This is a genomic window from Desulfocurvus sp. DL1XJH-121 (assembly GCF_054819825.1).
Genome location: NZ_JBTVWW010000001.1, coordinates 280342 through 327428, shown reverse-complemented (window position 1 = coordinate 327428; position 47087 = coordinate 280342). Strand labels below are relative to the sequence as shown.

49 protein-coding genes (1 of these 49 running past the window's edge) are annotated in these 47087 nt (G+C 65.3%); 20 read left to right on the top strand and 29 right to left on the bottom strand.

Going from position 1 to position 47087, the window contains the following annotated elements; genetic code table 11:
- Positions 1 to 311 precede the first annotated feature (311 nt).
- Complete coding sequence (locus ACYYG1_RS01540; RefSeq protein ID WP_461208505.1) at positions 312 to 2951, top strand: M16 family metallopeptidase; 2640 nt, start codon at positions 312 to 314, stop codon at positions 2949 to 2951.
- 90 nt (positions 2952 to 3041) lie between these two features.
- On the opposite strand, the gene ACYYG1_RS01535 is transcribed toward ACYYG1_RS01540, so the two are convergent.
- The 4 genes from ACYYG1_RS01535 to ACYYG1_RS01520 form a co-directional block, all read right to left on the bottom strand.
- Entirely contained in the window at positions 3042 to 3710 is a 669-nt protein-coding gene (locus ACYYG1_RS01535; protein ID WP_461208504.1) for a DUF2238 domain-containing protein, read from the bottom strand.
- Between the two features lie 88 nt (positions 3711 to 3798).
- On the bottom strand, positions 3799 to 4383 hold the full coding sequence (locus ACYYG1_RS01530) for a hypothetical protein (protein WP_461208503.1): 585 nt from the start codon (positions 4381 to 4383) through the stop codon (positions 3799 to 3801).
- A gap of 72 nt (positions 4384 to 4455) precedes the next feature.
- A complete protein-coding gene (locus ACYYG1_RS01525) occupies positions 4456 to 4941 on the bottom strand; it encodes a hypothetical protein (RefSeq protein ID WP_461208502.1) in 486 nt (161 codons plus the stop codon).
- 52 nt (positions 4942 to 4993) lie between these two features.
- On the bottom strand, positions 4994 to 5956 hold the full coding sequence (locus ACYYG1_RS01520) for an ABC transporter ATP-binding protein (protein ID WP_461208501.1): 963 nt from the start codon (positions 5954 to 5956) through the stop codon (positions 4994 to 4996).
- A gap of 83 nt (positions 5957 to 6039) precedes the next feature.
- Here ACYYG1_RS01520 and ACYYG1_RS01515 point away from each other — a divergent pair, with 83 nt between their 5' ends.
- From ACYYG1_RS01515 to ACYYG1_RS01505, 3 genes are read left to right on the top strand one after another with little or no spacing between them, the layout of a single operon-like run.
- Positions 6040 to 6483, top strand: coding sequence for a DUF3795 domain-containing protein (locus ACYYG1_RS01515; RefSeq protein WP_461208500.1), 444 nt, complete (start codon positions 6040 to 6042; stop codon positions 6481 to 6483).
- Entirely contained in the window at positions 6480 to 7829 is a 1350-nt protein-coding gene (gene trmFO, locus ACYYG1_RS01510) for a methylenetetrahydrofolate--tRNA-(uracil(54)-C(5))-methyltransferase (FADH(2)-oxidizing) TrmFO (RefSeq protein WP_461208512.1), read from the top strand. Before ACYYG1_RS01515 ends, trmFO begins: the two co-directional genes overlap by 4 nt.
- A gap of 29 nt (positions 7830 to 7858) precedes the next feature.
- Complete coding sequence (locus ACYYG1_RS01505) at positions 7859 to 8065, top strand: SlyX family protein (RefSeq protein WP_461208499.1); 207 nt, start codon at positions 7859 to 7861, stop codon at positions 8063 to 8065.
- A 157-nt stretch (positions 8066 to 8222) separates the two neighbouring features.
- Here the strand turns inward: ACYYG1_RS01505 and ACYYG1_RS01500 are convergent, their stop codons facing one another.
- Positions 8223 to 10472, bottom strand: coding sequence for a DUF3536 domain-containing protein (locus ACYYG1_RS01500; protein ID WP_461208498.1), 2250 nt, complete (start codon positions 10470 to 10472; stop codon positions 8223 to 8225).
- A 375-nt stretch (positions 10473 to 10847) separates the two neighbouring features.
- Between ACYYG1_RS01500 and ACYYG1_RS01495 the strand changes: the two genes are divergently transcribed.
- Positions 10848 to 11120: a hypothetical protein gene (locus ACYYG1_RS01495; RefSeq protein WP_461208497.1), complete on the top strand. Its 273-nt coding sequence runs from the start codon at positions 10848 to 10850 to the stop codon at positions 11118 to 11120.
- A 77-nt stretch (positions 11121 to 11197) separates the two neighbouring features.
- On the opposite strand, the gene lon is transcribed toward ACYYG1_RS01495, so the two are convergent.
- The 21 genes from lon to ACYYG1_RS01390 form a co-directional block, all read right to left on the bottom strand.
- Entirely contained in the window at positions 11198 to 13675 is a 2478-nt protein-coding gene (gene lon / locus ACYYG1_RS01490) for an endopeptidase La (RefSeq protein ID WP_461208496.1), read from the bottom strand.
- Between the two features lie 111 nt (positions 13676 to 13786).
- Positions 13787 to 14062 (bottom strand): acylphosphatase, encoded by a 276-nt coding sequence (locus tag ACYYG1_RS01485; RefSeq protein WP_461208495.1) that lies wholly within the window; start codon positions 14060 to 14062, stop codon positions 13787 to 13789.
- Between the two features lie 35 nt (positions 14063 to 14097).
- On the bottom strand, positions 14098 to 14781 hold the full coding sequence (locus tag ACYYG1_RS01480) for a JAB domain-containing protein (protein ID WP_461208494.1): 684 nt from the start codon (positions 14779 to 14781) through the stop codon (positions 14098 to 14100).
- 137 nt (positions 14782 to 14918) lie between these two features.
- Positions 14919 to 15899 (bottom strand): DNA polymerase III subunit delta, encoded by a 981-nt coding sequence (holA, locus tag ACYYG1_RS01475; protein ID WP_461208493.1) that lies wholly within the window; start codon positions 15897 to 15899, stop codon positions 14919 to 14921.
- Positions 15900 to 15916: 17 nt separating this feature from the next.
- Complete coding sequence (lptE, locus tag ACYYG1_RS01470; protein ID WP_461208492.1) at positions 15917 to 16414, bottom strand: LPS assembly lipoprotein LptE; 498 nt, start codon at positions 16412 to 16414, stop codon at positions 15917 to 15919.
- Between the two features lies 1 nt (position 16415).
- Positions 16416 to 18920, bottom strand: coding sequence for a leucine--tRNA ligase (leuS, locus tag ACYYG1_RS01465; protein ID WP_461208491.1), 2505 nt, complete (start codon positions 18918 to 18920; stop codon positions 16416 to 16418).
- Positions 18921 to 18931: 11 nt separating this feature from the next.
- Complete coding sequence (locus ACYYG1_RS01460; protein ID WP_461208490.1) at positions 18932 to 19450, bottom strand: hypothetical protein; 519 nt, start codon at positions 19448 to 19450, stop codon at positions 18932 to 18934.
- A complete protein-coding gene (gene nusB / locus ACYYG1_RS01455; protein WP_461208511.1) occupies positions 19437 to 19910 on the bottom strand; it encodes a transcription antitermination factor NusB in 474 nt (157 codons plus the stop codon). The genes ACYYG1_RS01460 and nusB overlap by 14 nt, the downstream gene beginning before the upstream one ends.
- A gap of 1 nt (position 19911) precedes the next feature.
- Positions 19912 to 20382, bottom strand: coding sequence for a 6,7-dimethyl-8-ribityllumazine synthase (gene ribH, locus ACYYG1_RS01450; protein WP_461208489.1), 471 nt, complete (start codon positions 20380 to 20382; stop codon positions 19912 to 19914).
- Positions 20383 to 20427: 45 nt separating this feature from the next.
- Positions 20428 to 21645 (bottom strand): bifunctional 3,4-dihydroxy-2-butanone-4-phosphate synthase/GTP cyclohydrolase II, encoded by a 1218-nt coding sequence (locus ACYYG1_RS01445; RefSeq protein WP_461208488.1) that lies wholly within the window; start codon positions 21643 to 21645, stop codon positions 20428 to 20430.
- A 45-nt stretch (positions 21646 to 21690) separates the two neighbouring features.
- Positions 21691 to 22341, bottom strand: coding sequence for a riboflavin synthase (locus ACYYG1_RS01440; RefSeq protein WP_461208487.1), 651 nt, complete (start codon positions 22339 to 22341; stop codon positions 21691 to 21693).
- Positions 22342 to 22343: 2 nt separating this feature from the next.
- The gene (ribD, locus tag ACYYG1_RS01435; protein WP_461208510.1) at positions 22344 to 23444 is read right to left on the bottom strand and encodes a bifunctional diaminohydroxyphosphoribosylaminopyrimidine deaminase/5-amino-6-(5-phosphoribosylamino)uracil reductase RibD; all 1101 of its coding nucleotides are present in this window, start codon (positions 23442 to 23444) and stop codon (positions 22344 to 22346) included.
- Between the two features lie 16 nt (positions 23445 to 23460).
- A complete protein-coding gene (locus ACYYG1_RS01430; RefSeq protein WP_461208486.1) occupies positions 23461 to 23931 on the bottom strand; it encodes a deoxycytidylate deaminase in 471 nt (156 codons plus the stop codon).
- Positions 23932 to 24051: 120 nt separating this feature from the next.
- Entirely contained in the window at positions 24052 to 25293 is a 1242-nt protein-coding gene (gene glyA / locus ACYYG1_RS01425) for a serine hydroxymethyltransferase (protein ID WP_461208485.1), read from the bottom strand.
- A gap of 43 nt (positions 25294 to 25336) precedes the next feature.
- Positions 25337 to 26581, bottom strand: a complete 1245-nt coding sequence (gene fabF, locus ACYYG1_RS01420) for a beta-ketoacyl-ACP synthase II (RefSeq protein WP_461208484.1) — start codon at positions 26579 to 26581, stop codon at positions 25337 to 25339.
- Positions 26582 to 26711: 130 nt separating this feature from the next.
- Positions 26712 to 26942 carry an acyl carrier protein gene (gene acpP, locus ACYYG1_RS01415; RefSeq protein WP_461208483.1) on the bottom strand — a complete coding sequence of 77 codons (231 nt, stop codon included), beginning with the start codon at positions 26940 to 26942 and terminating at the stop codon, positions 26712 to 26714.
- Positions 26943 to 26979: 37 nt separating this feature from the next.
- Entirely contained in the window at positions 26980 to 27723 is a 744-nt protein-coding gene (gene fabG / locus ACYYG1_RS01410) for a 3-oxoacyl-[acyl-carrier-protein] reductase (protein ID WP_461208482.1), read from the bottom strand.
- 125 nt (positions 27724 to 27848) lie between these two features.
- Positions 27849 to 28835 (bottom strand): beta-ketoacyl-ACP synthase III, encoded by a 987-nt coding sequence (locus tag ACYYG1_RS01405; RefSeq protein WP_461208481.1) that lies wholly within the window; start codon positions 28833 to 28835, stop codon positions 27849 to 27851.
- 42 nt (positions 28836 to 28877) lie between these two features.
- On the bottom strand, positions 28878 to 29900 hold the full coding sequence (gene plsX / locus ACYYG1_RS01400; protein WP_461208480.1) for a phosphate acyltransferase PlsX: 1023 nt from the start codon (positions 29898 to 29900) through the stop codon (positions 28878 to 28880).
- Positions 29890 to 30072, bottom strand: a complete 183-nt coding sequence (rpmF, locus tag ACYYG1_RS01395) for a 50S ribosomal protein L32 (RefSeq protein ID WP_461208479.1) — start codon at positions 30070 to 30072, stop codon at positions 29890 to 29892. Before rpmF ends, plsX begins: the two co-directional genes overlap by 11 nt.
- 46 nt (positions 30073 to 30118) lie before the next feature.
- Positions 30119 to 30643 (bottom strand): YceD family protein, encoded by a 525-nt coding sequence (locus ACYYG1_RS01390; RefSeq protein WP_461208478.1) that lies wholly within the window; start codon positions 30641 to 30643, stop codon positions 30119 to 30121.
- A gap of 190 nt (positions 30644 to 30833) precedes the next feature.
- Here ACYYG1_RS01390 and rpmB point away from each other — a divergent pair, with 190 nt between their 5' ends.
- Positions 30834 to 31046: a 50S ribosomal protein L28 gene (gene rpmB / locus ACYYG1_RS01385; protein ID WP_461208477.1), complete on the top strand. Its 213-nt coding sequence runs from the start codon at positions 30834 to 30836 to the stop codon at positions 31044 to 31046.
- 95 nt (positions 31047 to 31141) lie between these two features.
- Positions 31142 to 31990 (top strand): class I SAM-dependent methyltransferase, encoded by an 849-nt coding sequence (locus tag ACYYG1_RS01380; protein ID WP_461208476.1) that lies wholly within the window; start codon positions 31142 to 31144, stop codon positions 31988 to 31990.
- 488 nt (positions 31991 to 32478) lie between these two features.
- On the opposite strand, the gene ACYYG1_RS01375 is transcribed toward ACYYG1_RS01380, so the two are convergent.
- From ACYYG1_RS01375 to ACYYG1_RS01365, 3 genes are all read right to left on the bottom strand, one after another.
- Complete coding sequence (locus tag ACYYG1_RS01375; protein WP_461208475.1) at positions 32479 to 33141, bottom strand: acetyltransferase; 663 nt, start codon at positions 33139 to 33141, stop codon at positions 32479 to 32481.
- A gap of 117 nt (positions 33142 to 33258) precedes the next feature.
- Entirely contained in the window at positions 33259 to 34659 is a 1401-nt protein-coding gene (gene gltX / locus ACYYG1_RS01370) for a glutamate--tRNA ligase (RefSeq protein WP_461208474.1), read from the bottom strand.
- Positions 34660 to 34755: 96 nt separating this feature from the next.
- Positions 34756 to 34977, bottom strand: a complete 222-nt coding sequence (locus ACYYG1_RS01365) for a NifU family protein (protein WP_461208473.1) — start codon at positions 34975 to 34977, stop codon at positions 34756 to 34758.
- A 134-nt stretch (positions 34978 to 35111) separates the two neighbouring features.
- Here ACYYG1_RS01365 and ACYYG1_RS01360 point away from each other — a divergent pair, with 134 nt between their 5' ends.
- From ACYYG1_RS01360 to asnB, 13 genes are all read left to right on the top strand, one after another.
- Positions 35112 to 35636: a winged helix-turn-helix domain-containing protein gene (locus ACYYG1_RS01360; protein ID WP_461208472.1), complete on the top strand. Its 525-nt coding sequence runs from the start codon at positions 35112 to 35114 to the stop codon at positions 35634 to 35636.
- Positions 35637 to 35646: 10 nt separating this feature from the next.
- Positions 35647 to 36798, top strand: a complete 1152-nt coding sequence (locus ACYYG1_RS01355; RefSeq protein ID WP_461208471.1) for a DegT/DnrJ/EryC1/StrS family aminotransferase — start codon at positions 35647 to 35649, stop codon at positions 36796 to 36798.
- A 5-nt stretch (positions 36799 to 36803) separates the two neighbouring features.
- The gene (locus ACYYG1_RS01350; protein WP_461208470.1) at positions 36804 to 37607 is read left to right on the top strand and encodes a multinuclear nonheme iron-dependent oxidase; all 804 of its coding nucleotides are present in this window, start codon (positions 36804 to 36806) and stop codon (positions 37605 to 37607) included.
- Positions 37604 to 38413: an SDR family oxidoreductase gene (locus ACYYG1_RS01345; protein WP_461208469.1), complete on the top strand. Its 810-nt coding sequence runs from the start codon at positions 37604 to 37606 to the stop codon at positions 38411 to 38413. The genes ACYYG1_RS01350 and ACYYG1_RS01345 overlap by 4 nt, the downstream gene beginning before the upstream one ends.
- Before the next feature lie 12 nt (positions 38414 to 38425).
- Positions 38426 to 39271: an N-acetylneuraminate synthase family protein gene (locus ACYYG1_RS01340; RefSeq protein WP_461208468.1), complete on the top strand. Its 846-nt coding sequence runs from the start codon at positions 38426 to 38428 to the stop codon at positions 39269 to 39271.
- Position 39272: 1 nt separating this feature from the next.
- Positions 39273 to 40343, top strand: a complete 1071-nt coding sequence (locus ACYYG1_RS01335; protein ID WP_461208467.1) for a GNAT family N-acetyltransferase — start codon at positions 39273 to 39275, stop codon at positions 40341 to 40343.
- An 11-nt stretch (positions 40344 to 40354) separates the two neighbouring features.
- Positions 40355 to 41668 carry an aminotransferase class III-fold pyridoxal phosphate-dependent enzyme gene (locus ACYYG1_RS01330; RefSeq protein WP_461208466.1) on the top strand — a complete coding sequence of 438 codons (1314 nt, stop codon included), beginning with the start codon at positions 40355 to 40357 and terminating at the stop codon, positions 41666 to 41668.
- Positions 41665 to 42414: a cytidylyltransferase domain-containing protein gene (locus ACYYG1_RS01325; protein ID WP_461208465.1), complete on the top strand. Its 750-nt coding sequence runs from the start codon at positions 41665 to 41667 to the stop codon at positions 42412 to 42414. Before ACYYG1_RS01330 ends, ACYYG1_RS01325 begins: the two co-directional genes overlap by 4 nt.
- Entirely contained in the window at positions 42415 to 43191 is a 777-nt protein-coding gene (locus ACYYG1_RS01320) for an AAC(3) family N-acetyltransferase (protein ID WP_461208464.1), read from the top strand.
- 71 nt (positions 43192 to 43262) lie between these two features.
- A complete protein-coding gene (locus ACYYG1_RS01315) occupies positions 43263 to 44348 on the top strand; it encodes a class I SAM-dependent methyltransferase (RefSeq protein ID WP_461208463.1) in 1086 nt (361 codons plus the stop codon).
- A 41-nt stretch (positions 44349 to 44389) separates the two neighbouring features.
- The gene (locus ACYYG1_RS01310; RefSeq protein ID WP_461208462.1) at positions 44390 to 45568 is read left to right on the top strand and encodes a radical SAM/SPASM domain-containing protein; all 1179 of its coding nucleotides are present in this window, start codon (positions 44390 to 44392) and stop codon (positions 45566 to 45568) included.
- Positions 45569 to 45579: 11 nt separating this feature from the next.
- Positions 45580 to 46563 (top strand): class I SAM-dependent methyltransferase, encoded by a 984-nt coding sequence (locus tag ACYYG1_RS01305; RefSeq protein ID WP_461208461.1) that lies wholly within the window; start codon positions 45580 to 45582, stop codon positions 46561 to 46563.
- A protein-coding gene (gene asnB, locus ACYYG1_RS01300) for an asparagine synthase (glutamine-hydrolyzing) (protein ID WP_461208460.1) crosses the window boundary here: on the top strand, positions 46563 to 47087 show its beginning. The gene runs 1341 nt beyond the window's last position; the window shows 525 of its 1866 coding nt (coding positions 1-525); its start codon is at positions 46563 to 46565; its stop codon lies beyond the right edge, outside the window. The genes ACYYG1_RS01305 and asnB overlap by 1 nt, the downstream gene beginning before the upstream one ends.

Below are 47087 nucleotides of genomic sequence, written 5' to 3'. Positions count from 1 at the left end.
CCAGCCGTACCCCAACCAAGGGCGGCATGACCACGCTCATTTCATGGCCTACTGTCAGGTGATAACCATCTCAGCACTGCTAATGCTTATGGGGAGGCGTGCCCATCGTCGATAAAATGCGCCAAAGATTAGGTGTGATGCCCCTGTCAACATTACGCCAGCCACTGTCGTGGTCGGTTCAGACCGAAAATCCCTTGCCTTTGGGGCCGCAGGACTTACCTTCTTCGGGTTGTCTTTTTTCCCCTGCCGCGCCCTGGACCGTGGGCGCAGGAGCGCATCACAGACCAACGGGAGAATCGGAGTGACGGAACATGTTTCGCAAATACATCGTGTTGATGACCTTATGGATGCTGGCCATGACCGCCGTTGCTGAGGCCGCGCCCGGCGCATCCGCGCCCGCGGGCCCGGTGCTGACCAAGCTGGAGAACGGGCTCACCGTGCTGGTGCAGCCCGACGACCGCTTCCCGGTGGTGGCGCTGCGGCTCTACGTGCGCGCCGGGGCGGCCTACGAGACCCCGAAGCAGGCGGGCATCAGCCATCTCTTGGAGCACATGGTCTTCAAGGGCACGGGCCGCCGGGCCCCGGGCGAGGTGGCCAAGACCATCGAGGGCGCGGGGGGCTATCTCAACGCGGCCACGAGCTTCGACTACACCGTGTACACCATCGACCTGCCCGCCGAGCGCTGGACCCTGGGCCTGGCCGTGCTCCAGGACATGATCTTCAACACCGCCCTGGACCCCCAGGAGCTGGAGCGGGAGAAGAAGGTCGTGCTGGCCGAGCTGGAGCGCGGGGAGGACAACCCCTCGGCCCGCCGCTTCAAGACCATGCAGCCGCTGATCTGGAAGGGCACGCCCTACGAGCGGCCCGTCATCGGCTACCGCGAGACCGTGCAGGGCTTCACCCGCGACGACATCCTGGCCTACATCCACGAGTTCTATCAGCCCCAGTCCATGCTGGCCGTGGTGGTGGGCAAGGTGGACCCGGACCAGGCCGTGGCCCAGGTGAAGGAGTATTTCGGGGACCTCAAGAACCACGGCCAGGTCACGCCCCGGCCCGCGCTGCCCGTGCCGGGCTTCGACGCGCCGCGAGTGCACGTGGAGGCCGGCCCCTGGAACAAGGCCTACGTGGCCGCCGCCTTCCCCCTGCCGGGCCTGCATTCAGCCGAGGTCCCGGGCCTGGACCTCCTGGCGCACCTTCTGGGCGGGGACGACACCTCGCTCCTCTACCGCAAGTTCAAGTACGACCTGGGGCTGGTGGACGACATCTCGTCCTACGCCATGACCCTGGACCAGGTGGGCGTGCTCTACATCAGCGCCACCCTGGACGGGGACAAGCTGCCCGAGTTCTGGAAGGCCCTGAACGGCGAGCTGGCCGCGTTCGACGCCGCGAAGTTCACGGACCAGGAGCTGTTCCGCGCACGGCTGAACCTGGAGGACTCGCTGCGGTCCTCCAAGGAGACCATCGGCGGCCTGGCCTCCAAGGTCGGGTATTTCCAGTTCTTCGAGAACGGCATGCAGGCCGAGGACAACTACCTCTACGCCCTGGGCGCTGTGGATCGCGATGAGCTCAACTCCCTGGCCCGCGCCTATCTCTCGGCCGACGCCCTGGCCGTGAGCGCCCTGGTGCCCGAGGGCGGCGACGCGGGGGGCCTGGAAAAGACGCTCGCGAGCGGCGTGCGCGAGGCCTGGGGTCCGTCCGGGGCCAAGACCGGCGCGGGCCTGGCCGCCGGGGCGCGCGGCAAGGCCGAGACCGTGGACCTGGGCGGCGGGCACACCCTGGTGCTCCTGCCCGACGGGACCCTGCCCTACACCTCCATGACCATGGCCTTCACGGGCGGCGATTCCCTGCTCTTCCCGGACGAGCAGGGCCTGGCCGAGCTCACGGCCCGCTCCCTGACGCGCGGGTCCGGGAACCTGGGCGCAACCCAGTACGAGGACTATCTCTCCGACCGGGCCGCCTCCCTGTCCGCCTCGGCCAGCCGCGACATGTTCGTGGTGGGCGCGCGTTATCCCTCGCGCTTCTCAGGGGACCTGCTGTCCCTGTTCAAGACCACGCTCAAGGCCCCGGTTTTCGCCCCGGGCGAGGTGCAGCGGGCCAAGGACGAGCTGGCCGCCTCCATCCATAGCCGCGAGGACCAGCCCACGGGCCTGGCATTCCGGCATCTCTTCCCCATGCTCTATGCCGACGGCGGGTATTCCTACCTGCACATGGGCCGCGTGGAGGACGTCACGTCCTTCACCCCGGAGCAGGTCCGCGAATTCTGGGAGCGCCAGATCCGCCAGCCCTGGGTCCTGGCCGTGTGCGGCGACTTCGACCGCGAGGCCGTGACCGCCCTGGCCGGGGAGCTGGCCGCCGGGCAGCCCGCCGAGCCCTTCAGCTTCGCCAGGCCGTCCTGGGGCGAGGAGTTCGTGAAGAACCTCCAGATGCCCGACCGCAACCAGTCGCACATCGTGGTGGCCTTCCCGGTGCCCGGGTCGCGGGACGAGGATTCCGTGGGCCTGGACCTCCTGCGCCAGGCCCTGGCCGGGCAGGGCGGCAAGCTGTTCCTGGAGATGCGCGACAAAGAGGGCCTGGGCTACACCGTGACGGCCTTCCTTTGGCAGGCCCCGGAGACCGGGTTCCTGGCCTTCTACATCGGCACCTATCCGGACAAGACGGAGCAGGCCATCGCGGGCTTCAAGAAGGCCGTGGCCGACCTGCACGCCGAGCCCCTGTCCGAGGAGGCCGTGGACCGGGCCAAGAACCTGGTGGAGGGCGACTACTACCGCGACCACCAGAGCCTGTCCTCGCGTTCCGGCGAGGCCGCCGGGCTGTTGGTGCGCGGCTTCGATCTGGACCGCAACCGCGAGGACATCGAGCGGGCCAAGGCCCTCACGGCGGGGGACCTGCAGGCCCTGGCCGCCAGGTATCTGGTCTGGGACAAGGCCTACACCCTCACCGTGACCCCCTAGCCCGGTTTGGGGCGGCGACGAAAAGCGAGGCCCCCGCGCGCAGGCGCGGGGGCTTTTTTGTGGAGTGGGAGAGACGGCGGCGCGGGCCGTTCAGGCGTTCCTGCGGCGGTTGGGCCGCACCGAGGAGAACCCGGCCAGGGAGCCGTTCATGCGTGTGTGCGGCCGCACCAGATGATACAGGACCAGGGCCGCCATGGCGCCCAGGGTGTCCATGAGCATGTCCTTCTGGGCGTCCCAGACGTCGCCCTGGCTGCCCAGGAATTCCACGCCCGCGTTGCCGCCCTTAAGCACCGCGTACCACCATTCGATGATCTCGTAGCCCGCGGCCACGGACATGATGGCGAACAGGGCGAAGAGGGTGGCCGTCACCGGGCCGCAGAAGCGCCTGCGCAGCAGAAATTCGGCCAGGGGGAAGGCGTAGAAGCCCACGGAGAAATGGCCCACGCGGTCGAACTGGTTGCGCTCGAATCCGAACAGGTCGCTGAACCAGGCGAAAGGCACGTGGGCGAAGGTGTAGTGCCCGCCCATGGTGTGCCAGAACAGCCACACGGCCATGAGGACGTAGGACAGGTTGGAGAAGCGGAACTTGCGCCAGGTCAGCGCCAGCAGCGCGGCCACGGCGGCCACGGGGATGTTCTCGGCCCACCACACGGCGCGGTCCGCCGGGGCCACGGCCAGCACGGCCCAATAGACGAGGAACAGCGCGCCCAGGGCGTGGGGCAGGTGTTGGGACAGGATTTCCGGGGAAAAGCGTTTCATACCCGCCCATGGTACGGCCACCGGGGCGGTGAACGCAACCCCGGGCCCGAAGCCCCGGATTACCGGGGCTGATCCGCATCGCCCGGGGCTACAGGTAGCCCGCCAGCCCCATGCCCGAGGTCATGCTCTGGTTTTCCATGTCCATGAGGAAGACCAGGCTCATGCTCTGCAGGCTCTTGTACTGGTCCTGGTAGGCGGACATCGCCTTGTTCAGGCTCTGGTACCGGGTGTTGCCCTTGACGTTGCCCAGGAGCTCGGCCTGCTCCGCGATGGTCTCGTAGGCGGCCTTGAGGGTCTTGTCGGAATTGAGGATCTCCTCGATGGCCTCCTTGTCCGGGTGCTCGCCGTCCACCACGATGTTGCCCTCGTCGTCGGTGGTCAGCAGGAAGGACTGCGTGATGTCCACGCCCTGTTCGCCCAGGCGGTCGGTGAGGGCGTCCACGAATCCGGCCTGCAATTTCTGCAGGTCTTCGGTCATGTCCGCCACGATGTCGCCGCTGCCCGATTCCTGGACCAGGCGCGCGAGCTTGTCCGAGAGGGACGAGAGGCTCACGGAGTCGATCCACTTGTTCGAGGCCTGGGAGGCGGATTCCTTCCATTCGGTTTCCTTGGAATCCGTTTTCACGGCCAGGACGTCCAGGTTCGTATTGTATCCGATGCTTGTGATGCTCATTGCAAGGCTCCCCCGAGCCGGAAAGGATTTCCGGGTTTGCAAGTTCGGGAGAAATCCATGCAAATGGCGAGCCTAGACGGAATCTCTCGGACGGGTGGGCGCGAATCCGGGGGGCGGGGCCGGAAGCCAGCCCAGGTGCAGCACGGCCCACAGGCCCACGAGGATGGCCTCGGCCGCGTCGTGGCGCAGGGAGGTGGGCCTGGGGGCCCCGGACCAGGCGATGACACGCCGGGCCGCGCCGTCCGCGAAATGCTTGGCGCGCGCGCCCGAGGTCTGCTCCCGGGGCGGGAGCAGGGCCTCGCGCCAGGCCCCGGCGTGGATGGCCAGCACGGTGAGGCCGCGCCGCTCGCCTTCGCGGGCCCAGATGTCGGCCAAGTCCCCGCCGCCTTCCAGCACCAGGGCCTCCAGTTGGGGCAGGCCGTGCAGCACCCCATGGGCCGCGCGCTTCAGGCGCGCGGGGGAGCCGTAGTTCTGCGAACGGTACCAGACCAGCCGCCCGTCGCGGCCGTACAGGGCCAGGCCCGTGCGCAGGCCCAGGTCCACGGCCAGGAGGCTCATGGCGCGTGGTTCCTGTGGGCGAAAAGGGACATGGGGGGGTCCTTGCCGGGGGTTACGTATGCAGCCAGCAGCGCACGGCCCGCGAGCCCTGCTCCACAAAGGGCGGGGCCTGTTCCCGGCAGCGGGGCATGACCCGGGCGCAGCGGGGGTGGAAGGGGCAGCCCCGCGGCAGGTTCGCGAGGCCGGGCACCATGCCGGGGATCGGGGACAGCTCGTGGCCCTTGTCCCCCAGGCGGGGGATGGAGCGCATCAGGCCCTGGGTGTAGGGATGCAGGGGGTCCTTGAACAGGTCGCGCACCAGGGCGCGCTCCACGATGCGGCCCGCGTACATCACGGCCACGCGCGAGCAGGACTGGGCCACGATGCCCAGGTCGTGGGTGATGAGCATGATGGCCGCGTCCTTGTCCCGGGTCAGGCCGAGCATGAGCTCCAGGATCTGGGCCTGGATGGTCACGTCCAGGGCGGTGGTGGGCTCGTCGGCCAGTACCAGCTCCGGGTCGCAGGCCAGGGCCATGGCGATGACCACGCGCTGGCGCATGCCCCCGCTCATCTCGTGGGGGTAGCCGTCGGCGCGCTCGGCCGGGTTGGGGATGCCCACCAGGCGCAGCATCTCCACGGCGGCCTCGGCGGCCTCGGCCGGGCCCAGGCCCCGGTGCAGGCGCACGGCCTCGGCGATCTGCTCCCCGACCTTGAACACCGGGTTCAGGGAGGTCATGGGCTCCTGGAAGATCATGGAGATGCGGTTGCCGCGCACGGCGCGCATCTCGCGCTCGCTGAGGGCCAGGAGATTCCGGCCGTCGAAGAACACCTGCCCGCCCGTGATCCGCCCCGGCGGGTCGGGCACCAGGCGCAGCACGGACAGGGCCAGCATGGTCTTGCCGCAGCCCGACTCGCCCACCACGGCCAGGGTCTCGCCGCGCGCCACGTCCAGGGTCACCCCGTCCACGGCGCGGGCCTGGCCGCCGGAGCCGAAGAAGCTGGTCTCAAGGCCGCGTATGTCGAGAAGGGGCTGCACCGCGCCGTTGCCTCGCCTGGGGAATTGTGGGACAGTTATTCTGGGCCGGGGCCCATACTGTGCCGCGGCCAGGGGGGTTGTCAATGAATCGCCGGGAACTGTTGCTGCAGGTCGCCTCGTGCGGCCTGGATTGTGGACGTTGCCTGAACAATCCGGGCAGCCCTGTGGCGCGCCACGCCAGGTCTCTGCGCGCGGCCTTGGGCCGGTTCGGGGAGATGGCCCGGGGCTTCGCGGACATGGATTCCGTGTTCGCCGGATACCCGGATTTCGAGCGGGTGCTGGAGCGCCTCTGTTCCGGCGGCTGCTCGGGCTGCCGGGCGGGCAGCGGCCTGCTGCCCCAGTGCGCGGTCAGGGACTGCGTGCGCGGGCGCGGCCTGGACTTCTGCCACGAATGCCCGGAATTCCCCTGCGATGAAACGGGTCTGCCGCCCTCGCTCCTGGGCCTGTGGCGGACCAACAACCAGCGCCTGCGCGAGGTGGGTTTCACTGCCTACCTCGGCGAACTGCGGGCCAAACCAAGGTACTGAACGCTTTGAACGAAACGAGAATTGCCATAATCGGCGGCGGCCTGGCCGGGTGCGAGTGCGCTTGGGCCCTGGCCCGCCACGGCCTAAGCAGCGTGGTCTTCGAGATGAAGCCCGGGCGGTTTTCCCCGGCGCACGTCAGCGAGGGGCTGGGGGAGCTGGTCTGCTCCAACTCCCTGCGCTCCGACGAGCCGGAAACGGCCGTGGGCCAGCTCAAGCGCGAGATGCGCGCGGCCGGGAGCCTGGTTATGGAGGCGGCCGAGGCCACGCGCGTGCCCGCGGGCAAGGCCTTGGCCGTGGACCGGGACCGGTTCTCCGCCCACATCACCGCCGCCCTGGAGGGCAGCGGCCATATCCAGGTGGAGCGGCGCGAGATCGCCTCCCTGGACGACCCGGCCCTGGCCGGGTTCGAGGCCGTGGTGGTGGCGGCCGGGCCCCTGGCCACGGACGAGCTGGCCGCGGACCTGGCCCGGGCCGTGGGCGACGAACGTCTGTATTTCTACGACGCCATCGCGCCCATCGTGGCCGCGGACTCCGTGGATATGGACGTCTGCTTCTGGGCCTCGCGCTACAAGCCCGAGGAAAAGGACTACCTCAACTGCCCCATGACCGAGGCGCAGTACCAGGCCTTTTTCCAGGCCCTCATGGCGGCGGACAAGGTCCGGCCCCACGGGTTCGAGACCGAGATCCACTTCGAGGGCTGCCTGCCCATCGAGGCCATGGCCGAGCGCGGGGAGAAGACCCTGACCTTCGGGCCGCTGAAGCCCGTGGGCCTGGAAGACCCGCGTACCGGGAAGATGGCCCACGCCGTGGTCCAGCTCAGGCCCGAGAACCGCGAGAAGACGCGCCTGAACATGGTGGGCTTCCAGACCAAGCTGACCTACCCCGAGCAGGAGCGGGTCTTTCGCCTGATTCCGGGCCTGGAGCACGCCGAGTTCGAGCGCCTGGGCAGCATCCACCGCAACACCTACGTGGACGCGCCCCGGGTGCTCACGCCCGAACTGGAGCTCAGGGCCCGGCCCGGGGTCTACCTGGCCGGGCAAATCACCGGGGTGGAGGGCTATGTGGAGAGCGCGGCCTGCGGGCTGTGGCTGGGGCTGCACCTGGCCGGCCGGCTCACGGGCCGCCCCGTGCCCCTGCCGCCCGAGGAGACTGCCCTGGGCGCGCTGCTGTCGCACCTGCGCACCGAGGCCAAGGATTTTCAGCCGTCCAACGTCCAGTTCGGCCTGATGCCGCCCCTGAACGTCCGCGCCGGCAAGCGCAGGCGCAAGGAATTGTATGCTGAGCGCGCCGAGGCGGCCTGGGGCCGCTGGCTGGCGGAGCGGGGCGAGGCCCTGGCGGCCGTCTGAGCGCGCATACCGTCAACGCGGGAGGAGCCATGGAAGACCGCATCATCGCATTGGAAGAGACCGTGGCCCTGCAGGGCAAGACCATCGACGACCTGTCCGACGTCATCGCCGAGCAGCAGCGCCAGATCGACAAGAACGAGCGCATGCTGCGGGCCGTGGCCACCAAGTTGAGCTCCTTTGCGGAGACCGGGTCGACCCTGGATCAGCCGCCGGACGAGGCCCCGCCGCACTATTAGCGGCTGTCCATAAACGCACGTCTGCTGCGTTGCTGCGGAAAATGCAAACCCTCGCGTACGGGGAGTACGCGTCGGTCTTGCATTTCCCTTGCGCCTTGCATCCGCACATTTCTGAACAGCCGCACGAGGCTGCAGGGTGCGGGGTCGGGAAGGGCGCCTAGATTTGGTCTAGGGCTTCGGAGGAGAAGCCGAGGAGCCGGGCCGCTCGCCCGGCCTCGGGGTCCTGGGGCAGGAGCGTCCAGGCGCGGTTCTGCACGGCCCACCAGTCCAGGTCCGGGCAGAGGTCCCTGGCGCGGGCGATCATGGCTTCCAGGGCGTCCCAGTCCGGCGTGGGCGCGGCCAGGATGTCCAGGGCCCGGGCCGCGACGCGCGCGGCGAGCCCGGCGCAGGCCCCGTGGGCGGCGGCGTGCCGCCTGAGAAAGGCCTCCAGCAGTTCCCCGTGGGCCTGGCCGCTGATCCACATCCAGGCCAGGGCCGGGCCGAATCGGGCCCAGCGCTCCGCCTGGTTCTGGTCCTCCTGGGCCTGGGCGCGATCCAGGAACAGGTCCGCGCCCGTCTGCATGGCCAGGAGGTCCCGTTCCCAGGCCTCGGCCTCGGCCGCTTCGGCCCAGGCCAGGGCCACGGCCTGGCGCTTGCCCCAGGCCAGGTCCTCCGCGTCCAGCCAGTCCCCGTCCCCGTCGCAACGGAATTTCCCGCCCAGCACGCTGGTGCCCGAGGCGGGCTTCCACTGGAAGTCCGTTTGGGCGCCCGCCGGGTGCGCGGCGTCGCGGATAACGGCCTTGCCCGTGGCCGTGTGCCCCTCGTCCGGAGGGCCGAATTCCAGGTCCACGGACACCCCGGGCCAGGCCACGGAGGCGGGGTCGCTCTGGAGCTTGCCCCGGTTGCGGGCCCAAACCATGAGCAGGGCCTGGGCCGTGAGGCTGGCCCGGGTCTCGCGCCGGGCCAGGACCTGGGCGCGGAACAGCTCGTCCCCGGCCAGGCCGCCGGGGTTGCGGCGCGTGGCGTTGGAGCGGGCCCCGGCCAGATCGCGGGCGAAGCGCTCCTGCAGGGGAGGCGCGCCCGTCTCCACGGCCAGGTCCATGGCCCGCAGGGCGTTGGCCATGGCGTTCAGGGGCTCGATGCGGTCCAGGTCGTCGAAGAACCAGGCGCAGGAGGCGAAGGAGGCCTGCCCCAGGCGCTGCATCTCCAACAGCGCCCGGGCCGTGTCCCGGGCGGTTTCGTCCAGCCCGGGCTTGAATTCCCGGGCCTCGAATTCCTCGCGCGGGGTCCCGGCCAGGACCGCGCCGTAGGCCGTCAGCGCGGCCTCGGGGTCCCGGAACAGGGCCGGAGCCGCCTCGTCCCAGTGCGCGTCCAGGGCGTCCTTCACTGTGCGCAGGGCCGTGCGCAGGGGCGCGCGCCAGGCCTGGTTCCAGCCCGGGCGGCCCTCGGTGCAGCAGCCGCAGTCCGCTCGCCAGCGCTCCACCCCGTGCACGCAGCTCCAGGAGGAGTTCTCATGTACGCGCACCCGCCATTGGGGCGGGTCCGCCGCCAAGTGCGCCGCGTAGTTGGTCAGGGCGAGGTCCGGGTCGCGCCGGGCCTGGTCCAGCACGTAGGCCAGGGCCATTTCGCCGAATTTGAAGTGGTGGCCGTAGGTCTCGCCGTCCGTGGCCAGGGACAGGAGCCCCTCGCCCAGGGCCGAGCGCACCCGCGCCCAGAACGCGCCGCCGTCGTCGAGCAGGCGCTCGAAGGCCACGGCCTGGGACAGGCCCCCGTCGTAGAAGAACACGGCCAGGGAGCGGCCCGAGGGCAATTCCACGAGATACGGCCGCCGCGTGTCCAGGGATCCCTCGTCCACGTTCCGCCAGGCCCCGTCCGGCCCGGCCACGGCCTGGGCCTGGCGCGGGGCCAGCACGGTGTAGGCCAGGCCCGCCTCGGCCAGGACCTCCAGGGTGGCCGTGTCCACGGCGGTCTCGGCCAGCCAGATGCCGTCGGCGGCCCGGCCGTAGCGGGCCTCGAAATCCTGCAGGGCCCAGATGGTCTCCAGGCGTTTCTCGCGCCCCGTGGCCAGGGGCATGATCACGTGGTGGCGCACCTGGGCCATGGCGTTGCCGAAGCCCAGGCGTTCCCGCGAGGCGCGGTCGCCCTCCAGCACCCGGGCGTAGACCTCCGGGGCCCGGCGCTGCATCCAGGAGAGCAGGGTGGGCCCGAAGTTGAAGCTGATCCACTCGTAGGCGTTGACGATGCCGCGCACGGCCCCGGCCTCGTCCAGGAGCCGGGCGAAGCCCAGGGGCGCGTAGCTCTCGCGGCAAATGCGCTCGTTCCAGTTCAGGCCCGGGGCGGCGCTGCCCTCGGGCAGCACCTCGCCCAGCCAGGGGTCCTCGCGCGGGGGCTGGTAGAAATGGCCGTGGATGCAGAGGCTCATGGGCATGGCGGCGTCCTGGGGCTGCGGTGGCGGGCGGGATTGCCGATCATTGGCAAGTCTCGCTCCATCGGTGCGTCAAGTCAACACGCCGCAGGCCGTCCCAAACGTGCAATCTGCTTCGTTGCTGCGGACAATTCAAACCCTCGCGTACGGGGAGTACGCGTCGGTCTTGAATTGTCCTTGCGCCTCGCATCTCACACCTTTGGAACGGCCTGCGGAAGAGGTTTTCATGCTTTTCAACGCGTTGCCCAGGCGTGTCCGCTACCGTCCTCTTGACGCGCGGGGCACCATGCTGTAGCGGCTGACGGACCGGAATCCGCATCCCCCCGCGCGGCGGGCGGGGCGGTCCGCAAAACCCGAACCCCTGCCACGAGGTGCCCCATGGCCGAGGATGAACGCCAGGAATTGATGGACCTGTCCGACGAGGAACTCTTGGACGTGTTCGAAGGCGGGCTGTTCGAGCTCGTCAGCGAGGGCCAGAAGCTGCCCGAACTCATGGAGATGACCCTGGCCCTGGGCCTGCGCGCCTTCGTGCGCGACAAGCTGGCCGGGCGCGGCCGCGAGGAACTGGTGGACCTGTTCCTGGACAGCGAGGCCTGCGTGGTGGAGCTGGTGGACTACGCCGCCGAAAAGGGACTCCTGGACGACGAATAGCCGTCGGCATTTTTGCGTAAAAAAGGCCCGCTCCGGATGCGTCCGGGGCGGGCCTTTGCGTTGTCTCGGGGGCTGGCCTACTTGCCGCTTTTTCCGGCGGCCTTGGGCTTCTTGGAGGCCTTGGCGGGCTTGCTCGGGTCGGCGGCGGCCAGGGGCCAGATTTCGTCGATGTTCTCCACGGGCTTGACCTCGATGCGCCGGAGCAGGTCCTTGGGGATGTCCACGAGGTTGCGCTCGTTCTGCTTGGGGATCAGCACCCGGCGCATGTTGTGGGACACGGCGGCCAGGATCTTCTCCTTGATGCCGCCCACGGGCAGCACCCGGCCGCGCAGGGTGACCTCGCCGGTCATGCACACGTCCCCGGCCACCGGGCGCTCGGTGAGGGCCGAGACCAGGGCCGTGACCAGGGTCACGCCGGCGGACGGGCCGTCCTTGGGCGTGGCTCCGGCGGGCACGTGCACGTGGATGTCCAGCTTCTCGGTGAAGTCAGGGTCCAGGTTCAGGGCCTTGGCGCGGCTGCGCGCGAAGGACAGGGCGGCCTGGGCCGATTCCTTCATCACGTCGCCCAGCTGCCCGGTGAGGATCAGCTTGCCCTTGCCGGGCATGGTGCTGACCTCGATGTGCAGGATTTCGCCGCCGTACGGGGTCCAGGCCAGGCCCAGGGCCACGCCCGGGGTCAAATCCTTTTCCAGCTCCTCGTCGGTGTGGCGCGGCGGTCCGAGATGCTTTTCGATGAAGGGCGCGGTGACGCGGAAGGGCCCCGCCTCGCCCTGGGCCTTGCGCCGGGCCAGCTTGCGGCACAGCGATCCCACCTCGCGCTCCAGATTCCTGAGGCCCGCCTCGCGCGTGTACCCGTTGACCACCTTGGCCAGCATGATGTCCGAAAGCTGGACCTCGTCCTCCTTGAGCCCGTTTTCCTCGCACTGGCGCGGCAGGATGAAGCGCCGCGCGATCTTGACCTTCTCGTGCTCGGTGTAGCCCGGGATGCGGATGGTCTCCATGCGGTCCAAGAGCGGCGCGGGCACCGTGTCCAGGGTGTTGGCCGTGCAGATGAACATGACCTTGGAGAGGTCGAAGGGCACGTTGAGATAATGGTCCGTGAAGGACACGTTCTGCTCGGGGTCCAGGACCTCAAGGAGCGCCGAGGACGGGTCGCCCCGGAAGTCCGCGCCCAGCTTGTCCACCTCGTCGAGCATGAACACGGGGTTGCGCGTTCCCGTGAGCTTGATGCCCTGGACGATGCGCCCGGGCATGGCCCCGATGTAGGTCCTGCGGTGGCCGCGGATCTCGGCCTCGTCGCGCATGCCGCCCAGGGACATGCGGTGGAACTTGCGGCCCAGCGCCCGCGCTATGGAGCGGCCCAGGCTGGTCTTGCCCACGCCCGGAGGGCCCACGAAGCAGAGGATGGGCCCCTTCATCTTCGGATTCAGCTTGCGCACGGACAGGTATTCGAGGATCCGCTCCTTGACCTTCTCCAGGTCGTAGTGGTCCTCGTTGAGGATTTCCTCGGCCTTGAGGATGTCCAGGCGGTCGCGGGACTGCTTGCGCCAGGGCATCTCCGTGATCCAGTCCAGGTAGGTGCGGATCACCGTGGCCTCGGAGGAGTCCTGGTGCATGGAGGCCAGGCGCGACAGCTGCTTGTCCGCCTCCTTGCGCACCTCCTTGGGCGGGTTGGCCTTGTCCAGGGCCTCGCGGATGAGGTCCAGTTCCTCGTCCTCGTCCGCGCCCTCGCCCAGCTCGTGGCGGATGGCCTTCATCTGCTCGCGCAGGAAATAGTCCTTCTGGGCCCGGTCCATGCCCTCGCGGGCCACGGACTGGATGCGGGCCTGCATGGAGGCCACTTCGACCTCCTTGGCCAGCTGGGCGTTGACCAGGTCCAGGCGCTCCACCGGGTCGGTGCAGCCCAGGATGGCCTGGGCGTCGGCCACCTTCATGCGCAGGTTGGAGGCCACGAGGTCGGCCAGGCGGCCGGGCTCGTCCACGCTGGAGAGCACCCCAAGGATGTCCGGCGAGGAGATGCCGCGCAGGTTCATGATCTGCTCGCTCTGCTCCTTGGCCGCGCGCACCATGGCCTCCTGCTCGGAGGTCAGGTCCGTGACTTCGCGCTCGGGGATCACCTCCACGCGCGCCGCGTGGTAGGGGGTGTCCGAGGTGAACTCCTCCACCCGGGCCCGGGACAGGCCCTGGACCAGGATCTTCAGGCGGCCGTCGGGCATCTTCAGCATGCGCATGATCATGCACACGGTGCCCACCTGGTGCAGGTCGTCGTGCTCGGGCTCGTCCACCTTCTCGTCCTTCTGGGTCAGGATGAGGATGTAGCGGTTGCCCGACAGGGCCGCGTCCACCGCGGCCACGGATTTGTCGCGCCCCACGAACAGGGGCAGGATCATGTAGTTGAAGACCACGATGTCGCGTACCGGCAGCACCGGCATCACCTCGGGGATGTCGCGCTCGTGCGCGTCCTCGCCGGATTCGTCGGTGATGCCGCCGTCGCTGGCGTCGCCCAGCACGAGGATGGAGTCCATGGGGGTCAGGTCGTTTTTGTCGTCGCTCATGTGCGTTCCTTGCTATGGTCGTCCGGACGCCGCCGGCCTGCCCGCCTGTCCGGCGGGGCCGGGGCGTCCGGTGTCCGTATTGGTCCGTCGCGGTCCGTTTCAGGTCCCCGACTACGTCCTGATCTGAAATTCCGTGTGTTCCTTGTCGTAGTCGATCCACTTGCAGGCCACGTCCTGGACCTTGGACAGGGGCGAGCCCGCGATCAGCCTCTTCTTGAGCTCCAGCACGGCCGCCTCGTCGCCCTGGGCCAGCACTTCCACGGTGCCGTCGGCCAGGTTGCGCGCCCAGCCCTTGACGCCGAGGCTGCGGGCCTGGTCGGAAATCCAGGCCCTGAAGGCCACCATCTGGACGTTGCCGGTGACGACGCATTGCAGACTGCGAATCATGGCACTCTCCTCCCTTGGGGGTTGCGTCCGGGATCCTACCTTGCCAACAAGCCCTCGGCCTCGAAGCTGAGAAAGGCGTTCCCGGCCACGATGAGGTGGTCCAGGAGGCGTATCCCCAGGGTGTCCGCCGCCGCGACGACGCGCCGGGTCAGTTCCAGGTCGTCTCGGGACGGCCCCAGGCCGCCCCCGGGGTGGTTGTGCACCAGGATCAGGCCCGAGGCGTCGAAGGCCAGGGCCAGGGCCAGGACCTCCCTGATGTACACCGTCGCCTTGTCAACGGTGCCCTGGCTGACGCGCTCCCAGGCCAGGAGCCGGTTCTTGGCGTCCACCAGCGCGATCCAGAATTCCTCCTTGGTCATGGACCCCAGCCGGGCCATGGCCATCTGGGCCACGGCCTGGGGGTTGTCCAGGGTGCACCGCCTGCACAGCGGCGCCTCGGACAGCCGGGCCCAGGTCTCCTTCCAGAGCACCCAGAAGCTGGCCAGGGACGGGCCGAAGCCCTTGACATGGCGCAGGTCCTCGGGCCGGGCCGCGAACACCTCGCCCAGGGTGCCGAAGCGCTCCAGCAGGGCCTTGGCCAGGGGCTTGGTGTCCTGGCGGGCCAGCACGTAGCCGAGCAGCAGTTCCAGGACCTCGTAGTCCGCCAGGTCCCTGGGCGAGCGTTCCAGCCGCTTGCGCAGCCGCTGCCTGTGTCCCTGATAGTGCTTCTTACTGTCCATAATAGAACCGGATCACATCCTGGGCAAGGGGAAGTGGCGAAAATATGCAACCTATCCGCAGATAACTTGGAGTTGTATCCGCTTGCGGCCGCGCTGGCAACGCACGGGAGGGGCATATGCCCGCATAGGGGGCTTTTTCAGGCTTTTAGAAGGCTGAACAGGCCGCCCACGACCGCCTCGAAGGCCTGTTCCGGCGTCCGCTGTCCGGTCTTGACCCCGAATTCGGCCTCCAGCACCAGGTCCCAGATGCGGGCCAGGCGCGTGGGGCCCAGGCGTTTGGCCAGGCGGGTCTTGTCGTCCAGGTCCGAGCGGCGGACCCAGGCCGAGGGGGCTTCGCCCTGGGCCAGCTCCCAGAGGGTGCGGGCCTCGCGGGTGATGAGCGCCAGGAAGGCGAAGAAGATGCTGTCCGTGGAGGGCGCGAGCCGGTTGTCGAAGACCTTTTTCCAGACCTTCTCCGGGGAGCGGCCGTCCAGGATGGAGGCGATGAAGGCGAAGACGTCCATGTCCGCCTGGTGGGAGACCAGGGCGACGTGCTCGGGTTTGACCTCGCGGGTTTCCCCGCCGGCCAGCAGGATCTTGTGCAGCTCGTTGCCCGCGCCCACCGCGTCCTGGGGCAGGGCGTCGGCCAGGGCCCGGGCCGTGGCCGGGGGAATGGCCAGCTCGTGGCGGGCGGCGAAGTCCTTGATGAAGCGGCCCATGGTGGCCGGGGTCAGCCCCGGGCTGGTCCAGACCCAGCCGCGCTTTTCGGCCACGGGCCAGTATTTCTGCTTGGCCAGCACGGCCGGGGGCTTCATCTGGCCCTTCTTGTCCGGCCCGGATTCCAGGCAGAACACGGGCCAGATCTGGGCGTTGAAGCTGGACAGGGCCGAGGTCAGCTTGTCCCAGCCCTCCTTCAACAGGGCGTTGGCCCGGCGCACCACCACCAGGCGCGGGGTGCCCATGAGATCGGGGATGGTCAGGTCCTGCCAGAAGGCGTCGGAGAGGTCCTCGTCCGCCCAGTGCACGCGGCGGTCGAAGTCCCGGCCCTGGCCGTGGCGCCGCACCAGGGATTCGAGTTCCAGGCGGACGAGCTCCGGGTCCGGGCAGAGCAGAAAGGAGAATCCGGGCCTGTCTGACATGGCGCCTCGTGCCGTGATTAGTAGTTCTGGCTCAGCCTGTCGGCCAGCTTGCGGGCCGCGTGCTCGATGACGTCCTCCTCGGCCTGCTCGCGGTCCGTGAGGAAGGTCTCGCTGTGCGAGGCCGCGCCGCGCCACAGCTCGCTGCCGTCGGACTTCTTGGTGATCCAGGCCTCCATGGAGATGGATGCGCTGGACTTCAGGGTCTCGTCGTCCTCGTCGGTGATGGCCGCCGAGGTGGTGAAGGATACGACCTTCACGTGCAGGTAGGCCGCGGCCTTGTCGCGGTCCACCCAGGTGATGCCGCCGCGTCGCGAGAATTCGTCGCGCAGGCGCGAGCGCAGATCCGCCGAGACTCCGGGCTTGAGGGTGGGGTTCTCCACGCTCTTCAGGAACAGGGTGCGGTATTCCGGAGCCAGGGCCAGGGTGCCGCCGTCCTTGGACGTGATGCTGTATCCGGCGCAGGCCGAGAGGGCCAGAGCCAGGACCAGGGCCGCGAGAGCGAGGAGCCTTTTCATGCTATCCCACCACAACGTTGACGAGTTTGCCGGGGATGACGATGACCTTGCGCACCGTCTGGCCCTGGATGTGCTTGGCCACGTTGGCCTCGGCCAGGGCGGCCTGTTCCACGTCGGTCTTGGCCGCGTCCACGGCCACGGTGATCCGGCCACGGAGTTTGCCGTTGACCTGCACCACCACGGTGACCTCGTCCACGGCCAGGGCGGCCTCGTCGTGGGCCGGCCAGGAAGCCTGGGACAGAAGGGTCTCATATCCCATGCGCGACCACAACTCCTCGCAGATGTGCGGGGCCACGGGCGAGAGCACCGTGAGGGTCGAGCTGATGGCCGAGGACAGCACGCGGCGGCCGTCCTCGGTCCCGGCCAGGGCGTCCTTGGCCAGGTACATGGCGTTGACCAACTCCATGACCGCGGCGATGGCCGTGTTGAACTGGAAGTTGGAGGAGATGTCGTGGAGCACCTTCTTGACGGTGGCGTGCTCCTTGCGCCGGAGATCCTTGGCCTCCTCGGACAGGGACACCCCGTCCATGGCCGCGCAGGGGCCCACGGGCGAGAGCGCGGGCTCGAGCTCCTCCACCAGCCGCCAGAGGCGGTTCAGGAAGCGGGAGGCCCCCTCCACGCCCTGGTCGCTCCATTCCAGGTCCTTTTCCGGCGGGGCCGCGAACAGGCAGAACAGGCGGGTGGTGTCCGCGCCGTAGCGGCGGATCATCTCGTCGGGGTCCACCACGTTGCCCTTGGACTTGGACATCTTGGCCCCGTCCATGAGCACCATGCCCTGGGTCAAGAGGTTCGCGAAGGGCTCGTCCAGGTCCACGTAGCCCAGGTCGCGCAGGGCCTTGACGTAGAACCGCGAGTAGAGGAGGTGCAGGATGGCGTGCTCGATGCCGCCGATGTACTGGTCCACGTTCAGCCAGTACTTGACGTCCTCGGGGTTCAGGCCGTGCTCCTCGTCGCGGGCGCAGGCGTAGCGCAGGAAATACCAGGAGGACTCCATGAAGGTGTCCATGGTGTCGGTCTCGCGCCGGGCCGGGCCGCCGCATTTGGGGCAGGTGGCGGCCAGGAAGCTCTCGGTCTCGGGCAGGGGGCTCTTGCCGTCCTCGCGGGTGCGCACGTCCAGGGGCAGGCGCACGGGCAGGTCGGACTCGGCCACGGGCTGCATGCCGCATTTCTCGCAGTAGACCACGGGAATGGGCGCGCCCCAGTAGCGCTGGCGCGAGACGTTCCAGTCGCGCAGGCGGTAGTTCACGGTCTTCTTGCCCAGGTTCTGCTCGGCCAGGTGGTCGGTGACGGCCTCCTTGGCGGCCTCGTTGTCCATGCCGTCGAAGGTCCCGGAGTTCACCAGCACGCCCGGGGCGGTGTAGGCCTCGGTCATGGTGGCCGGGGCCAGGGTCTCGCCCTTGGGCTGGATGACCACGGTCATGGGCAGGTCGTACTTTTTGGCGAATTCGAAATCGCGCTGGTCGTGGGCCGGGACAGCCATGACCGCGCCCGTGCCGTAGCCCATGAGCACGAAGTTGGCCACGTAGATGGGCATGCGCAGGCCGGTCACCGGGTTCACGCACCAAGCGCCCGTGAACACGCCCTCCTTTTCCAGGTCCTCGGCCCCGCGCACGATGCGGTCCATGTTGCGGACCTTGGCCACGAAGGCCTGGACCTCCTCGACCCGCGCGGGGTCGTCGCAGGCGGCCATGAGCTTCTCCACCAGGGGATGCTCGGCGGCCAGGCTCATGAAGGTGGCCCCGTACAGGGTGTCGGGCCTGGTGGTGAACACGGCCACGTTCTCGTCCAGACCGTCGACGGAGAATTCCAGCTCCGAGCCGTAGCTGCGGCCGATCCAGTTGCGCTGCATGGTCAGCACGCGTTCGGGCCAGCCGGGCATGTTGTCCAGGTTGTCCAGGAGCTCGTCGGCGTAGTCGGTGATGCGCAGGAACCACTGCTCCAGCTCGCGCTGCTCCACCACGGAGTCGCAACGCCAGCACAGGCCTTCCTCCACCTGCTCGTTGGCCAGCACGGTGTGGCAGCTGGGGCACCAGTTCACCGGGGACTTCTTGCGGTAGACCAAGCCCTTTTCCATGAGCTTGAGGAAGAAGAGCTGCTCCCAGCGGTAGTAGTCCGGGTGGCAGGTGGCGATCTCGCGTTCCCAGTCGTAGGAATAGCCCAGGCGCTTCAGCTGGACGCGCATGGTGTCGATGTTTTCGTAGGTCCACTTGGCCGGGTGGGTGTCGTGCTTGATGGCCGCGTTCTCGGCGGGCAGGCCGAAGGCGTCCCAGCCCATGGGGTGCAGCACGTTGAAGCCGCGCATGCGCTGGAAGCGGGCCACCACGTCGCCGATGGAGTAGTTGCGCACGTGGCCCATGTGGATGCGCCCGGAGGGGTAGGGGAACATCTCCAGGACGTAATATTTTTTCCTGTCCGGATCGGGCGAGACCTGGAAGATGTTCTTCTGGTCCCAGACCTGTTGCCATTTGGTCTCAATAGATTCCGGTACGTATCCAGGTTGTGACATATCTGTTCCCTTTACAGGCTTTTGAACAGTGCGGGAAGGACCTTGGCCAGCGTGCGGCGCACGGGCTTGTTCCTCAGTTCCTCGATGCGCCGGGCCTCGATCCCGTGGATGTCCAGGCGCTCGTTGAAGCGGACGTGGGTGAACGCCTTTTCCCAGGTCCGGACCACCTCGGCCGTGGCCTCGCGGCCCTCGTCGCCGATGCGCAGGTAGACCGAGGCCACCTTGCGGTAGCAGGGCCAGAAGGCCATGCCCCAATCCGCCAGGGCCTTGGCCGTGGGCGCGCCCAAGGCTTCGGCCAGGCTCTGGGTGTCCAGCCACCAGCGCCGCCAGCCCAGGTCCGCGATGGTCGCCGCCATCGTGTCGGCCCAGGCCCGCGGATCCCGGCCCGCCGCTTCCCAGCGCAACTCGACGCCGCTGGCCCGTTTGTCGGACCAGGCCCGGATGGTGGGCGGCCCGGCCAGGCCGTGGCGTCGCAGGTAGACCCTGGGGGCCCGTTGCGGGCACTGGGAAGCGTCCTTAATGAACCCCAAGTTCACCATTTTCTATGGCTTTCGCCACGGCGTCCAGGATGCCGTTGACGAAGTTTTTCGAGTTGTCGTCGCCGAAGCGCTTGGCCAGCTCCACGGCTTCGTTGATGGTCACCTTGAGAGGCACGTCGTCCAGGTGCAGCATCTCGAACAGCGCCAGCCTGAGGATGGTCAGTTCCACCTTGGCGATGCGCTGGATCTTCCAGTGCTGGGAGAAACGGGTGATGGTCGCGTCGATGTCGTCCATGCCGCTCCAGGTCCCGGAAACCAGTTTCCAGGCGAATTCCTCGCGGCTGGGGCAGGGCTCGGCGGCCTCCTCCTCCTCGCTGCGGCGCGGGGCCAGTTCAAAGGCCCGGCGCAACTCTTCCATGCTGTCCGCGGGAACGAAGCCCAGGCCGTAGAGCACCTCGAAGGCGCGTCTGCGGCCCGTGCGGCGGCCCCCCTTCTTCTGCTGGGTCATAATCTTAGATCTGCTCCATGACCCGGACCATCTCCAGGGCGGCCGAGGCGGCTTCCACGCCCTTGTTTCCGGCTTTCGAGCCGGCGCGCTCGATGGCCTGCTCCAGGGTGTCCGTGGTCAGGAGCCCGAAGCCGATGGGCACGCCCGTGTCCAGCATGGCCTGGGCGATGCCCTTGGCGGACTCGCTGGACACGAAGTCGAAGTGCGGGGTGGCCCCGCGGATCACCGCGCCCAGGCAGATGACCGCGTCGTACTTGCCGCCGGCGGCTAGCTTGCGGGCGGCCAGCGGCATCTCGAAGGCACCGGGGATGCGCACCAGCGTCAGGTTCTCCTTGGCCGCGCCGTTGCGGCATAGGTAGTCCACGGCACCGCCCACCAGGCGGTCCACGATGAAATCGTTGAAGCGGCAGGCCACGATGGCGATGGACAGGCCCTGCGCGTCGTATTTTCCTTCGATGGTCTTAACTTGGGTCATGTTCGTCTCCCGTGGAAAGGCTTGTGCTTTGCGCGGCGGGCCGCGTTACTTCTCCAGCTTCAGGATGTGCCCGAGCTTGTTCTTCTTGGTCTCCAGGTAGTGGTAGTTCCACTCGCAGGACTTCATCTCGATGGGCACGCGTTCCACGATTTCCAGGCCGTAGCCCTCGAGGCCCACCATCTTCTTGGGGTTGTTGGTCATCAGCCGCATCTTGCGCACGCCCAGCGACACCAGGATCTGGGCCCCGATGCCGTAGTCTCGCATGTCGGCCTTGAACCCCAGACGCTGGTTGGCCTCCACCGTGTCCAGGCCCTCGTCCTGCAGGGCGTAGGCGCGGATCTTGTTGCACAGGCCGATGCCTCGGCCCTCCTGGCGCATGTACAGGAGCACGCCCTCGCCTTCCTCGGCGATCATGTTCATGGCCGTCTGCAGCTGGCCGCCGCAGTCGCAACGCATGCTGCCCAGAACGTCGCCGGTGAGGCATTCGCTGTGCACGCGCACCAGGGTGGGCTTGTCCGGGGAAATCTCGCCCTTGACCAGGGCCAGATGCTCCTTCCTGTCCACATCGGAGTAGTAGGCGATGGCCTTGAAGGTGCCGCCGAAGCAGGTGGGCAGGCTGGCCTCGGCCACGCGGTCCACGGCCAGGTTGCCGAACTTCATGCGGTATTCGATGAGGTCGCGGATGGTGGCGATCTTGAGATTGTGCTTGTTGGCGAATTCGACGAGGTCGGGCATGCGGGCCATGTTCCCGTCCTCGCGCATGACCTCGCAGATCACGCCGGCGGGCTTGAGCCCCGCCAGGTGCGCCAGATCCACGCTGCCCTCGGTCTGGCCCGTGCGCGCGAGCACGCCGCCGGGGTTGGCCTTGAGCGGGAAGATGTGGCCCGGGGTCACGATGTCCTCGGGGCGTACGTCGTCCTTGATGGCCGTGAGGATGGTCGTGGAGCGGTCGTAGGCCGAGATGCCCGTGGTCACGCCGTGGCGCGCCTCGATGGACACGGTGAACGGCGTTCCGAACCCGGACTCGTTCTTGGTGGTCATCATGGGCAGGCCCAGGCGCTCCACCAGGGGCGGGGCCATGGACAGGCAGATCAATCCGCGGCCGTGGGTGGCCATGAAGTTGATGACCTCGGGGGTGGCGAATTCCGCGGCGATGGTCAGGTCGCCCTCGTTCTCGCGGTCCTCGTCGTCCACCAGGATGATCATGCGCCCTTGGCGTATTTCCTCAATGGCCTCTTCGGCCGAGATGATGGGCGTACTCACTTCTACCTCTTTTATGATTGCTGGCTTTGGGCTTTCCGATGTGTGCTAGAAGCCGTTTTTGCGGAGAAATTCTTCGGTGATGTCGCTGGCGGGCGTTTCGCCGGACCCGGCCCAAGGGGAAACCATACGCTGCACGTACTTGCCGATCAAGTCCGTCTCCATGTTCACCTTGCGCCCCGGGGCCCAGTCCCGGATAGTGGTGGCCCGCTGGGTCTCGGGGATGATGTTCACCGAGAGCCGGTCCGGGCCGCAGTCGTTCACCGTCAGGCTGATGCCGTCCAGGGCCACGGAGCCCTTTTCGATGACCTGCGGGCCGTAGGCCGCGGGGAAGCGCAGCTCGAAGCGCTTTGACTCGCCCGCCGGGGACACGCCGGTGACCTCGGCCACGCAGTCCACGTGCCCGGAAACCAGGTGCCCGCCCAGGCGGTCGCCCAGGGCCAGGGCCCGCTCCAGGTTCACGACGGAGCCCGTGCGCAGGCCGCCCAGGCTTGTGCGGCCCATGGTCTCGGCGCTGGCGTAGGCCGCGAACCAGTCCGGGCCGGAACTCTCCACCGTGAGGCAGGCCCCATTCACGGCGATGCTCTCGCCGTGCACGAAGGGCGCGAGTTCCGGGGCCGCGATGCGCAGCCGCGTCTCATGCCCCCTGTTTTCCAGGGCCAGCACCGCGCCGGTGCATTCGATGAGTCCCGTGAACATCGCTAGTCCTCACGGGCCGGGCGCAGGGTCAGCAGGGTGTCCTCCCCGCTCATGCGCACGTCGGCCAGGCGCAGGCCCAGGGCCTGGTCCATGGTCTCGGGGGCGCGCCCCGAAAACAGGGGCGCGGCCTGTTCGTCGCCCAGTATTTTCGGGGCCACGTACAGCTGAAACTCGTCCATAAGCCCGCTTTCCACGAAGCGCAAGGCAAGGTTTCCGCCCCCCTCGCAAAGGGCGTGCCACACGCCGCACTCCGTGCGCAGCCGGGCCAGGCCCTCGGCCAGGTCCAGGCCGCCTCCGCGCGCTCCGGGCAGGGCCCAGACGCGCACGCCGCGCTTTTCCAGGGCCCGGGCCGCGTCCGAGGCGGCGGCCTCCCGGGTGGTCCAGAAGATGGTCTCCGTGGGCCTCTCGCGCAGCAGGAAAAAATCGGCCCTGGCCTCGGGCAGGTTTCCGGTGACCACCACGGCCAGGGGGTCGGCGCCCTTGACGTCGTCGCGGCGCACGTTCAGGCGCGGGTCGTCGGCCCGGAAGGTGCCCCCGCCCACGATGACAGCGCCGCACAGGGCCCTGAGGGCGTGGACCTCGGCCCGGGACTCGGGGCAGGTGATCCACTTGGAATGGCCGCTGCGCGTGGCGATGCGCCCGTCCAGGGTGGAGGCCAGCTTGAGGTACACGTAGGGCCTGTCCGTGGCCTGCCAGGCCAGGAAGTCCGCGATGAGGTCCCGGCAGAGGCCCTCTTCCACGCCCGTGTGCACCGCCACCCCGCGCTCGGCCAGCCAGGCCGCGCCGCCGCCCGCCTGGGGCGTGGGGTCCATGGCCCCGACGTAGACCTCGCGCACCCCGGCCTTGTACACGGCCTTGGAGCAGGGCGGGGTCTTGCCCTGGTGGTTGCAGGGCTCCAGCGTCACGAACAGGGCGCAGTCCCCCGGGTCCACACCGCGCTCGCGGGCGTTGGCCAGGCAGTTGACCTCGGCGTGGGGCCCGCCGTAGCGCTCGTGCCAGCCTTCGGCCACCACCAGCCCGTCGCGCACCAGCACCGCGCCCACGCAGGGGTTCGGCGCGGTGGGGCCGCGCCCGCGCACGGCCAGTTCGGCGGCGTGGCGCATGAAGCGGGAGCGGGCGCTAGGGCTGATAGTCGAGCTTGGCAAAGTTCACTCCCGACTCGTCCATCATCCGCTCGGCGAGTTCGTCCGGGTAGGCTTCGGTGAAGAACACGTTTCGCACCTGGGCGTTGATGAGCATCTTGGTGCAGATCAGGCAGGGCTGGGTGGTGCAGTAGAGGTCCGCGCCCTTGATGCTCACGCCGTGCAGGGCGGCCTGGATGATGACGTTCTGTTCGGCGTGCAGGCCGCGGCAGATCTCGTGGCGCTGGCCCGAGGGCACGCCCAGTTGCTCGCGCAGGCAGCCCACGTCCAGGCAGTGGGCCGTGTCCGAGGGCGCGCCGTTGTAGCCCGTGGCCAGGATGCGCTTGTCGCGCACCGCGATGGCCCCGACCTTGCGGCGGGTGCAGGTGGAGCGTTCGGCCACCAGGTAGGTGATGCCCATGAAGTAGTCGGGCCAGGACATGCGGGCGGGCTTGGGAGTGCTGCTCATGGTCGCTTCCACCGAGGCGGGGGGCCGCCGTGGTCTGATGTCAATGCCGCGAAGGCGGCCGGGGCCGCGGGAAACAAGGACCCCGGGGCGGGCGGGCACCGCCCCGGGGCCGGATGCAATTTACCAGGCGAACAGGGGGAAGCGGCGGGTATAGGCCGCGACCTCTTCCCTGATCTCCTTGAGCTTGGCGTCGTTGTCCAGAGCGCCCAGGGCGTCCACGATCCACTGGCCCACGCGCTCCATGTCGGCTTCCTTGAAGCCTCGGGTGGTCATGGCCGGGGAGCCCAGGCGGATGCCCGAGGTCACGAAGGGCGAACGGGTGTCGAAGGGCACGGTGTTCTTGTTGGCCGTGATGCCGGCCTTGTCCAGGCCGATCTGCGCGTCCTTGCCCGTGATGTCCTTGCTGGTCAGGTCCATCAGGATGAGATGGTTGTCCGTGCCGCCGGAGACCAGGTCGAAGCCCGCCGCCGACAGCGGCTTGGCCATGGCGCGGCAGTTGGCCACCACCTGCTTCTGGTAGGTCTTGAACTCGGGGCGCAGGGCCTCGGCGAAAGCCACGGCCTTGGCCGCGATGACGTGCATCAGGGGGCCGCCCTGCATGCCCGGGAAGATCTGGGAGTTGAGCTTCTTGCCCAGCTCGGCGTCGTCGGCCAGGATCATGCCGCCGCGCGGTCCGCGCAGGGTCTTGTGGGTGGTGGTGGTGACCACGTGGGCGTGGCCGATGGGCGAGGGATGCTCGCCCGCGGCGATGAGCCCGGCGATGTGGGCCATGTCCACCATGAGCGACGCGCCCACCTCGTCGGCGATGGCGCGGAAGCGGGCGAAGTCGATGATGCGCGGGTACACCGTGGCTCCCGCCAGGATCATCTTGGGCTTGCACTCCTTGGCGATGCGCTCCAGCTCGTCGTAGTCGATGAGCCCGGTTTCGCGGTTCACGCCGTAGGGCACGATGTTGTAGAGCTTGCCCGAGAAGTTCACGGGGCTGCCGTGGGTCAGGTGGCCGCCGTGGCAGAGGTCCATGGCCAGGACCGTGTCCCCGGGCTGGCAGATGCCGAAGTAGGCGGCCATGTTGGCCTGGGACCCGGAGTGGGGCTGCACGTTGGCGTAGGAGCAGCCGAAGAGCTGTTTGGCCCGGTCGCAGGCCAGGTCCTCGACCACGTCCACGTATTCGCAGCCGCCGTAGTAGCGCTTGCCGGAATAGCCCTCGGCGTACTTGTGGGTCAGCACGCTGCCCATGACCTGGCGCACTGCCGGGGAGGTGAAGTTCTCCGAGGCGATGAGTTCCACGTTGGCCGTCTGGCGGTCGATTTCCTGGTTCAGGGCCCGGGCGATCTCACGATCCTGAAGAAGCAGTTCTTCCATGGTGGATTCCTTGTGGTGTTGCGGTCCGCGTGCGCGTCGCGGATCAGTCCTCGAAACGTTTGAACAGCACGCTGGCGTTGGTGCCGCCGAAGCCGAAGGAGTTGGAAAGCACGTAGTCCACGCGGCGCTCGACGCTGCCGCCAATGGTGTAGTCCAGGTCGCAGTCCTCGCCGGGGTTCTCCATGTTGATGGTGCCCGGGATCACGCCGTGCTTGAGGGACAGCGCGCTGAACACGCCTTCCACGCCTCCGGCCGCGCCGAGCAGATGCCCGATCATGGACTTGTTGGCCGTCACCGACAGCTTGTAGGCGTGGTCGCCGAAGACCATTTTTATGGCCCGGGATTCGGCCAGGTCGTTGAGCTCGGTGCTGGTGCCGTGGGCGTTGATGCAGTCCACGGCCGTGGGGGCCACGCCCGCGTCGTCCAGGGCGCCCTGCATGCACAGGCGCATGCCCCGGCCGTCCTCGGGCGGCGCGGTCATGTGGTAGGCGTCGGCGGACGCGCCGAAGCCCGCGACCTCGGCGTAGATCTTCGCTCCGCGCGCCTTGGCGTGCTCAAGCTCCTCCAGGAGCAGCAGGCCGCAGCCCTCGCCCATGACGAAGCCGTCGCGGTCGCGGTCGAAGGGCCGCGAGGCGTGGGCCGGGTCGTCGTTGCGCGTGCTCATGGCCTTCATGGAGCAGAAGCCGCCCAGCGCCAGGGGCGTGATGGTGGACTCCACCCCGCCGGTGATCATGGCGTCGGCGCGGCCCAGGAGGATCTCCGAGAAGGCGTAGCCGATGCCGTGGGTGCCCGAGGCGCAGGCCGAGGTGGTGGTCATGTTGGGACCGGCCGCGCCGGTGAAGATGGCCACCTGGCCCGAGGCCATGTTGGAGATCACGATGGGGATGAAGAACGGGGAAATCCTGCGCGGGCCGGCCTCCAGATATTTGGAGTGGGTGGCCTCGATGGTCTCCAGGCCGCCCAGGCCGCAGCCCATGATGACGCCCGTGCGGTTGGGCGCGTTCTCGTCCACCGTGTACCCAGCGTCCTCAAGCAGCGCCTGGGAACAGGCCACGGCATACTGGGTGAAGCGCTCCATGCGCTTGGCTTGCTTGAAGGGGATGTAGTCCTCGACGTTCCAGTCCTTGACCTCGGCCACGACCTGGGTGGCGTAGGCCGAGGCGTCGAAGCGGGTCACCGGCCCCACGCCGCTGACCCCGGCCAGGAGGTTTTCCCAGCTGGTCCGCACATCGTTGCCAATGGGGGTGATGGCCGACAGGCCGGTTATGACAACCCTCTTTCTGCTCATACATCCTCGCTTGGTTCGCACGGGGATGGCGCGGCCGAAGCCTTTCGCCGTAGAAAAGTGGAAGCGTCTTTCGGCCGTGCACCGGCCTCAAGACGCTCCACGATGAGGTATCGGAACGGGCTTGCGGCCCTTACTTGTGCTTTTCGATGTAGTCGATGGCGTCCTGCACCTTGACGAGCTTCTGGGCCTCGTCGTCGTCGATCTCGACGCCGAACTCCTCTTCCATGGCCATGATGAGCTCCGTGAGGTCCAGGGAGTCGGCGCCGAGGTCCTCCACGAAGGAGGCGTCGGCCACGACTTCGCTGGCGGAAACGCCGAGTTGCTCCACGATGATCTCTTTGACTTTGCTTTCGCTGGACATTCAATCCTCCAATTCTTGATTCACTTTCGTGTGTTGTCTACATATACATGCCGCCGTTCACGGCCAGGACCTGCCCGGTGATGTAGGCGGCGTCGTCGGAAACAAGGAAGGCCACGGCGGCGGCGATGTCGTCGGGGCTGCCGAAGCGTTTCAGGGGAATGCGATCGAGCATGGACGTCGTGGCCTTTTCGGGCAGGTCGGCGGTCATGTCCGTGGCGATGAAGCCGGGGGCCACGGCGTTGACCGTGATGCCGCGGGAGGCGAGCTCCAGGGCGGCGGTCTTGGTCATGCCGATGACGCCGGCCTTGGCGGCCGTGTAGTTGGCCTGGCCGAAGTTGCCGCTCTGGCCGACCACGCTGGCCATGTTCACGATGCGCCCGCTGCGCTGCTTGACCATGATCTTGGTTGCCTCGCGCAGGCAGGCGAAGACGCCCGTGAGGTTCACGTTCAGGACCGTGTCCCAGTCCTCGTCCTTCATGCGCATCATCAGCGCGTCGCGGGTCAGGCCCGCGTTGTTCACCAGGCCGTGGAGCAGGACCTTGTCCTTGATCTCGGCGGCGAAGAAGTCGGCGATGGCCTGGCGGTCGCCCTGGTCCAGGGCGAAGGCGCGGGCCTTGCCGCCCTGGGCGGTGATCTCGTCCACCACGGCCTGGGCGCCGTCGGGGCGGCTGACGTAGGTCAGGTAGACCTGGTAGCCCTCGCGCGCCAGGCGCAGGGCGCAGGCCTTGCCTATGCCTCGGGACCCTCCGGTGACCAGGATCGTTGCTTCAAGATCGCTCATGGGTAGGACTCGTATTGCGTTTGCGGAACCGCTGTGTTGTAGCCTAATTCAGCCTTGACTTCAATATCGAGGGGCGGTTGTAAAAGTTATTTATTCCAGAGCGTTGCAGATTTGTTGCGTGCGCACTAAAAATCCAGGAGAACAGCGCCCCAGGTGAACCCGCCGCCGAAGACCGTGAGCAGCACGCGCTGCCCGGGTTTGAACAGGCCCTGGTCGATGCCCTCGCACAGGGCCAGGCCCACGCTGGCCGAGGAGGTGTTGCCGTAGCGCTGGACGTTGGTGAAGACCCGTTCGCTGGGGATGGCGAGCTTTTTGCCCACGGCCTCGATGATGCGCAGGTTGGCCTGGTGGGGCACCAGCCAGTCGATGTCGTCCACGGTCAGCCCGTTGTCGGCCATGACCTCTTTGCAGGTGGCGGTCATGTTGCGCACGGCCACCTTGTAGACCTCGCGCCCGTTCATGCTGATGAAGAACTCCTCGCCCACGGTGTCGCCCAGCCTGTAGGGCGCGCCCGAGCCGCCGCCGCTGAAGGTCAAGAGGTCGCCGTACTGGCCGTCCGAGGCCAGGCGCGCGTCGGCGATGCCTACCGAGCGGCCGCCCGGTTCGCGGGTGACCACGGCCGCGCCGGACCCGTCGCCGAAGAGCACGCACGTGGTGCGGTCCTCCCAGTTGGTGCGGGAGGTCAGGATCTCCACCGCAGCCACCAGGACCACGGCCTTGGGGTCGGCGGCCACCAGGGCGCGCGCGGTGTACAGGCCGTAGAGGAAGCCCGAGCAGGCCGCGTTGAGGTCGAAGGCTATGCGCCCGGCCAGGCCCAGCTTACGCTGGATCTGGGTGGCGGCGTTGGGGCAGTAGGAGTCGGGGGTGCAGGTGCAGCAGACGATGTGGGTCACGTCCTCGGGCGTCATGCCCGCATCGGCCAGGGCCTTCTTGGCGGCCTCGCTGGCCAGGTCCGAGGCGGTCTGGCCTTCGCAGACGTGGCGCTCTTTGATGCCCGTACGGGTGGTGATCCACTCGTCGCTGGTGTCCACCATGGACTCCAGGTCCGCGTTGGTGAGAATCTTCGGGGGAACCTGGCAACCGAATCCGCGTATGTATGCAGGGTGCTTCATGATGTAGATGGGGTTGGACTGGCGGCGGGAGGGCGGGGAGCGTCACTCCCGGCCGAGGTCCTTGTGTCGTTCCAGGCCCTTTTGGATATGGGTGTTGGCGTCGCTCTCGATGAATCGTCCGGCCATTTTCACGGCGCTGCAGATGGCCCTGGCGTTGGAGGCCCCGTGGCAGACGATGACGATGCCGTTGAGGCCCAGCAGCGGGGCCCCACCGTACTCGGCGTAGTCCACGAAGCGGGCGAAGCGGCGCAGCCTGCCCTTGGCCAGGAGCGTGCCGATGCGGCCGAGCCAGCTGCCCAGGAGTTCGCGCTTCATGACCTTGGCCATGTTGGAGACCAGGCCCTCGGTAAGCTTCAGGGCCACGTTGCCCACGAACCCGTCGCAGACGATGACGTCCACGTCGCCCGTGAACACGTCGCGGCCTTCCACGTTGCCCACGAAATCCAGGTCCGAGGCCTTGAGCAGGTCGAAGGCCTCCTTGACCAGGGTGTTGCCCTTGCCCTCCTCTTCGCCGATGGACAGGATGCCCACCCGGGGTTCGGAGAGGTTCAGGACGTCTCGGGCCAGGACCTCGCCAAGGATGCCGAACTGCAGGAGGTGCCGGGGCTTGGAGTCCACGTTGGCGCCCACGTCCAAAAGGACGATGGGCTTCTTCACCGTGGGCAGGATGCCCGCGAAGGCCGGGCGGGACACGCCCTCGCCGCGGCCGATGACGAACATGCCGCAGGCCACGGAGGCCCCGGAGTTCCCGGCGCTGACCACTCCGTCGGCGCGGCCGTCCTTGACCAGGCGGCAGGCCACCTGGATGGAGGCGTCCTTCTTGCGCCTGAGCACGTCCGAAGGCTTGTCCGTCATCTCCGCCACCTCGGAAGCGTGGACGATCTCCACGTCCAGCCCCTTGGTGTCGTTGCGCGACAATTCCTCGGACACGGCGCTCTCGTCGCCCACCAGGATCAAGGACATGCCCTTTTCCCTGGCGGCGTCCAAAGCGCCGGATACGATGACGCCCGGGCCGCTGTCGCCGCCCATGGCGTCCACGGCTATGCGCGGAACGCTATTCGGCATCTTCCTTGAAGAGCACCTGTTTGCCCTTGTAAGCGCCGCAGCTGGGGCAGGCGCGGTGGGGCAGGGAGGGTTCGCCGCATTCGCAGTAGATCACGGTGGGCTTGGCCACGTGGTCATGGGCGCGGCGCATGTTGCGCTTGGACTTGGAAGTCTTTTTCTTGGGCACTGCCATTTGTATTACCTCGTGTTGTGGCGTCTCGATCGCGCCCTGGAGGGCGCTAGTTCTTGTCCGGTATCTTGAGCCCCCGCAGCACGGCCAGCCTGGGGTCTCCCCCCTGGTCCGCGCAGGTGCAGGTTTCCTCGTTCAGGTCCGCCCCGCAGACGGGGCACAGTCCCTTGCATGCCGGCGAGCACAGGGGCTTGCCGGGCAGCGCGAGAACGAACTGTTCCCAGAGGATGCTGCCCGCGTCAAGCTCCAATCTGCCGTTTTCTTCGCGCAGGAGCACGGGCTCGGTCTCGTCCTCGGGTGTGAGGGTGGCGAAAGCCTCGAACTCAGCGTCCAGGGACACGGAGGCGGGCTTGGTGCAGCGGGCGCAGGGCGCGCTCACCGCGCCCGCGAGCCTGCCGCGCACCAGGCAGGAATCCTCCTGGGGGTACACCGTGAGAACGGCCTCGATCGGCGCGTCGAACTCCAAACCCATGGCGAACTCCCGGGCGGGAGCGGACCAGATTTCAGAGTCCGAAAACGAAAATTCCCGGCCGGTCGCCGGGATGTCGGATATGTCGATCCACAGTGTTCTCATGGTTGCCTCGCAAGAGGACCTACCTATAGGTGAAAAATTCATCTTGTCAAGGCAAAAGCGCTTGCCTTTTGGGGCCCGGGCGTATAAAGAAACGAATTCGTTTGGGCGCGGCATGCCCCGCGTTCCGCATCATTAAAGACCCCTTCGGCAGCGGCTCCGGCCGCCGCGCGGAAAATACAGGAGGAACAACATGAGCCAGGTTTGCGAAGTCTGCGGCAAGCGCCCCCAGGTCGGAAATAACGTTTCCCACGCCCACAACAAGACCAAGCGTCGCTTCATGCCCAACCTGCAGAAGGTGCGCGTGCAGCTGGCCTCGGGCGAGGTCAAGAGCATGAAGGTCTGCACCCGCTGCATCCGTTCCGGTGCCGTGCAGAAGCCCGCCGTGAGCAAGAAGGAAGCCTAACGAGCCCTTATTGTGCCGTGAAGCGAAAGTGAGCTCTTCCGGATGCGTCTGGGGGAGCTTTTTTATTGGGTCATTAAAAATATTGGGAGGAAGCCGTGAGGCAACCTGATACGTTGTATACAGAGCTGTTGAAGAGCTTTCGGTCTGGGGAATCGGTCGACTGGGCTTCCAAAAGAGTGGAGTTCGCCGAGGCTGTTCAAACGGGCATAAAAAACTCAAAGCTTTACTATGAGTATGCCAAGCTGCAACGGGAAGTGGGTGCGGATAAGAGCATTTCGATTTTGGACTATGGGTGCGGGGGCGGAATGTTTGTGTTGTATCTCCTTTTGGATGGCTATCAGAATGTCAAGGGGGTCGATACTTCAGATCGTTCAGAATATGATGATTTTATCAAGACGATTTTGGGGATTGAGGGTGGAGAACCCATCCTCCAGGCTTATGACTGTGAGCGCTTGCCGTTCGATGACCAGGAATTCGATGCTGTTGTAAGTATTATGGTCATGGAGCATGTTCACGACATTGATTCATATTATAGAGAGTGTGCACGGGTTCTTAAGCCGAGAGGAGTTGTATTGTTGGATTTTATGCATCGTCTTGAGCCGTTTGATACGCATTCTAGGTGTTGGATTGTTCATTATTTTCCTATTTTTATACGAAAAATTTTATATGACAAATTTTCTGACAAAGGATATTCTTATTACAATGAGATACTCAATTTAAAGACCGTTGCGTCACATAGGAAATATTCGGCTCCCTTCTTTTCGAATTTCAAATCCTGCACAAAAAGAAGATTGAAGGAATTTGATTATGGGCGGGAAAGATACAAAGGATATGCCGGAGCGCGAAGTCTTGTGGCTCGGCTGATCAATCTTCCTTTAGTTGGAGGAGGCTTCTTGGAGTTGCTTTCGCATCTGGCCGGAGCGGACATCGTACTGCGCAAATAGCAGGGCCAGACGGGCAGATGTCTATGTGGTGCCTTTTTGCCCACGGACTTTGGGTGGCACTGTGTAGGTTGACTCCATTTCCACTACCCTGGTGTCGATAATGTCGAATTTCTGGGGTCGGGGGAATCTTTGTTCATCATAATAGAAAGATTTTGCGTCTTTGATTGTAAAGCGCAAGGGCGAAACACGTTGCCTGGCCTTGTTTTTCTCCGTCGCCAGATCCTTTGGGCTCTAGATGCCAGCCTTTTTTATGTCGCAATCATTGGAGTTTCATTTGCAGAGTGTGGCTCTCGCACCACATGCTTCCGGCAGGCGTTCGTGACTGTGCCCTCGCCTTCACTGGGGTTCAGGCTCCGAGCTTTGATACTCGCTGGGGCTTGAATTGCATATGAGATAATTTTGCTCCCAATTTGGGACCAACATTTTTACTTTGTAATTGGCCTAATTGCTGGGGCTTTGTTGTTTTTCTGGCTTGCATGGGCAGTGGGCTAGAGGTAGCCGTCCCCGGGTCTGCGAGCGTGGATGCGCCTAGCGGGTACCCCGAACCAGACCTGGGCCTCGGGAACGTCGGCCAGGACCACGGCCCCGGCGCCCACCACGGCGTGCGCGCCCACGCTGGTTCCGTGGCGCAGGACCGCGCCGATGCCCACAGCCGCGAAGCCGCCGATGCGGCAGTTGCCGCCCGCCACGGCCCCGGGGGCCAGACTGGCGAAGTCCTCCAGCACTCCGTCGTGGTCCAGTTGCGCGCCGGTGTTCACGATGCAGTGCGCGCCCACCCGGGTGTCGGGGTTGAGCACCGCCCCGGCCATGACCACCGATCCTCCGCCCACTTCCACGCCCCGGCCCAGGCTGGCCGAGGGATGCACGGCCGAGGCGAAGGAGAAATCCGGCGCCAGGGCCGCGATGCGCTCGGCCACCTTGTGCCGCGTCCAGTTGTCGCCGATGGCGATGATGCCTTTGTCCACCCCGTATTCCTTGCACAGGGCGGGCAGGTCGTCCTCCTCGCCCAGCACGGGCAGGCCGAAGTGCTCCACGCCAGCGGGCAGACGCGCGTCGATGAAGCCCGCGACCCTGAACGAGCCCTGGCGCTCCACGATGTCCAGTACCACCTTGGCGTGGCCCGAGGCCCCGATGATGAATATGGGCTGCATGGGGCGCACTATGCACCATAACAAATCGGCGGTCCATGGGGGTGAGCGTCCGCCCACGACAAGGCCCCCGCGCTCCGAGGAGGGCGGGGGCCTGATTTGTCGCTTGTCTGCACCGCGCTATTCGTCGCGTTTCATGGCCAGGGCGCGGTCCATGCGGGCCAGGGTCTTGTCCTTGCCCAGCACGGCCAGGGTCTCGTACAGGCCCGGGCTGAAGCCCCGGCCCGTGACCGCCACGCGCACGGGCTGGGCGATCTTGCCGAACTTCAGCTCGCGCTCCTCGCAGAAGGTCTGCAGGGCCTCCTCCAGGGCGGGCTCGCTGAATTCCACCCCGGCCAGCAGGGCGCGCACATCGGCCAGGACGTCCACGGCTCCGCCCTTGAGATGCTTCTTCACGGACGCGGGGTCGTATTCGATGGCCTCGTCGTCCATGAGGAAGAAGGCGCACTGTTCGGCCATGTCCGTCATGGTCTTGGCCCGGGGCTGGTACAGGGGCACGATGGCCGCCAGCTTGGCGTCGTCCGCCGAAAGCCCCAGGCCCTTGAGGTGCCGGCCCAGGATGGGCGCCAGGACCTCCACCGGGGTTTCCTTGATGTAGTGCTCGTTGACGCTCTCCAGCTTGGTCAGGTCGAACATGGAGGGCGAGGAATTCAGGCCCTGGGTGTCGAACAGGCGGACCAGTTCCTCGCGGCTGAACAGCTCCTGGTCGCCGTGGCCCCAGCCCAGGCGCACCAGGTAGTTGACCACGGCGTCGGGCAGAAAGCCCATCTGCTCGTATTCCATGACGCTCATGGCGCCGTGGCGCTTGGAAAGCTTCTTCTTGTCCGGCCCGAAGATCATGGGCACGTGGCCGAACACGGGCACGGGCAGGCCCAGGGCCGCATAGATGGCGATCTGCTTGGGCGTGTTGGAGAGGTGGTCCTCGCCGCGGATGATGTGGGTCACGCCCATGTCCGCGTCGTCCACCACCACGGCCAGGTTGTACATGGGGCTGCCGTTGGCCCGGCGCAGCACGAAGTCGTCCACCATCTCGTCATAGTCCATGGACATGGGGCCCTTGACCAAATCGGCCCAGGCGCACACGCCCTCCGGGGCCTTGAAACGCACCACGCGGCCCTCGCCCGGGCCCAGGTTCTTGTGGCGGCAGGATCCGTCGTACTTGGGCTTTTTGCCCTCGGCGCGGGCCTTGTCGCGCATGGCGTCCACCTGCTCGGGGGTGCAGTCGCACCAGTAGGCGTGGCCCGAGGCGACGAGCTTGTCGATCTGCTCGTTGTAGAACTCGGTGCGGTCGGACTGCAGGTACGGGCCGTGGTCCCAGTCCAGGCCCAGCCAGGTCATGCCGTCCACGATGGCCTGGGTCATCTCCGGGGTGGAGCGGGCCTGGTCCGTGTCCTCAATGCGCAGCACGAACTCGCCGCCGTTGGCGCGGGCGAAGAGCCAGTTGAACAGCGCGGTGCGCGCGCCGCCGATATGCAGATAGCCCGTGGGGCTGGGAGGGAATCGGGTCACCACTTTGGTCATGGTCGGGGTCTCCTGGAAAACGCGTAGGAAAGCTTCGGCCCGCGCCCGGGGCGCGGGTCCGCCGCCTATATATTAAGGATGGGGGAGGGGGCGGGGCTACACGGCCTCGACGGCCTTGACCCCGGGAACTTCCTTGAGAACGATGCGTTCGATGCCGCTCTTGAGGGTCATCCGGGACATGGGGCAGCCCTGGCAGGCGCCCTGGAGCCGGACCTGGACCACGCCGTCGTCGGTGATGGCCACCAGTTCCACGTCGCCGCCGTCGGCCTGCAGGGCGGGCCGGATCTTGGCCAGGGCCTGTTCCACTTGTTCGCGCATGTCGTGCTCCTTCTCGTACGGGTTGACCGGGCTGTATCCGTTGGGCCGGTGGTTGTCAAACGGCGTGCGGTCCGGGAACTGTTATGAGCAACTTTCCTTGACAAAGATGAGCAGGAAAACCTATCAAACAAAACATGCTGACCGAGTTGTTCACGTCCAAGACGCGCATCAAGGTATTGCTCAAGCTGTTCCTGAATCCAGGGGTTTCCTGCTATGTGCGGGAACTCGCCAAGGAATTCGGCACCGCGCCCAACGCCATCAAGGAAGAGCTGGACAGCCTGTCCCGGGCCGGATACCTGGAAGCCGACCAGCAGGGACGATCCACCTATTTCAAGGCCAACGTCAAGCATCCCTTTTTCCCGGAAATCCATTCCATCGTGCGCAAGACCCTGGGCATAGACAGGCTCGTGGAGCACGTTCTGGACAAGCTCGGGCAGGTGGACGCGGTGTACATCCTGGACGACTACGCCGAGGGCCGCGACTCCGGGCTCATCGACGTCTTGGTGGTGGGGGACGTGGATACGGCCAAGCTGGACAGCCTCTGTCGCGTGGCCGAGGAGAAGATCAAGCGCAAGATCAGGATGCTCGTCATCGGCCCCGAAGAGTACGCGGAACGCAGGGACATTTTCATGAACAGGCCCCACTGGAAAGTGGTCTGAGAGCACAATCATGCGGGACAATTTTTTGGTGTTCGGTTCTCCGCTCATGGGGCGGGAGGAATTGGACGAGGTGGTTGCGGCCATCGAATCCGGATGGATCGGCAGCGGCCCGAGGGTGGCGCGTTTCGAGAGCGATTTTGCAGGCTACAAGGGCGCGCCCTACGCATGCGCGGTGAATTCCTGTACGGCAGGCCTGCACCTGTCCATCCTAGCGGCGGGCGTCGGCCCAGGCGACGAGGTGGTGACCACCCCCCTGACCTTCTGCGCCACTGTCAACGCCATCCTGCACGCGGGCGCGACCCCAGTGCTGGCCGATGTGGACCCTGCGACCATGAACGTCGACCCCAGGGCCGTGGAGGCCGCGATCACTTCGCGGACCAAGGCTTTGCTGCCCGTGCACTTCGCGGGGCGCCCCTGCGACATGGATTCCCTCTGCGCCCTGGCCGAGGAGCGTGGCCTGACCCTTATCGAGGATTGCGCCCACGCCATCGAGGCTGAATACAAAGGTGGGAAGATCGGCACATTCGGGGAGTTCGGCTGCTTCAGTTTCTACGTGACAAAAAACGTGGTCACGGGCGAGGGCGGTATGATCCTCTGCAAGGATGAGAAGCGCGCCGCGCGCATCAAGCAACTGGCCTTGCACGGTATGAGTTGCGACGCCTGGAAGCGCTTTTCGGACTCCGGATACAAGCATTATTTTGTGGTCGAGCCTGGGTTCAAGTATAACATGATGGATATCCAGGCGGCCATGGGCATCCATCAGCTGGCCCGGGTGGAGGAGAACCTCGTGCGCCGCGAGGCGGTGTGGGCCGCCTACGACGAGGCCCTGGCGGACCTCCCCCTGACCCTGCCCGCCCCGCCGGAGCCCGGCACCCGCCACGCCCGGCACCTGTATACCGTGTTCCTGAACCCCGACGCCCCTGTGACGCGCGACGATTTTTTGGAAGCCATGACCGCGCGCAAGATAGGGGTCGGGGTCCACTACATGAGCCTGCCCGAGCATCCCTATTACCAGTCAGCCCTGGGCTGGCGGCCGGAAAAGTGGCCCGTGGCCATGGACATCGGGCGGCGCACCGTGAGCCTGCCCCTGTCCGCCAAGCTTACGGACCGCGACGTGGCCGACGTCATCGAGGCCGTGCGCGACGTGTTGGAGGCGGGGTAAACGCCATGCATGCCAGGGTCGCCACGCCGTTTTCGCACCTGTTCGCCGACCCTGGGGCGGCGCGCGCCATTACTGCGGCGTCGGACCTCCTGGAGTTGCGCAGCCCGGAGCAGGCGCGCGAGGTGCGGGGTGATATCCTTTTCCATTGCGAGCTGTCGCTGGCCGCGCCCTGGGGCCAGGCCGAGGCCGGGTTGCTGCGTGAGATGGCCCGGGCCGCCCGGGACAGGCTGCGGCTGGTATCTTTTCATCTGTACTCGCGCTACGCGGACAACGAGGTGCGCGACGGGGCCTTCGTGGGCCGGGGCGCGCCCATGGACGAGGCGGTGATGCTGGCCAATGCCCACGCTAACGCCCGCACGGCCCGCGAACTGTTCGGGTCCGCCACGCCCTTGTTGGTGGAGAACAACAATCACCTGGGCACCGACGCCTACGAGGTGGTCACCGAGCCCGGGTTCATCACCGAGGCCCTGGACGTGGCCGGGGCCGGGCTGCTCCTGGACGTGGCCCACGCGCGCATCAGCGCGGCCAACACCGGCGTGGGGGAAGCTGCGTATTTTGTGGCATTGCCTCTGGAACGCGCGGGACAGATCCACCTCTCGGCCCATGGCCAGGATGGAGGCGGTCGCTGCTTCGACGCCCATGAGGCGCTCTCTGATAAGGATTTTTCGTATTTCGTGGAGTTGCTGCCCGTCCTGCCGGGTCTGAAATTTGTGAGCATCGAGTATTACCGCGACGCGGACATCCTGCTGGAACAGATCGCACGGCTGCGGTCCGTCCTGGCCGGGGCGTCAAAGGGAGAAGAGGCATGAGCCAAGGATTCGATTATTCTCCGGGGGGCTTTTTCGGGCTCCGTGGCCGGGTGGCCCTGGTTACCGGCGCATCGGGACAGTTGGGCTCGGGCATGGTCTGCGGCCTTCTGGCCGCCGGGGCCTGTGTCGTGGCGGCCGACGTGACCCGCGAGGGACTGAACGCGGCGCGCGAGCGCTGGGATTGGCCCGAGGATCGCGTGGCCCTGGCGGTTTGCGACATCCGCAAGCGCGCGGACATCGTCGCGGCTCTGGAGACGGGTGCCGAGGCCTTCGGCCAAGTGGACTGCCTGGTGAACAACGCGGGCGTGAGCGTGTTCGAGCCCTTCATGGAGCGCAGCGAGGAGTCCATCGACTGGGTCATGGACGTCAACGTCAAGGGCACCATCCTCTGCATCCAGGAGTTCCTGCGCCACCGCGAGGCGCGGGGCGGGGGCGGGGCCATCGTCAACGTGGCCTCCCACTACGGGCTCATCAGCCCGGACCCGCGCATCTATACGGACTGCGAGCGCAAGAATTCGGAGATATACGGGGCCACCAAGGCCGGAGTCATGCAGATGACCCGCTACTTCGCGGTGCACGGCGCCCAGTGGGACGTGCGCTGCAACGCGGTTTCGCCCGGCGGGGTGCGCAACCCGGACAACCCGCAGGGGCCGGATTTCCAAAAGAACTACGGCTTCCGCTGTCCCATGGGCCGCATGGCCGAGACCCACGAGATCGTGGGGGCGGTGATGTATCTGCTGTCCCCCGCGGCGGCCTATGTCAACGGACACAACGTCGTCGTGGACGGCGGCATGACCAGCTGGTAGCGGAGGATCACCATGGCGCGCATCAAGAAGCTGAAGGATCACGGGTTTTCCACGGACAACAGAACCTACGTCATCGCCGAGATTGGCATCAACCACGGCGGGGACCTGGACTTGGCCAAGAAGCTGATCGACTCCGCGGCGCGCACGGGCTGCGACGCCGTGAAGTTCCAGACCTATCTGACGGAAAAGCGCGCGCCTGAGGGCAACCAGGCCGTGTTCGATCTGCTCAAGGGCTGCGAGTTGCCCTTCGAGGCCTTTGGCGTGTTGAAGGACCACGCGGCCTCGGCCGGAGTGGATTTCTTTTCCACGCCTTTTGACCGCGAGAGCGTGGACTGCCTGCGGGCCATCGGCATGGACCTGTACAAGGTCGCCTCCTTCGACGTGGTCAACCACGCGCTGCTCAGGGATGTGGCCGCCACGGGCAAGCCCGTGATCATGTCCACGGGCATGGCCGGGCGCGACGAGATCATGGCCGCCCTGGACGTGCTCAAGTCCGGCACGGACAATATCGCCGTACTGCACTGCATGTCCTCGTATCCCCTGGCCGAGGAGAACGCCAACCTGGCGGCGATCTACGAGTTGCAGGAGGCCTGCGACTGCGTGATCGGCTATTCGGACCACACCCCGGGCATCGAAGTGCCGTTGTACGCCGTGGCCGCCGGGGCCCAGGTCATCGAAAAGCACTACCGCGTGGATGAGGCCATGGACTGCATCGACGCGGCCGTGTCCATCACCGAGGCGCAGATGGCGGAGATGGTGGCGCGTATCCGGGGCCTGGAGGCCATGTTCGGAACCGGCGCGCTGGGCGTGCGCGAGGTGGAGAAGCCCATCGAGCCCTTCAGGAGGCCGAGCAACTAGCATGCGCAAGCTCGTGGTCCTGCCCGAAGAGGGCGATCCATATGCGGATGAGGTTGTCTGCGCCAGGGAACGCCTGAACGGCGACGTGCCCGTGGTGTCGTTGCAGGATCTCACTGTGGGTCGCCTGGAAAAGGAAGGCACCGAGGTGGTGATTTCCGCGGGGCTGCCACGGCAGTGGTACTTCACCCTCAAGGGCATGGACGTGGTCACCGTTACCTTGGGTGAGCGGGAACGGTTTTACGAGCTTTCGGACATCGTCATTGATTGCCGGAACGACAATCCCAAGCGTTACTTCGTCAGTTCCGAGCACACCGTCTGCAATAATCAGGATTTCAATTTCGAGAACATCGCCAACCTGATCCGCAAGCTGGATTGGGACTCGGAATTTTTCGGCTTCAACGTGGCGTTCGTGTCCTGCATGCATTTGACTGAGACCATTGTCCGGCGCATTGAGCGCTTCATCCGCCGCGAGGATATCCGGTTGGTGGAATATCAGTGCAATTGCCACGATGCGCGCAGCGTGCGCGTAGCCGAGGACAACGGCTACAGGTTCACGGACATCCGTCTGACCTATGAGCGTTCCTTGAACGGGCACGAACCTGTTGAGTTGCCCGCCGGGGTGACCTTCGCCAGGGCCGGCGAGGCTGATATCCCGAGGCTGCGGGAGATTGCCCGGGGTCTTTACGAGGACAGCCGCTACATCTTTGATCGCAATTTCGACCCGGTGCGCATCGACGAATTCTACCAGGGGTGGGTGGCCAAGGGGGTGCGCGGCCAGTACGACGACGAATGCTGGTGCCTGTATGATCAGGATGTCCCCTTCGCCTTTTGCACGTTGAGCTATCTAAAGGAGAATACAGCGAATATCGGCCTGGTGGGGCTTGATCAGGGACACCAGGGCGGAGGCCACGGAGGCCGGCTCATGCGTAGTGTGTTCAACGCCCTTGTGGTGCAGGGCGTGAAGAGCGTCAGGGTTGTCACCCAGGGCCGCAACTACGGGGCCCAGAACCTGTATCAGAGCGTGGGCTTCCGCACCAGGATCACCCAACTCTGGTACCACAAATGGTTATAAGGCAAAGAGCCATGAACAGCGGACTTGCACTTTGGGGGCGCGCCGTCGCCTCCATCCCCGGCGGCAACGGGCTGCTCTCCAAACGTCCCGATCGCTACGCACCGGACATTTGGCCTGCGTATTTCACGTCCTGTTCCGGCGTGAGCGTCACGGATCTCGACGGCAACACTTATACTGACATGGCCCAGATGGGCATCGGCTCGGCCATCCTGGGCTACGCCCATCCCGAGCTCACCGAAGCCGTGGTCAAGGCCGCTCGGGACGGGGTGAACTGCACCCTCAATTGCCCCGAGGAGGTCTACCTGGCCGAGCGGCTGTTGGAGCTCAATTCCTTTGCCGGGGGAGTGAAGTTCGCGCGCACGGGCGGCGAGGCCATGGCCATGGCCGTGCGTATCGCCCGGGCCCATTCGGGCCGGGACAAGGTCGCCTTCTCGGGCTATCACGGCTGGAGCGACTGGTACCTGGCCACCAACCTTCGAGGCGACGAGGGCTTGGCCGACCATCTGCTGCCCGGCCTGGAGCCCGTTGGCGTTCCCAAGGGGCTCAAGAACACCGCCGTGCCTTTCCTGTACAACGATGTGACCGACTTTCGGCGTGTCATGGACGAGCATCCCGACGTGGGCGTGATCTGCGTGGAGGGAGCGCGGTACGATTTCCCGTCCAGTGATTTCCTGGCGGCCATCATGAAAGAGTCCAAACAGCGCGGCATCGTGGTCGTGTCCGACGAGATCACCTCGGGCTGGCGCATGACCGACGGCGGCGTGTACAAGCTAAACGGCTTTGAGCCGGATATCGTGGTCTACGCCAAGGCCATGGGCGGCGGCTTCGCCATCGCGGCCGTGGTGGGTCGTGCGGACGTCATGGACGCGGCCCAGGACACTTTCATCTCTTCCACCATGTGGACCGAGCGGGTGGGCTTCGCTGCCGCCCTGGCCGTCATAGACGTCTTCACCCGCGACCGGGTCTGGGAATCCCTGGTCCGCACGGGCGAGCGCATCGGCGCGGGCTGGACGGACCTGGCCGGGAAGCATGGGCTGGACCTGTATGTCACGGACTTTAAGCCCCTGGTCTCTTTCAAGCTGCACTACGGGGACGACAACAACGCTTTGCTTACGCTGTTCACTCAGGAGATGCTCAGGCGCGGATACTTGGCGGCGTCCAGCGTCTACGTGTGCGCGGCGCATGGCCAAGAGGTGGTGGACCGCTATCTGGATGTTGCCGACGAGGTGTTCGGCATATTGGCCCAGGCCGTGGACAAGGGTGATGTGGCCGGGCGCCTGGAAACCAGGCCTCGCACCGACGCCTTCCAGAGGCTGACGAAATGATCTCCGCCATCATCCAGGCCCGTATGGGCTCCACGCGTCTGCCGGGCAAGGTCCTCAAACCTTTGGGTGGCAAGCCTATGCTCCAGGTGCAGATCGAGCGCGCCCGGCTGGCTCACAGGCTGGACGAGGTGGTTGTGGCCACGTCTTCACTGCCCGGCGATGACGCCATCGCGGATTTCTGCACGGGGTTTGAGGTGCCCTGCTTCCGGGGATCGGAAACTGATGTGTTGTCGCGGTATCATGGCTGTGCCAGGGAGCGAGGGGCCGATGTGATTGTCCGGCTTACGGCGGATTGTCCCCTGACCGACCCCGATGTCATAGATGCCGTGGTGGAGCTTCGTGAGCGCGAGGATGCCGACTATGCCTGCAACACCGTGCCCCCGGACACCGGGCGTTGGCCCGATGGGAGCGACGTGGAGGTGTTTACCAGGGCTGCCTTGGAGCGTGCCCACACTGAGGCCCGCGAGGATCGCGAACGGGAGCACGTGACCTTTTACCTTTGGGAGCACGCTGCAGACAGGGGCTTCAAGACCACGCAACTCGGGCGTGACTTCGACTTGTCTCATTTGCGTTTCACGGTCGATTATCCCGAGGATTTCGAAGTGGTCGAGTTCGTGTTCGAAGAATTGCGCCGTAAGAGGTTGTTTGGCCATGTGGACGAAGTGGCCACTCTTATTGAGGCCAATCCGGACATCAAGTGCAAGAATGAAAAGTACTTTTTTGGCATTGGATGGGGAAAGAAGTAGGTGGACAGTTCATCGGCATGCGAACGCGCCCAAAGGGGGCTGACCCTCGCGCTGGACTCCATGGGCCTGCCTCGGGAGCGCGTGCTCATGTTGCATGTGCGTATGCGCGGATTGCATGCGGACACGGGGTTGTCCTACGCGGAATGTACCCGCATTGTGCTCGCCGCCGTAGCGGATTTTTCACCCCGGGCTGTCCTGGTTCCCGCCTTCACCTACAGCTTCACCCGGAGCGGCGTGTTTCATCGACGTTTTTCGCGTTCTGAGGCTGGCCGTTTTTCAGAGGAAGTACGCTTGAATCATGCCCGCTATCGGACGCCGGATCCGATCTTCAGCGTCATGGACACGATGGACTGGCTGGAGAGCCAGCAAGGGATGCGCTTTGATGGCGCCTTCGAGCCGGAGTGCGTCTGGGAGCGGCTGTGGGGCGAGGACGCCGTGATTGTTAATTTGGGCATTGAAAGTATGGTGGCCACACAAATTCATTATGTTGAGCGACTTGCCGGAGCTCCATGGCGCACCCATGTGAGCATGCCCGGGGTTGTTTACGAAGATGATACCCATTTTCGGCATGTGGACTATGATTTCTATGCTCGCGATATGGCGCAGAACAGGCTGCTCGACTGGCCGCGCATTCGGCGTTTTTTGGAAGACGATGGGGCCTTGCGCACCGGAGAGGCCTTGGGGGTGAACCTGGCTTGGATCAGTTGCCGGGAATTGCACTCGAGGTTGGAGAAGCGCGTAGCAGAGATGCCTGAGGCCTTAGTCGTGCAGAAGTAGTTTTGAGAGAACGTCTTTTGCCTTGGTGGTTGTGATGGCTGGGAAAGTTAAGCTGACGAAGAGGGAATACGATGACTGTACTTAAAGGCTGCACGAGGGAAAGCAACACGACGGGTGAGCTCTACGGCAATTATTCCTTCGGCAACATGTACGAGCAGATCCTCAATGAGCAAGGCATCGAAAGGCTTAAAGATATTGTGGCGCACGATTTGCGGACTGCCGGCGTGTTTGGGCGATTGCCAAAGATGCGGATGATGGACGTTGGGACTGGGCGGCAGGCATTGAGCATGGCTTTGCTCGGTGCCGGTTCGGTTGACCACTACGACATCTCCCATGAGCACGTTGCGCGTTTCTCTGACTTGCTGCGGGCGAGGTTCCCCGAACTGCCCGTCAAGACGCGGCGCCTTGACCTATGCCTCGAGGGATTGCCGACCGGCTTGTACGATTTTGTCTATTTGTCTGGTATCGTGCAGCATTTTTCGGATCCTGCCCAGGGGCTGCGCAACTGCGCAGGTGCGGTGAAGCAGGGGGGGCTTATCTGGATCTATTTTTACCGCTCCGGAACATTCAAATGGTTCGTAGCGGAAATGATCCGGAGTCTGCTCTCTGTCGAAGATTTGGACCGCTTTTTTTATTCATCAGCACAAATATATGCAGCAGGAGACATTACTAATCCGGTCACAAGCCAGATCATGGATGATTTTTTCGCCCCGTACATCCATCTGTTTTCTCCACAGGATTACATGGAATTCATGCGACTGCTCGGTTTTCGCCTGGCCTCCAGCAGCCACGCTGATCCGTTGTCATCTTGTAATCATGATATGTGCCATCATAGCGCCGTCCTTGTTTTTCAGCGTGAAGACATGCAGGAGCTTGATCTCGTGGAAACAGGCGATTTGCTGAAGCCGTCAAGTGATGTATATCAATTAAATCCAGATCTATACGATGATGATCAGTCAAAAGAACTTATTGCGTTGTTTGATGAAGTCAGGTCATTGCTTGAGAGGAAAGGCGATGATGTCTTTCGATTCAGTCTTTGTATCGCCTTGCATCGCATTGCTGGCCCTCAATATTATGGAGATCAGGAGCTTCCTCCAAAAAGAAATGAGTTGAAGGGCGTCTTGTTGAGCGCAAGACAGTATTTGCTCCAAGTATAGGGCGTTGTCGTTGGAGAAACTTATACTAGTGTGGAGGTACCATGGTCCCCAGGGCGAGTAAATTCTTTTGGGAAAAAACAGTCGATCAGGTGTGTCATGAATATTTTTATATTCGCCATCTGTACGAGATTAGAAATAGGCAGCCATTTGTCAACGCACCAATGCATGAGCTCTTTATTGAGTCGACGAATGTATGCAACCTGAAGTGTCTGCACTGCATCCAACGGAAGAAGACGCGCAGGCCTACGGAAATAGAACTCGATATTGTGGAAAAGATCTTGGATGATGTCATGTTCTATAAGCCGTTCACGACATTCCAGGGGCAAGGCGAGCCCATGATGGACCAGCGCCTGCCTCAGTTGTATCGCATGTGCACGGAGCGAGGCATTCCGAGCATGCTCGTGACCAACGGTACGTTGATGACCGAGGAAAGGGCTGTCTCCCTTCTGGAGTCCGGCCTTCAGTTCGTTGTCTGGTCCATTCCCGGCGGAACGCAGGAGGTCTACGAAAAGATTCAGGTCGGGGCCAAGTATCCTGTGCTACTCGAGAATTTGGTCCGTTTCCTGCGCATCCAGCGCGAGATGGGCAAGGAGCATGTGCGGGTCCGCACGTTGTATGTGGACACTGGTCACGAGAAGGACAGGGCGCGCTATCAGGAATTGTTCAACAGGTTGCCCATCGATAAGGTTACCGTTCAGAAATACTTCAACTATTACGGTGATGACGAGTGGAGCCACATGTCGGGGCAGGGCACCTTGGACAACACCAAGGAGCCTGGCTTGTCTTTGGTCAGGAACTGCAAGAAGCCCTGGTCCTTCTGCACCGTGCGCTCGGAAGGCAATATTTCGGCCTGCATCACCGATTACGATGCCAAGTGTGTTGTCGGTGATCTGCACGATCAGCGGATTTTCGATATCTGGAACGGAGAGAGATATCAGGCCATGCGCAAGGCCGTTTTGGCCGGGGATTTTGAAAGCGTGCCCGGCATGAAGGAAACATGTGCCCGGTGCGGCAATCCCGAAGGCTTTCATCCTCTCCATAACCAGTCCTGGCAGCAACTGTTCGGGGATCAGGTCAAGGCGATGTTCGACAGGGGCCATGTCGAGGCTTGGCTGTCCAATCCTGAGGAGTTGGCCAGCAAGTGGAAATATCTTGAAGAGCACGGCGACGAATGGATTGAAGAGGTCCTGTCGTATCAGCCTGACAGTTCGTCGGAATAGGCGGGAATGGTATGAAAAAATGGCTGTATTTCAAAAGCAACGACCTTGTCAGTCGCCGGGGAATTGATTTCAAACCATTTCACTCCCCGGATGGGGAGACCGACTGGGAACAGCGCTACCGTAACAAGGTCGGGAGCATGGACGAGGCTGCCTGGGAGTTCCAGAAACAGGCCAAGGCCGATGTCCTCGCTGCCGTCGAACCCTGGTTGCGTGAGCGATTTCCGGATCCGGGCGAGGTGCGCATCCTTGAATTGGCCTGCGGATTCGCTGGAGTGGGGCTGGAGCTGCTTGCCCGAGGTTATGACGTGCACGTGTCGGATTACAGCCCGTCTCTTGTCCAGGAATTGCTGGTCCCGCGTCTCAAGGCTTTGGGGCACGACCCTTCGCGGGCCTTTGTGGCTGACGTGATGGATCTCTCCGGGATCGCTTCCGGCCGGAACGGCGGCGCGGGCTACGACGTGGTCCTTAGTTCCGGCTTGTACGGTTTTCAGGACATGGGCCGTATGGACGTGGCCTACCGGGAGGTCCATTCCCTTCTCAGGCCCGGAGGGCTCTTTGTTCACTGGGCTGACAGTTACCGCAACGGTTACGTGGACATGGTGACGACTTCGCCCTTTCGGCAAGTCGTCAATGGCTGGTATGCGGTCATCGGTTGCTGGCAGGGGGCTCTCCAACTGCTCAAGGCCAACCCAAAGGTGCGCAGGTTGCTGGGCCGTTCCCCGATTCCCCCTTTGTGCGTGGATTCCATGTTCTACGGTTGGCTGCTGACCGAGGAGCAGATGAAGGGGCTGTTGGCAGGAGCCGGGTTCGAGGTGCTCAACGCCAGTCATCTTTGCGCCGGTCAAGGCCAAGTCAGCAGGGGGCAGACCTTGTCCTGGCTGGGCGGCCTGTGGAACCGGCTGAAGATCCATGACGAGATGAAAATGTGGGGTCAGCGGCTTTTTCTCGTTGTCCAGGCCCGCGCCAAGAATGAAGCAACCCATGGGGTCCGGTGATGTGCGGTATTTGCGGCATTGTTGATTTCAAAGGTCGACCGGTCTTGCCGAAAACAGTTGAAAAAATGAAGGAAACCATGGCCCATCGCGGGCCGGACGACGGCGGGATGCACGTTGAGGGCTCCATGGGGTTCGGATTCCGCCGCCTGTCCATCGTCGACCTTCAGGCGGGGGCCCAGCCCATGACCAACGAGGATGGCTCCGTGTGGATCGTCTTCAACGGCGAGATATACAACCATCAGGAGTTGCGGCCGGGCCTCATGGCCAAGGGGCACACATTCAAGACCCGGGCGGACACCGAGGCTATCATCCACCAGTACGAGGAGGATGGGCCCGCTTGTGTCGAGCGACTGCAGGGTATGTTCGGGTTCGCGGTCTGGGATGGACGCCGCAAGACCTTGACCCTCGCCCGCGACAGGTTCGGCATCAAGCCCCTGTACTACTTGGAACGCGATGGCAGGCTGTATTTCGGCTCGGAGATCAAGGCTATTCTCGCCGCGCTGGATCAGAGCCCTGAGATCAAT

What these genes read in the sequence shown, in the direction of transcription:
- ACYYG1_RS01540 (WP_461208505.1), top strand. Translation starts at nt 312, where the DNA reads ATGTTTCGCAAATACATCGTGTTGATGACCTTATGGATGCTGGCCATG.
- ACYYG1_RS01535 (WP_461208504.1), bottom strand. Translation starts at nt 3,710, where the DNA reads ATGAAACGCTTTTCCCCGGAAATCCTGTCCCAACACCTGCCCCACGCC.
- ACYYG1_RS01530 (WP_461208503.1), bottom strand. Translation starts at nt 4,383, where the DNA reads ATGAGCATCACAAGCATCGGATACAATACGAACCTGGACGTCCTGGCC.
- ACYYG1_RS01525 (WP_461208502.1), bottom strand. Translation starts at nt 4,941, where the DNA reads ATGAGCCTCCTGGCCGTGGACCTGGGCCTGCGCACGGGCCTGGCCCTG.
- ACYYG1_RS01515 (WP_461208500.1), top strand. Translation starts at nt 6,040, where the DNA reads ATGAATCGCCGGGAACTGTTGCTGCAGGTCGCCTCGTGCGGCCTGGAT.
- ACYYG1_RS01505 (WP_461208499.1), top strand. Translation starts at nt 7,859, where the DNA reads ATGGAAGACCGCATCATCGCATTGGAAGAGACCGTGGCCCTGCAGGGC.
- ACYYG1_RS01500 (WP_461208498.1), bottom strand. Translation starts at nt 10,472, where the DNA reads ATGCCCATGAGCCTCTGCATCCACGGCCATTTCTACCAGCCCCCGCGC.
- ACYYG1_RS01495 (WP_461208497.1), top strand. Translation starts at nt 10,848, where the DNA reads ATGGCCGAGGATGAACGCCAGGAATTGATGGACCTGTCCGACGAGGAA.
- lon (WP_461208496.1), bottom strand. Translation starts at nt 13,675, where the DNA reads ATGAGCGACGACAAAAACGACCTGACCCCCATGGACTCCATCCTCGTG.
- ACYYG1_RS01485 (WP_461208495.1), bottom strand. Translation starts at nt 14,062, where the DNA reads ATGATTCGCAGTCTGCAATGCGTCGTCACCGGCAACGTCCAGATGGTG.
- ACYYG1_RS01480 (WP_461208494.1), bottom strand. Translation starts at nt 14,781, where the DNA reads ATGGACAGTAAGAAGCACTATCAGGGACACAGGCAGCGGCTGCGCAAG.
- holA (WP_461208493.1), bottom strand. Translation starts at nt 15,899, where the DNA reads ATGTCAGACAGGCCCGGATTCTCCTTTCTGCTCTGCCCGGACCCGGAG.
- lptE (WP_461208492.1), bottom strand. Translation starts at nt 16,414, where the DNA reads ATGAAAAGGCTCCTCGCTCTCGCGGCCCTGGTCCTGGCTCTGGCCCTC.
- leuS (WP_461208491.1), bottom strand. Translation starts at nt 18,920, where the DNA reads ATGTCACAACCTGGATACGTACCGGAATCTATTGAGACCAAATGGCAA.
- ribH (WP_461208489.1), bottom strand. Translation starts at nt 20,382, where the DNA reads ATGACCCAAGTTAAGACCATCGAAGGAAAATACGACGCGCAGGGCCTG.
- ACYYG1_RS01440 (WP_461208487.1), bottom strand. Translation starts at nt 22,341, where the DNA reads ATGTTCACGGGACTCATCGAATGCACCGGCGCGGTGCTGGCCCTGGAA.
- ribD (WP_461208510.1), bottom strand. Translation starts at nt 23,444, where the DNA reads ATGCGCCACGCCGCCGAACTGGCCGTGCGCGGGCGCGGCCCCACCGCG.
- ACYYG1_RS01430 (WP_461208486.1), bottom strand. Translation starts at nt 23,931, where the DNA reads ATGAGCAGCACTCCCAAGCCCGCCCGCATGTCCTGGCCCGACTACTTC.
- glyA (WP_461208485.1), bottom strand. Translation starts at nt 25,293, where the DNA reads ATGGAAGAACTGCTTCTTCAGGATCGTGAGATCGCCCGGGCCCTGAAC.
- fabF (WP_461208484.1), bottom strand. Translation starts at nt 26,581, where the DNA reads ATGAGCAGAAAGAGGGTTGTCATAACCGGCCTGTCGGCCATCACCCCC.
- acpP (WP_461208483.1), bottom strand. Translation starts at nt 26,942, where the DNA reads ATGTCCAGCGAAAGCAAAGTCAAAGAGATCATCGTGGAGCAACTCGGC.
- fabG (WP_461208482.1), bottom strand. Translation starts at nt 27,723, where the DNA reads ATGAGCGATCTTGAAGCAACGATCCTGGTCACCGGAGGGTCCCGAGGC.
- ACYYG1_RS01405 (WP_461208481.1), bottom strand. Translation starts at nt 28,835, where the DNA reads ATGAAGCACCCTGCATACATACGCGGATTCGGTTGCCAGGTTCCCCCG.
- plsX (WP_461208480.1), bottom strand. Translation starts at nt 29,900, where the DNA reads ATGCCGAATAGCGTTCCGCGCATAGCCGTGGACGCCATGGGCGGCGAC.
- rpmF (WP_461208479.1), bottom strand. Translation starts at nt 30,072, where the DNA reads ATGGCAGTGCCCAAGAAAAAGACTTCCAAGTCCAAGCGCAACATGCGC.
- ACYYG1_RS01390 (WP_461208478.1), bottom strand. Translation starts at nt 30,643, where the DNA reads ATGAGAACACTGTGGATCGACATATCCGACATCCCGGCGACCGGCCGG.
- rpmB (WP_461208477.1), top strand. Translation starts at nt 30,834, where the DNA reads ATGAGCCAGGTTTGCGAAGTCTGCGGCAAGCGCCCCCAGGTCGGAAAT.
- ACYYG1_RS01375 (WP_461208475.1), bottom strand. Translation starts at nt 33,141, where the DNA reads ATGCAGCCCATATTCATCATCGGGGCCTCGGGCCACGCCAAGGTGGTA.
- gltX (WP_461208474.1), bottom strand. Translation starts at nt 34,659, where the DNA reads ATGACCAAAGTGGTGACCCGATTCCCTCCCAGCCCCACGGGCTATCTG.
- ACYYG1_RS01365 (WP_461208473.1), bottom strand. Translation starts at nt 34,977, where the DNA reads ATGCGCGAACAAGTGGAACAGGCCCTGGCCAAGATCCGGCCCGCCCTG.
- ACYYG1_RS01360 (WP_461208472.1), top strand. Translation starts at nt 35,112, where the DNA reads ATGCTGACCGAGTTGTTCACGTCCAAGACGCGCATCAAGGTATTGCTC.
- ACYYG1_RS01355 (WP_461208471.1), top strand. Translation starts at nt 35,647, where the DNA reads ATGCGGGACAATTTTTTGGTGTTCGGTTCTCCGCTCATGGGGCGGGAG.
- ACYYG1_RS01350 (WP_461208470.1), top strand. Translation starts at nt 36,804, where the DNA reads ATGCATGCCAGGGTCGCCACGCCGTTTTCGCACCTGTTCGCCGACCCT.
- ACYYG1_RS01345 (WP_461208469.1), top strand. Translation starts at nt 37,604, where the DNA reads ATGAGCCAAGGATTCGATTATTCTCCGGGGGGCTTTTTCGGGCTCCGT.
- ACYYG1_RS01340 (WP_461208468.1), top strand. Translation starts at nt 38,426, where the DNA reads ATGGCGCGCATCAAGAAGCTGAAGGATCACGGGTTTTCCACGGACAAC.
- ACYYG1_RS01335 (WP_461208467.1), top strand. Translation starts at nt 39,273, where the DNA reads ATGCGCAAGCTCGTGGTCCTGCCCGAAGAGGGCGATCCATATGCGGAT.
- ACYYG1_RS01330 (WP_461208466.1), top strand. Translation starts at nt 40,355, where the DNA reads ATGAACAGCGGACTTGCACTTTGGGGGCGCGCCGTCGCCTCCATCCCC.
- ACYYG1_RS01325 (WP_461208465.1), top strand. Translation starts at nt 41,665, where the DNA reads ATGATCTCCGCCATCATCCAGGCCCGTATGGGCTCCACGCGTCTGCCG.
- ACYYG1_RS01315 (WP_461208463.1), top strand. Translation starts at nt 43,263, where the DNA reads ATGACTGTACTTAAAGGCTGCACGAGGGAAAGCAACACGACGGGTGAG.
- ACYYG1_RS01310 (WP_461208462.1), top strand. Translation starts at nt 44,390, where the DNA reads ATGGTCCCCAGGGCGAGTAAATTCTTTTGGGAAAAAACAGTCGATCAG.
- ACYYG1_RS01305 (WP_461208461.1), top strand. Translation starts at nt 45,580, where the DNA reads ATGAAAAAATGGCTGTATTTCAAAAGCAACGACCTTGTCAGTCGCCGG.